The organism is Sphingobium sp. AS12, from assembly GCF_019097845.1.
Classification (GTDB): domain Bacteria; phylum Pseudomonadota; class Alphaproteobacteria; order Sphingomonadales; family Sphingomonadaceae; genus Sphingobium.
The window spans coordinates 499,078-555,900 of the sequence record NZ_JAHRGM010000001.1 but is presented as its reverse complement, the minus strand read 5'-3'; the positions used below and the strand labels follow the sequence as shown (position 1 = coordinate 555,900).

Annotated in this window: 53 protein-coding genes, 1 tRNA gene and 1 other RNA gene (2 of these 55 cut by a window edge); 26 read left to right on the top strand and 29 right to left on the bottom strand. The window is 64.0% G+C overall.

Annotated elements, in window-relative coordinates; translation table 11 throughout:
- The 8 genes from lon to KRZ98_RS02770 all read right to left on the bottom strand — a co-directional run.
- Positions 1 to 420, bottom strand: the beginning of a protein-coding gene (lon, locus tag KRZ98_RS02805; RefSeq protein WP_217672134.1) for an endopeptidase La. The gene continues 1,977 nt to the left of window position 1, outside the view; only the first 420 of its 2,397 coding nucleotides appear in the window; the start codon lies at positions 418 to 420; its stop codon lies off the left edge, out of view.
- A 153-nt stretch (positions 421 to 573) separates the two neighbouring features.
- A complete protein-coding gene (locus KRZ98_RS02800) occupies positions 574 to 897 on the bottom strand; it encodes a YbaB/EbfC family nucleoid-associated protein (protein ID WP_006959664.1) in 324 nt (107 codons plus the stop codon).
- Positions 898 to 900: 3 nt separating this feature from the next.
- Positions 901 to 2,511, bottom strand: a complete 1,611-nt coding sequence (locus tag KRZ98_RS02795) for a DNA polymerase III subunit gamma/tau (protein WP_217672133.1) — start codon at positions 2,509 to 2,511, stop codon at positions 901 to 903.
- A 48-nt stretch (positions 2,512 to 2,559) separates the two neighbouring features.
- Positions 2,560 to 2,657: signal recognition particle sRNA small type (ffs, locus tag KRZ98_RS02790), an RNA gene on the bottom strand.
- Positions 2,658 to 2,714: 57 nt separating this feature from the next.
- Complete coding sequence (gene blaSGM, locus KRZ98_RS02785; RefSeq protein WP_217672410.1) at positions 2,715 to 3,689, bottom strand: SGM family class A beta-lactamase; 975 nt, start codon at positions 3,687 to 3,689, stop codon at positions 2,715 to 2,717.
- Positions 3,690 to 3,691: 2 nt separating this feature from the next.
- Positions 3,692 to 4,027 (bottom strand): 2Fe-2S iron-sulfur cluster-binding protein, encoded by a 336-nt coding sequence (locus KRZ98_RS02780; RefSeq protein WP_217672132.1) that lies wholly within the window; start codon positions 4,025 to 4,027, stop codon positions 3,692 to 3,694.
- 17 nt (positions 4,028 to 4,044) lie between these two features.
- Positions 4,045 to 5,133, bottom strand: a complete 1,089-nt coding sequence (locus KRZ98_RS02775; RefSeq protein WP_217672131.1) for a cysteine desulfurase family protein — start codon at positions 5,131 to 5,133, stop codon at positions 4,045 to 4,047.
- Positions 5,130 to 6,230 (bottom strand): aminotransferase class V-fold PLP-dependent enzyme, encoded by a 1,101-nt coding sequence (locus KRZ98_RS02770; RefSeq protein ID WP_217672130.1) that lies wholly within the window; start codon positions 6,228 to 6,230, stop codon positions 5,130 to 5,132. The genes KRZ98_RS02775 and KRZ98_RS02770 overlap by 4 nt, the downstream gene beginning before the upstream one ends.
- 153 nt (positions 6,231 to 6,383) lie before the next feature.
- On the opposite strand from KRZ98_RS02770, the gene KRZ98_RS02765 reads away from it, so the two are divergent.
- The gene (locus tag KRZ98_RS02765; protein ID WP_017184627.1) at positions 6,384 to 7,040 is read left to right on the top strand and encodes an alpha/beta hydrolase; all 657 of its coding nucleotides are present in this window, start codon (positions 6,384 to 6,386) and stop codon (positions 7,038 to 7,040) included.
- Positions 7,041 to 7,218: 178 nt separating this feature from the next.
- Here the strand turns inward: KRZ98_RS02765 and KRZ98_RS02760 are convergent, their stop codons facing one another.
- Positions 7,219 to 7,410 carry a hypothetical protein gene (locus KRZ98_RS02760; RefSeq protein ID WP_217672129.1) on the bottom strand — a complete coding sequence of 64 codons (192 nt, stop codon included), beginning with the start codon at positions 7,408 to 7,410 and terminating at the stop codon, positions 7,219 to 7,221.
- Positions 7,411 to 7,512: 102 nt separating this feature from the next.
- On the opposite strand from KRZ98_RS02760, the gene rpiB reads away from it, so the two are divergent.
- From rpiB to KRZ98_RS02740, 4 genes are all read left to right on the top strand, one after another.
- Positions 7,513 to 7,950: a ribose 5-phosphate isomerase B gene (gene rpiB, locus KRZ98_RS02755; protein WP_217672128.1), complete on the top strand. Its 438-nt coding sequence runs from the start codon at positions 7,513 to 7,515 to the stop codon at positions 7,948 to 7,950.
- A gap of 12 nt (positions 7,951 to 7,962) precedes the next feature.
- Positions 7,963 to 9,264, top strand: coding sequence for a serine hydroxymethyltransferase (gene glyA / locus KRZ98_RS02750; RefSeq protein ID WP_217672127.1), 1,302 nt, complete (start codon positions 7,963 to 7,965; stop codon positions 9,262 to 9,264).
- A gap of 130 nt (positions 9,265 to 9,394) precedes the next feature.
- Positions 9,395 to 9,853 (top strand): transcriptional regulator NrdR, encoded by a 459-nt coding sequence (gene nrdR, locus KRZ98_RS02745; RefSeq protein WP_217672126.1) that lies wholly within the window; start codon positions 9,395 to 9,397, stop codon positions 9,851 to 9,853.
- Positions 9,854 to 9,969: 116 nt separating this feature from the next.
- A complete protein-coding gene (locus KRZ98_RS02740) occupies positions 9,970 to 11,025 on the top strand; it encodes a TrmJ/YjtD family RNA methyltransferase (protein WP_217672125.1) in 1,056 nt (351 codons plus the stop codon).
- A gap of 90 nt (positions 11,026 to 11,115) precedes the next feature.
- On the opposite strand, the gene KRZ98_RS02735 is transcribed toward KRZ98_RS02740, so the two are convergent.
- Complete coding sequence (locus tag KRZ98_RS02735; protein WP_217672124.1) at positions 11,116 to 11,412, bottom strand: chorismate mutase; 297 nt, start codon at positions 11,410 to 11,412, stop codon at positions 11,116 to 11,118.
- A gap of 214 nt (positions 11,413 to 11,626) precedes the next feature.
- On the opposite strand from KRZ98_RS02735, the gene rpsD reads away from it, so the two are divergent.
- The 4 genes from rpsD (at position 11,627) to KRZ98_RS02715 (ending at position 13,223) form a co-directional block, all read left to right on the top strand.
- Complete coding sequence (rpsD, locus tag KRZ98_RS02730; RefSeq protein ID WP_119744223.1) at positions 11,627 to 12,241, top strand: 30S ribosomal protein S4; 615 nt, start codon at positions 11,627 to 11,629, stop codon at positions 12,239 to 12,241.
- A gap of 80 nt (positions 12,242 to 12,321) precedes the next feature.
- Positions 12,322 to 12,549 (top strand): hypothetical protein, encoded by a 228-nt coding sequence (locus KRZ98_RS02725; RefSeq protein ID WP_217672123.1) that lies wholly within the window; start codon positions 12,322 to 12,324, stop codon positions 12,547 to 12,549.
- Positions 12,550 to 12,593: 44 nt separating this feature from the next.
- A complete protein-coding gene (gene folK, locus KRZ98_RS02720; RefSeq protein ID WP_217672122.1) occupies positions 12,594 to 13,124 on the top strand; it encodes a 2-amino-4-hydroxy-6-hydroxymethyldihydropteridine diphosphokinase in 531 nt (176 codons plus the stop codon).
- Positions 13,125 to 13,147: 23 nt separating this feature from the next.
- Positions 13,148 to 13,223: transfer RNA gene (locus KRZ98_RS02715), tRNA-Lys, on the top strand.
- Positions 13,224 to 13,238: 15 nt separating this feature from the next.
- Here KRZ98_RS02715 and KRZ98_RS02710 read toward each other — a convergent pair.
- Positions 13,239 to 14,141, bottom strand: a complete 903-nt coding sequence (locus KRZ98_RS02710) for a LysR family transcriptional regulator (protein ID WP_217672121.1) — start codon at positions 14,139 to 14,141, stop codon at positions 13,239 to 13,241.
- Positions 14,142 to 14,253: 112 nt separating this feature from the next.
- Between KRZ98_RS02710 and KRZ98_RS02705 the strand changes: the two genes are divergently transcribed.
- Positions 14,254 to 14,817 carry a hypothetical protein gene (locus KRZ98_RS02705; protein ID WP_254798031.1) on the top strand — a complete coding sequence of 188 codons (564 nt, stop codon included), beginning with the start codon at positions 14,254 to 14,256 and terminating at the stop codon, positions 14,815 to 14,817.
- Entirely contained in the window at positions 14,814 to 15,980 is a 1,167-nt protein-coding gene (locus KRZ98_RS02700; RefSeq protein ID WP_217672120.1) for a hypothetical protein, read from the top strand. Before KRZ98_RS02705 ends, KRZ98_RS02700 begins: the two co-directional genes overlap by 4 nt.
- Positions 15,981 to 16,033: 53 nt before the next feature.
- Here the strand turns inward: KRZ98_RS02700 and KRZ98_RS02695 are convergent, their stop codons facing one another.
- From KRZ98_RS02695 to KRZ98_RS02665, 7 genes are all read right to left on the bottom strand, one after another.
- Positions 16,034 to 16,594, bottom strand: a complete 561-nt coding sequence (locus KRZ98_RS02695) for a hotdog domain-containing protein (RefSeq protein ID WP_217672119.1) — start codon at positions 16,592 to 16,594, stop codon at positions 16,034 to 16,036.
- Between the two features lie 115 nt (positions 16,595 to 16,709).
- Positions 16,710 to 18,596 carry a glycogen debranching protein GlgX gene (gene glgX / locus KRZ98_RS02690; RefSeq protein WP_217672118.1) on the bottom strand — a complete coding sequence of 629 codons (1,887 nt, stop codon included), beginning with the start codon at positions 18,594 to 18,596 and terminating at the stop codon, positions 16,710 to 16,712.
- Positions 18,593 to 20,041 carry a glycogen synthase GlgA gene (glgA, locus tag KRZ98_RS02685; protein ID WP_217672408.1) on the bottom strand — a complete coding sequence of 483 codons (1,449 nt, stop codon included), beginning with the start codon at positions 20,039 to 20,041 and terminating at the stop codon, positions 18,593 to 18,595. The genes glgX and glgA overlap by 4 nt, the downstream gene beginning before the upstream one ends.
- A gap of 8 nt (positions 20,042 to 20,049) precedes the next feature.
- Complete coding sequence (gene glgC, locus KRZ98_RS02680) at positions 20,050 to 21,312, bottom strand: glucose-1-phosphate adenylyltransferase (RefSeq protein WP_217672117.1); 1,263 nt, start codon at positions 21,310 to 21,312, stop codon at positions 20,050 to 20,052.
- A 57-nt stretch (positions 21,313 to 21,369) separates the two neighbouring features.
- The gene (gene glgB / locus KRZ98_RS02675) at positions 21,370 to 23,529 is read right to left on the bottom strand and encodes a 1,4-alpha-glucan branching protein GlgB (RefSeq protein WP_217672116.1); all 2,160 of its coding nucleotides are present in this window, start codon (positions 23,527 to 23,529) and stop codon (positions 21,370 to 21,372) included.
- A gap of 21 nt (positions 23,530 to 23,550) precedes the next feature.
- The gene (locus tag KRZ98_RS02670) at positions 23,551 to 26,019 is read right to left on the bottom strand and encodes a glycogen/starch/alpha-glucan phosphorylase (protein ID WP_217672115.1); all 2,469 of its coding nucleotides are present in this window, start codon (positions 26,017 to 26,019) and stop codon (positions 23,551 to 23,553) included.
- A gap of 84 nt (positions 26,020 to 26,103) precedes the next feature.
- Positions 26,104 to 27,312, bottom strand: a complete 1,209-nt coding sequence (locus KRZ98_RS02665; RefSeq protein ID WP_217672114.1) for a serine hydrolase — start codon at positions 27,310 to 27,312, stop codon at positions 26,104 to 26,106.
- Positions 27,313 to 27,452: 140 nt separating this feature from the next.
- Here KRZ98_RS02665 and KRZ98_RS02660 point away from each other — a divergent pair, with 140 nt between their 5' ends.
- From KRZ98_RS02660 to KRZ98_RS02645, 4 genes are all read left to right on the top strand, one after another.
- Complete coding sequence (locus KRZ98_RS02660; RefSeq protein WP_217672113.1) at positions 27,453 to 27,965, top strand: RNA polymerase sigma factor; 513 nt, start codon at positions 27,453 to 27,455, stop codon at positions 27,963 to 27,965.
- A 55-nt stretch (positions 27,966 to 28,020) separates the two neighbouring features.
- A complete protein-coding gene (locus KRZ98_RS02655) occupies positions 28,021 to 28,950 on the top strand; it encodes a FecR domain-containing protein (RefSeq protein ID WP_217672112.1) in 930 nt (309 codons plus the stop codon).
- Positions 28,934 to 31,357 carry a TonB-dependent receptor gene (locus KRZ98_RS02650; RefSeq protein WP_217672111.1) on the top strand — a complete coding sequence of 808 codons (2,424 nt, stop codon included), beginning with the start codon at positions 28,934 to 28,936 and terminating at the stop codon, positions 31,355 to 31,357. Before KRZ98_RS02655 ends, KRZ98_RS02650 begins: the two co-directional genes overlap by 17 nt.
- Positions 31,358 to 31,444: 87 nt before the next feature.
- Complete coding sequence (locus tag KRZ98_RS02645) at positions 31,445 to 34,648, top strand: autotransporter domain-containing protein (protein WP_217672110.1); 3,204 nt, start codon at positions 31,445 to 31,447, stop codon at positions 34,646 to 34,648.
- A 164-nt stretch (positions 34,649 to 34,812) separates the two neighbouring features.
- Here the strand turns inward: KRZ98_RS02645 and gatB are convergent, their stop codons facing one another.
- Genes gatB through gatC form a run of 5 tightly spaced genes read right to left on the bottom strand, consistent with a single transcriptional unit; the run spans position 34,813 to position 38,837 of the window.
- Complete coding sequence (gene gatB, locus KRZ98_RS02640) at positions 34,813 to 36,318, bottom strand: Asp-tRNA(Asn)/Glu-tRNA(Gln) amidotransferase subunit GatB (protein WP_217672109.1); 1,506 nt, start codon at positions 36,316 to 36,318, stop codon at positions 34,813 to 34,815.
- A complete protein-coding gene (locus KRZ98_RS02635; protein WP_217672108.1) occupies positions 36,318 to 36,734 on the bottom strand; it encodes a PIN domain-containing protein in 417 nt (138 codons plus the stop codon). Before KRZ98_RS02635 ends, gatB begins: the two co-directional genes overlap by 1 nt.
- On the bottom strand, positions 36,731 to 37,024 hold the full coding sequence (locus KRZ98_RS02630; protein ID WP_217672107.1) for an AbrB/MazE/SpoVT family DNA-binding domain-containing protein: 294 nt from the start codon (positions 37,022 to 37,024) through the stop codon (positions 36,731 to 36,733). The genes KRZ98_RS02635 and KRZ98_RS02630 overlap by 4 nt, the downstream gene beginning before the upstream one ends.
- A 44-nt stretch (positions 37,025 to 37,068) precedes the next feature.
- The gene (gatA, locus tag KRZ98_RS02625) at positions 37,069 to 38,553 is read right to left on the bottom strand and encodes an Asp-tRNA(Asn)/Glu-tRNA(Gln) amidotransferase subunit GatA (protein WP_217672106.1); all 1,485 of its coding nucleotides are present in this window, start codon (positions 38,551 to 38,553) and stop codon (positions 37,069 to 37,071) included.
- On the bottom strand, positions 38,550 to 38,837 hold the full coding sequence (gatC, locus tag KRZ98_RS02620) for an Asp-tRNA(Asn)/Glu-tRNA(Gln) amidotransferase subunit GatC (RefSeq protein WP_217672105.1): 288 nt from the start codon (positions 38,835 to 38,837) through the stop codon (positions 38,550 to 38,552). The genes gatA and gatC overlap by 4 nt, the downstream gene beginning before the upstream one ends.
- A 140-nt stretch (positions 38,838 to 38,977) precedes the next feature.
- Between gatC and KRZ98_RS02615 the strand changes: the two genes are divergently transcribed.
- Complete coding sequence (locus tag KRZ98_RS02615; protein WP_217672104.1) at positions 38,978 to 40,096, top strand: DUF3089 domain-containing protein; 1,119 nt, start codon at positions 38,978 to 38,980, stop codon at positions 40,094 to 40,096.
- On the top strand, positions 40,093 to 40,563 hold the full coding sequence (gene ruvX, locus KRZ98_RS02610; RefSeq protein WP_217672103.1) for a Holliday junction resolvase RuvX: 471 nt from the start codon (positions 40,093 to 40,095) through the stop codon (positions 40,561 to 40,563). Before KRZ98_RS02615 ends, ruvX begins: the two co-directional genes overlap by 4 nt.
- 132 nt (positions 40,564 to 40,695) lie before the next feature.
- Here the strand turns inward: ruvX and KRZ98_RS02605 are convergent, their stop codons facing one another.
- The 3 genes from KRZ98_RS02605 to serB all read right to left on the bottom strand — a co-directional run bounded on the left by KRZ98_RS02605 (position 40,696) and on the right by serB (position 43,565).
- A complete protein-coding gene (locus tag KRZ98_RS02605) occupies positions 40,696 to 42,204 on the bottom strand; it encodes a murein L,D-transpeptidase (RefSeq protein ID WP_217672102.1) in 1,509 nt (502 codons plus the stop codon).
- A gap of 44 nt (positions 42,205 to 42,248) precedes the next feature.
- Positions 42,249 to 42,503 carry a hypothetical protein gene (locus KRZ98_RS02600; protein WP_119744250.1) on the bottom strand — a complete coding sequence of 85 codons (255 nt, stop codon included), beginning with the start codon at positions 42,501 to 42,503 and terminating at the stop codon, positions 42,249 to 42,251.
- A gap of 183 nt (positions 42,504 to 42,686) precedes the next feature.
- Positions 42,687 to 43,565 (bottom strand): phosphoserine phosphatase SerB, encoded by an 879-nt coding sequence (serB, locus tag KRZ98_RS02595; protein WP_217672101.1) that lies wholly within the window; start codon positions 43,563 to 43,565, stop codon positions 42,687 to 42,689.
- Here serB and miaA point away from each other — a divergent pair.
- The 7 genes from miaA to leuA all read left to right on the top strand — a co-directional run bounded on the left by miaA (position 43,564) and on the right by leuA (position 51,370).
- A complete protein-coding gene (gene miaA, locus KRZ98_RS02590) occupies positions 43,564 to 44,508 on the top strand; it encodes a tRNA (adenosine(37)-N6)-dimethylallyltransferase MiaA (RefSeq protein ID WP_217672100.1) in 945 nt (314 codons plus the stop codon). The two genes, serB and miaA, sit on opposite strands and share 2 nt — an antisense overlap.
- Positions 44,509 to 44,608: 100 nt before the next feature.
- Positions 44,609 to 46,360 carry an acetolactate synthase 3 large subunit gene (locus KRZ98_RS02585; RefSeq protein WP_217672099.1) on the top strand — a complete coding sequence of 584 codons (1,752 nt, stop codon included), beginning with the start codon at positions 44,609 to 44,611 and terminating at the stop codon, positions 46,358 to 46,360.
- A 10-nt stretch (positions 46,361 to 46,370) separates the two neighbouring features.
- A complete protein-coding gene (locus tag KRZ98_RS02580; protein WP_217672098.1) occupies positions 46,371 to 46,730 on the top strand; it encodes a hypothetical protein in 360 nt (119 codons plus the stop codon).
- Positions 46,730 to 47,245 carry an acetolactate synthase small subunit gene (ilvN, locus tag KRZ98_RS02575; protein ID WP_217672097.1) on the top strand — a complete coding sequence of 172 codons (516 nt, stop codon included), beginning with the start codon at positions 46,730 to 46,732 and terminating at the stop codon, positions 47,243 to 47,245. The genes KRZ98_RS02580 and ilvN overlap by 1 nt, the downstream gene beginning before the upstream one ends.
- Before the next feature lie 220 nt (positions 47,246 to 47,465).
- Positions 47,466 to 48,485 carry a ketol-acid reductoisomerase gene (ilvC, locus tag KRZ98_RS02570; protein ID WP_217672096.1) on the top strand — a complete coding sequence of 340 codons (1,020 nt, stop codon included), beginning with the start codon at positions 47,466 to 47,468 and terminating at the stop codon, positions 48,483 to 48,485.
- Positions 48,486 to 48,727: 242 nt separating this feature from the next.
- On the top strand, positions 48,728 to 49,351 hold the full coding sequence (locus KRZ98_RS02565; protein WP_217672095.1) for a YceI family protein: 624 nt from the start codon (positions 48,728 to 48,730) through the stop codon (positions 49,349 to 49,351).
- A 348-nt stretch (positions 49,352 to 49,699) separates the two neighbouring features.
- A complete protein-coding gene (gene leuA / locus KRZ98_RS02560) occupies positions 49,700 to 51,370 on the top strand; it encodes a 2-isopropylmalate synthase (protein WP_217672094.1) in 1,671 nt (556 codons plus the stop codon).
- 117 nt (positions 51,371 to 51,487) lie between these two features.
- Here the strand turns inward: leuA and KRZ98_RS02555 are convergent, their stop codons facing one another.
- Positions 51,488 to 52,855, bottom strand: coding sequence for a M20/M25/M40 family metallo-hydrolase (locus KRZ98_RS02555; protein ID WP_217672093.1), 1,368 nt, complete (start codon positions 52,853 to 52,855; stop codon positions 51,488 to 51,490).
- Positions 52,856 to 53,159: 304 nt separating this feature from the next.
- Between KRZ98_RS02555 and KRZ98_RS02550 the strand changes: the two genes are divergently transcribed.
- Both KRZ98_RS02550 and trmFO read left to right on the top strand, forming a co-directional pair.
- Entirely contained in the window at positions 53,160 to 54,464 is a 1,305-nt protein-coding gene (locus tag KRZ98_RS02550) for a dicarboxylate/amino acid:cation symporter (protein WP_217672092.1), read from the top strand.
- Positions 54,465 to 54,504: 40 nt separating this feature from the next.
- On the top strand, positions 54,505 to 55,848 hold the full coding sequence (gene trmFO, locus KRZ98_RS02545) for a methylenetetrahydrofolate--tRNA-(uracil(54)-C(5))-methyltransferase (FADH(2)-oxidizing) TrmFO (RefSeq protein WP_217672091.1): 1,344 nt from the start codon (positions 54,505 to 54,507) through the stop codon (positions 55,846 to 55,848).
- Positions 55,849 to 55,867: 19 nt separating this feature from the next.
- On the opposite strand, the gene KRZ98_RS02540 is transcribed toward trmFO, so the two are convergent.
- Both KRZ98_RS02540 and KRZ98_RS02535 read right to left on the bottom strand, forming a co-directional pair.
- The gene (locus KRZ98_RS02540; RefSeq protein WP_217672090.1) at positions 55,868 to 56,332 is read right to left on the bottom strand and encodes an EF-hand domain-containing protein; all 465 of its coding nucleotides are present in this window, start codon (positions 56,330 to 56,332) and stop codon (positions 55,868 to 55,870) included.
- A gap of 35 nt (positions 56,333 to 56,367) precedes the next feature.
- Positions 56,368 to 56,823, bottom strand: the 3' portion of a protein-coding gene (locus KRZ98_RS02535; RefSeq protein WP_254798027.1) for a hypothetical protein. Its footprint extends 219 nt past the window's final position; 456 of the gene's 675 nt are visible here — the last part of the coding sequence; its start codon lies beyond the right edge, outside the window — the gene reads right to left on this strand; its stop codon occupies positions 56,368 to 56,370.

Below are 56,823 nucleotides of genomic sequence, written 5' to 3'. Positions count from 1 at the left end.
CTTGTTGAGCTTGGCGTAATTTTCAAACTGTTCTGCCACAGACCGCATCAGCGCAGCGGCTTCCGGTCCCTCGGCAACGATATCCTCTATCGTCTCGACATCCGAAACCAGATAGCCATCTTTGCTGTCCATCGTCTGCAAACGCGCGCGATGCTTGCCCTCCACCAGCACCCGCACGGTGCCGTCGGGCAGCTTGAGCAGCTGCAACACAATGGCGACGACGCCCGTGTCATAGAGCGAGTCGCGGCCCGGATCATCCTCGGCCGGGTCGAGCTGCGACACGAGGAAGATTTCCTTGGAACCTTCCATCGCCGCTTCCAGCGCGGCAACGCTCTTGTCACGACCAACGAAGAGCGGGACGATCATCTGCGGAAAGACGACAATGTCACGCAGCGGCAGAAGGGGATATTGCACGGTCATTCACTCTCCGGGGCCAAAAGACGCGGCCCTGTCCTACGGTTCATCGCCTTTATGGGGATGCCCGTCGCACCAATCAATCGTCACTTGTCATAATGCCGCAACGATGAACCGGGGGTTATCGGGTTTTGGCGGGCCAGCAACAGCCCACGCCCATCAGAATGGCAGCTTGAAGCCGGGCGGCAGTTGCAGGCCGGATGTCATCTTGCCCATTTCCGCATTGCTGACCTCATCGGCCTTCTTGCGCGCATCGTTGAAGGCGGCGGTGACCAGATCCTCCAATATCTGTTTTTCGGACGGGGCGAGCAGCGTGTCGTCGATCGACACGCCGATGATCCGCCCCTTGGCCGATGCGCGCACCTTCACCAGCCCGCCGCCAGCCGCGCCTTCGACTTCCAGCTTGTCCAGATTATCCTGCGCGCGCTGCAGTTCCTCCTGCACGCGGGTGGCCATGCCCAATATTTCGTTCAAGTCTTTCATGCGTCATGCACTCCATTGTTCCGGCTGGTCGGTTTCGACCAGCGCAGCATCGGGGAAAGCGGCCATCGCCGCCTTGACCACCGGGATTTCCAATATGTCGGCGCGGACCTCCGCCTTGGCCGCTTCCTCGCGCTCCAGCAAGGTCGGCTGTGCCGCCGCGTCGCTGGGTGTCACGCGCCATCCGATCCCCGTCATCTCGCGCAACGCCTGGGTCAGGCGCGCGGCGAAGTCGGACGGCAATTGCGGCGTCGCGCGATAGTCGATTTCCGGCGGCGCATAGCGGACCAGCCCGACACAATCATGCAGTTCCTGCGCCAGCTGCCCCTTGCCCTTCTGCCACAACGCTTCGATCAGATCCTCGAAACTCGCAGGCAGCTTCGCCGCCGGGCCAGCCGCCGGAGCCGAAGCAACCGCTCCCGATGGCGCAGCAATGACAGGCCCGCCCTCGCGCAGCAGCCGCGCCAGTTCGCCCGGATCGGGCATGGTCGCCGCGTGCATCACCCGCAACAGCGCCATTTCGCAGCTTTCGATCGGCAGGATCGCGCCCGCCACCTCGTCATGCCCTTTCAGCAGCAACTGCCACAGCCGATGCAACGGCGCGAAGCCCAGTTGCGAAGCCCAGTCGGCCAGCGCCCCCCGCTCCTCGGCGGACTGGCCGGGGCTGGCAATGTCGCGCCCCGCCTTCACCAGCGTCACCGCATGGACCAGTTCCAGCAGGCCGCGCATCAGCGCCAGCGGCTCGACCCCCAGCGCATATTGATCGCGCACCCCGCCCAGCAGAGCGGCAGTATCCCCCTCCAGCAACAGCCCCAGCAATCGGCGCACCGATCCGCGATCCGACAGGCCCAGCATGTCGCGCACCTGGGTCGCGGTGACCATCGGCTCGCCCTCGCCCATCTCGGCATGGGCAATGGCCTGATCCAGAATCGACAGCCCGTCGCGCGCCGATCCTTCGGCCGCCTGCGCAATCAGCGACAGCGCATCCGCCTCCGCCGCGACGCCCTCGGCCTCCACGACATGGGCGAAATGGCCCGCCAGCAACTCAGCCGGAATCCGCCGCAGATCAAACCGCTGACAACGCGACAGCACCGTCACCGGCACCTTGTTCACCTCGGTCGTGGCGAACAGGAATTTCACATGGGCAGGCGGCTCCTCCAGCGTTTTCAACAGCGCGTTGAACGCATTTTTGGAGAGCATATGCACTTCGTCGATGATGTAGATCTTGTAGCGCGCCGACACGGCGGCATAGCGTACCGCCTCGATAATCTCGCGCACATCATCGACGCCGGTATGGCTGGCCGCGTCCATCTCGACCACGTCGATATGCCGCCCCTCGGCAATAGCACGGCACGGCTCGCAAACTCCGCAAGGATCGATCGTCGGCCCGCCCTGCCCGTCCTCGCCAATGCAGTTCAGCGCCTTGGCGATCAGCCGCGCGGTCGACGTTTTGCCGACCCCGCGCACCCCCGTCATCAGGAAGGCATGGGCCAGCCGCCCCCGCTTGATCGCATTGCCCAGCGTCTGGACCATAGCGTCCTGTCCGATCAGCTCACGGAAATTGCGCGGCCGATATTTGCGCGCAAGAACGCGATAGGGCTGGGGGGAATCGGACATGAGGATTGTCTAGCCGTTCGGATGGCTATTGTCGAAGCGGGATGATGGGAAGGTGGGAGCCGGAACGACCCGCGGCAAAATCACTGTGGCTGCTTCCGTCAGGACCTGACCAGGTTGGCGACGACCTCGTCCGCCCGACTCCCGGCGCGGCATATGGCGAAGAAGGATGGGGATGGCAAGGGGCCACACACCACATCCGTTCGTCAGTCCAGCCCGCTCTTCTGCGCCTTGGCCAGAAAATCGAGCGCCGCCTGCGCCGCCTGTGCGATTGCCGCTTCCGCAGCCTTGGCGTCCACGGTCGGGCGATCGAGATAGATGGCTAATATAAATTCCTCGCCCGACGGTGCCTTCACCAGCGCCACGTCATTATAGGCGGTGCCGCATGTCCCGGTCTTGCTGCCCGACGTCCAACCTTCGGGCAGGCCAGCTTTGATCCTTTTGTCGCCGGTGCTGCTGGCGTTCAGCCAACCGCGCAGCGTATCGGCGCTCTTCCCCTGCATGTCGCGAAACAGCAGCCGCCCCATCAGCCCGGCCATCGCGGCGGGCGTCGTCGTATCGCGCGGATCACCCGGCGCATTTTCATTCAATGCCGGTTCGTTGCGGTCGAGCCGGGTCACGCTGTCGCCATGCGCGCGCATAAACGCCGTCAGCCCCTCTGGCCCACCCAGCATCGGCAGCAGTAGGTTCGCCGCGCTATTGTCGCTCACCTCGACCGCCGCCTGCGCCAGTTCGGCCATGCTCATGCGGCCGCGCTTCTTATTCTTCTTCACCACCGGCGCGTAATCTAGGATGTCGTCCTTGCCGAAGGGGATTTCCCCCTCCAGCCCGAATTTGCCACCCTCCGCGCCGATCAGCACGGCAGCAGCCAGCGGTGCCTTGAAGGTCGAACAGAGCGCAAACCGTTCGTCCCGGTTGAAGCCCAGGATCAGCGCACCCTTGCTGTCCACCAGCGCGATGCCCAGACGCCCGCCAGTTTCCTCCTCGATCGTCTTGGGATTGCGCACCGACGCCAGCGCCGATTGCGGCACCAAATAGCGCGGTGGCGGCGGCATCAGCGAATCGAGCCGCCCGGTCGGCACCGGCTCCGGCGCCTTTTTCTTCGGCGCGGCCAGCGTCGGCGCGGTCAGGCACAGGATCGCGGTCAGCGCGGCGATGCGAAGAGGTCCACGCACGATGATCCTCACATGCCCTGCATATTATAGGCTTCGGACGGAATACGGACGGTCAGGCTCTCCAGCCCTTCCGCCAGCACGATCTGGCAGGACAGGCGGCTGGTGCGCGTGGCAGCGGCGGCCAGGTCCAGCATATCCTCCTCATCCTCGCTCGCCCGGCGCAGGCGAGGAAAGTCCGCCGCATCGACGATGACATGGCAGGTGGAACAGGCCATCTGGCCTTCGCACGTCCCCTCCAGCGGCTGGCCCGCTGCCTGCGCCACATCCAGCAGGACCGATCCCGCCGGAGCATCGACTTCCTGCCGTCGCTCGCCATCGGCGCTGATGAAAATGATCCTGGTCATTGACGCGACGCTCCCTGCTACAGCGCCGCTTGTGCGGCTGCCGCCCTGTTCAATGCCTCCGCAGCGCTCTCCAGTTCGGCCGGCGTCGTGTAGCAGCCAAAGCCGATCCGCACCGATCCACGCGCCTGTGCGTCTGTCAGGCCCAGTGCGCGCAGCACATGGCTAGGCCGCCCGGACCCGCTTGCGCAAGCGCTTCCCAACGAAAAAGCAATATTGCGGCAATATGACAACAGCCGCGCCCCGTCGATCCCGTCGCGCCGCAGGTTCAGATTGCCGGGATAGCGCGCGTCCGCACTGCCATTGATCGTCCAGTCGGCAAACAGGCGACGCGCCATCGCGGCCAACATTTCCACATGCGCGCGATCAGCCCCAGCCCGCTCCCGCATCAACCGCGCCGCCACGCCAAACCCCGCACACAGCGCAGGCGACAGCGTGCCCGATCGCAAGCCGCCCTCCTGTCCCCCGCCATGGATCAGCGGCGCAGGCTTCACCCCGTCGCGCAGCCACAACGCGCCCACCCCCTTGGGACCATGAATCTTGTGCGCGCTGATCGCCACCATGTCGCATGTGTCGGGGATAGGCACCCGGCCATAGCCCTGCACAGCATCGCAAAGGAACAGCGCGCCTGCCTCATGCGCAAGGTCGGCGAGTGCCGCGACCGGCTGGATCACGCCAATCTCATTATTCACCAGCATCGCCACCACCAAAGCGACACCCGGACGGATCGCCTGCGCAGCGGCATCCATGTCGACTATACCGTCCTTCTTGACCGGCAACACCGTGACCGTCTGCCCCGCGCGACGCAACGCTTCCACCGTATCCAGCACCGCGGCATGTTCCGTCGCGATCGTCACGATGTCCCCCGACGGCGCACCCTGTATCGCGATATTCAGCGCCTCGGTCGCCCCGGACGTAAAGAGCAAACGCCCGCCACTCGGCAACAACCGGCCAATCTCCTCGCGCGCTACCTCCACATGAGCAGCGGCGGCCCGACCCAACCGATGCGCGCTGTGCGGATTGGCAAACTGGTCGCGCGACAACGGGACCATGGCGTCAAAGGCTTCGGGTGCCAGCGGCGTTGTCGCCTGATAATCCAGATAAATCATCGCCGCACCCGCGCGGCCATGGCGACCCACTGGCCCAGGAACCGCTCGACATCCGCCTCGCCTGTCTGCGGCCCGAAACTCACCCGCACCACCTCGCTCGCCGCCGCCTCGTCCCATCCCATCGCGTGCAGCACATGGCTGGTCTTGAGCGATCCCGACGAGCAAGCGCTGCCCGCCGACACCGAAATCCCCGCCAGATCGAACTGAATCAGCTGCGCCCGCGCCGACAGGCCCGGCATCCGGTAGCTGGCGATGGCCGGAATTCGCGCCGCATCGCGCGCGACCACTTGCCCGCCCGCTGCCTCGATACCCGCGTCCAGCCGCGCCCTCAGCTTCGCGGCAGCCGGCAACCAATCCGTCCGCGCCTCCAAAGCGGCTGCCATCGCCAATATGGCCGGCAAATTCTCGGTCCCCGCCCGATAGCCCTGCTCCTGCCCGCCCTTGGCATGGAGCAGCCCCAAGTCGCGCACCAGCAGTGCGCCAATCCCCGGCGGCCCGCCAAATTTATGCGCGCTGATCGCGATCATATCCGCGTCCGGCAGCGGCAGCTTGCCAGCACTTTGCGCGCAATCGGCGAACAGCAATGCCCCGTCGCGATCCAGCCCATCGAGCGGCTGGATCACCCCGGTCTCATTATTGACGTGCTGGATGGCAAGGGCAACGTCATCCCAGCGAACGCTGGGATCTCTCTTTTCTACAAACGCTGCAAAAGAAGCGGGGTCCCGGCTTTCGCCGGGATGACGAAGCATGAAAACGCATCCATCCCCATCCACCCCCAGCCGCTCCGCGTCCTCCGTCACCCGCAACACCGAATCATGCTCGACCGACGACGTCACCACCCGCGCCGCCTTCGCGCGCGTCAGCCCAATCGCGATCGCCTCGCTCGCCCCGGACGTGAAGATCACATGCCCCCGCCACCCCAGCGCCTCGGCCATCCGCGCCCGCGCCGTCTCCAGCATCGCACGAGCCGCGCGTCCGTCGGCATGGGGGCTGGACGGGTTGGCCCAGTACTCCAGCGCATCGACCATAGCCGCCTTGGCGGCGGGCAGCATCGGCGTGGTCGCGGCATGATCAAGATAGAGGCGTTGGGCAGCCACGATGCGATGCTACTCATTGATTGCGGAAATAGCGGCGGCTTCTATATAGGCGGTCTGCCGCGAAGCGCCAGCTTCTGGCGCGGCGCGCCTCCTTTTGCCACCGCCCGCCGACCTGACACAAGGTGATCGGTGGCCATAACGATAACAGGTGCCATGCCCGACGTAATCTTTACCGGACCCGAAGGTCGCCTCGAAGGCCGCTTCAGCCCCCCGCCCCGCCCGCGTGCGCCGGTCGCCATGATCCTGCACCCGCACCCCCAGGGCGGCGGCACGATGAACGACCGCATCACCCAGGCGCTATACAAGACCTTCGTGAAGCGCGGCTTTGCCGTGCTGCGCTTCAACTTCCGCGGCGTTGGCCGCAGCCAGGGCACGTTCGACAACGGCATCGGTGAATTGTCCGACGCCGCAGCAGCGCTCGACTGGGTCCAGAGCTTCCATCCCGAAGCGCAGACCACCTGGATCGCGGGCTTCTCCTTTGGTGCCTGGATCGGGATGCAGCTGCTGATGCGCCGCCCGGAAATCCGCGGTTTCATCTCGGTCGCCCCGCCCGCCAATATGTACGACTTTTCCTTCCTCGCGCCGTGCCCCTCGTCGGGCATCATCGTGCAGGGCACCTCGGACGAAGTTGTAACCGCCAGCGCCGTGCAGAAACTGGTCGACAAGCTGCGCACGCAAAAGGGCATCACAATCCACCACGACGAAATCCGTGGCGCCAACCATTTCTTCGAACATGAACTCGACCAGCTGATGAAGTCGGTCGACAATTATCTCGACATGCGCCTGTCCCCGGACTCGCCGATCCGCTGAGGATAGTGGGAGGCAAGGGGGGCCACGCCCTATGCCGTTCGCCCTGAGCGAAGTCGAAGGGCTTGGCTGAGCGCAGCCGAAGCCACTTCGCTTCGCTCAGTGCAGGGCTTCGACTTCGCTCAGCCCGAACGGTGTTAAAACAGGCCGTTTGCCCCTTGGTCGGCCTTGCCCTTGCGGCTCAGCGCTGCTCCAGCCCAGGCAGATCCGGCCCCGGAATCGCCGTGATCGCGACATTGCCGAACATCACCAGCCCCGCGACGATCATCAGCGCGCCCCGTTTCCGATCCCGCAATTTGAGCATCACATACAGCCCGCCGCCGGTCAGCAGCAGCCCGGCCAGCATCAAGATAGATAAAATCGTGCCTGTCATGCCCCTTCCCATAAGGGCGGCGGTCCAAGGTGGCAATTGCCGCCCTCACCCCCTATGAGGCGCGGGAACGAATCACCCCCGTGGTGAAGGGACGCATTCCATATGAAAATCGCCATCGCTTCCGATCATGCCGCCATCGACCTGAAGGCGGAACTCGCCCAGTGGCTGCGCGACGAAGGGCATGACGTCGCCGACCTTGGCCCCGCGACTGCCGACCGGGTCGACTATCCCGATTATGGTTACAAGCTGGCGACAGCCGTAGCGTCCGGCGCAGCGGAACGCGGCATTGCGCTCTGCGGATCAGGCATCGGCATTTCCATCGCGGTCAATCGCAACCCGGCCTGCCGCGCCGCGCTGGTCGGCGAACCACTGTCTGCCGCGCTCAGCCGCGAACATAATGACGCCAATGTCCTCGCCATGGGCGCGCGCCTCACCGGTGTGGACATGGCCAAGGCCTGCGTCACCGCCTTCCTCACCACCGATTTTGGCGGAGGCCGCCACACTGGCCGCGTCGAAAAACTCTCCCAGCCCGCGCTCTGAAAGGACTCTTCGATGAGCATCGACACCCTCGCCCCCGCCATCCGTCAGGACGGCTTTTTCAGCGAAAGCCTCGCCAGCGCGGACCCGGAAATCTTCGGCGCAATCGGTAACGAGCTGAAGCGCCAGCAGGACAAGATCGAACTGATCGCGTCCGAAAATATCGTTTCGAAAGCCGTGTTGGAAGCAGCCGGCTCCATCTTCACCAACAAATATGCCGAAGGCTATCCGGGCAAGCGTTACTATGGCGGCTGCGAATATGCCGACGTCGTCGAAACGCTGGCGATCGAGCGCGCCAAGCAATTGTTCGGCGCCAACTTCGCCAACGTCCAGCCCAACAGCGGCAGCCAGATGAACCAGGCCGTGTTCCTGGCGCTGCTCCAGCCGGGTGATACCTTCATGGGCCTCGACCTGTCGTCGGGTGGCCACCTGACCCACGGTTCGCCGGTCAATATGAGCGGCAAATGGTTCAACCCCGTCCCCTATGGCGTGCGCGCCGACGATCATCTGATCGACATGGACGAAGTCGCCCGCATCGCCCGCGAGTGCAAGCCCAAGCTCATCATCTGCGGCGGCACCGCCTATTCGCGCGTCTGGGACTTCCCCCGCTTCCGCGAAATCGCCGACGAAGTGGGTGCCTATCTGCTCGCCGATATGTCGCACTTCTCCGGCCTGGTCGCGGGCGGCGCGCATCCCTCGCCCGTCCCTTACGCCCATGTCACCACCACCACGACCCACAAGTCGCTGCGTGGCCCGCGGTCGGGCATTGTCCTGTGCAACGACGAAGCGATCGCCAAGAAGATCAACAGCGCCATCTTCCCCGGTATGCAGGGCGGCCCGCTGATGCACATCATCGCGGCCAAGGCCGTGGCCTTCAAGGAAGCGCTCAGCCCTGAGTTCAAGGCCTATGCCCACCAGATCGTCGCCAATGCCAAGACGCTGGCCGCAACGCTGGCGGACGCTGGCCTGTCGATCGTGTCGGGCGGCACCGACAATCACCTGATGCTGGTCGATCTGCGCGCCAAGAACACCACCGGCAAGGCGGCTGAAAAGGCACTCGACCGCGCCTTCATCACCTGCAACAAAAATAATGTGCCCTTCGACACCGCCAGCCCGTTCGTCACATCCGGCGTGCGCCTCGGCACCCCCGCCGGCACCACGCGCGGCTTTGGCGAAGCGGAGTTCCGCGAGATCGGCCAGCTGATCGCGCAGGTCGTCGAAGGCCTCAAGCGCAATGGCGACGAAGGCGACGGCCAGGTCGAAGCCCATGTGCGGGAAAAGGTGCTGGCTCTGACAAGCCGCTTCCCGATTTATTGAGCAACATGAAAGCCCCTCTCCTTCAGGGGAGGGGTTGGGGTGGGGCCTGTCCGGCTTAGGCAGCGTTAGGACAGGCCCACCCCCTAGCCCCCTCCCGCGAGCGAGAGGGAGAACTTGTGGGAGAATGTGAATGCGCTGCCCCTTCTGCGCCCATGAGGACAGCCAGGTGAAGGACAGTCGGCCGACGGAAGATGGCAACGCCATCCGCCGCCGCCGCCAGTGCGAAGCCTGCGCCGCGCGTTTCACCACCTTCGAGCGTATCCAGTTGCGCGACATCTGGGTGGTCAAGAGCGAGGGTCGCAAGGAAGCGTTCGAGCGCGACAAGCTCGCCCGTTCGATCGGCATCGCCTGCCGCAAGCGCCCGATCGACCCCAGCCGCATCGAAAAACTCATCTCCGGCATCCAGCGCCAGCTCGAAACCAGCGGCGACACCGAAGTCCCCGCCCGCGCCATCGGCGAACTGGTGATGGAAGGCCTCAAGCGCCTGGACAGCGTCGCCTATATCCGCTTCGCCAGCGTCTATAAGGACTTCAGCGACGCGAAGGATTTCGAGGAATTTGCCAGTACAGTGAAGGAAGTGGGCGGGTGATGGGCTTCCATCCGCGTTCGCCCCAACTACATCCCCACTGTTCGCTGCCTTCCCAACTCCGTTCGTCCTGAGTAGCCATTGAGCGGAGTCGAAATGGCGTATCGAAGGACCGCGCAATGACGTTTCACACTTATATGCTGCATTGCGCCGACGGCAGCTATTATATCGGCCACACCGATAATCTGGAGCAACGCATCGCCCAGCACCAGTCGGGCGAGATTCCGGGATACACGCAGAGCCGTCGCCCGGTCGCGTTGGTCTGGAGCCAGGATTTCGGGACGCGGGACGAAGCGCTTTCCGCCGAACAGCAGGTCAAGGGCTGGTCGCGCAAAAAGAAGGAAGGATTGATCGCGGGAGACTGGGATACCATCCGGCAGGCCGCGCGCAAATCCTTCGATACGGGGCTTCGACAGGCTCAGCCCCTACTCAGGACGAACGGTATTGAAATGACAGCTTCCCCCCCTCCCCCCGTCATCGTCCTCGTCCGCCCGCAACTGGGCGAGAATATCGGCAAGGCCGCCCGCGCCATGCTCAATTTCGGCCTCACCGAAATGCGGCTGGTTTCGCCCCGCGATGGCTGGCCCAACCCCGATGCTGGCCCATCCGCAGCCGGCGCGGACTTCATTCTCGATCAGGCGCAGGTCTTTGAAACGCTCGCCGAAGCCGTCTCCGACTGCGCCCATGTCTATGCCACCACCGTGCGCAAGCGCGGCGTGACCAAGCCGGTCGTGACGCCAGAGGAAGCCGCCCGCGAAATCCACGCCGCACAGGGCCGCTGCGCCTATATTTTCGGGCCGGAACGCTCAGGGCTGGAGACAGAGGATGTCGCGCTCGCCCGCAAGATTCTCACGGTCCCGATCAATCCTGAATTCGGGTCGCTAAACCTCGCACAGGCGGTCATATTGTGCGCCTATGAATGGTCCAAACAGGCCGACCTGAAACAGCCCACCATCACCGACCTTGGCGAACCCGCGCCACAGGTAGAGCTGGAAGGGATGATCGAACAGCTCAACACATTGCTGGAAAAGGTCGGCTATTTCTTCCCGCCCGACCGCGCCAATGCGACCCGGCTGACGCTGCGCAACCTGCTGACCAAGCCGGGCTGGAACCATCTGGAGGTCCGCACGCTCCGCGGCGTCCTCTCCCACCTCAACCGCCCGCGCGAACGCTAGGTCTGGCACCCCCACCTCCGTTCGTTTCGAGCGAAGTCGAGAAACCTGCGCGCTACCTTTCTCGACAAGCTCAAAACGAACGGAGGCAAATTAGCCCCGCGTCCGCTCAAACTCCGCCATCTCATAGGCAATCGACGCCTCGACCAACTGCTCCCACAGGTCGCCGACAATCTCCACCGGCGCGCCTACCCGCGCCGCCTCCGCGCAGGCTTGGTCGATCACCTGACGCTTGCGCGCCTCGTCCCGCACCGCCCCGCGATCAGGCTTGATCCGGGCGGCGGCGCGCATATGGGCAAAGCGCCGGGCCAATAACGCGACCAGTTCGCGGTCGATCGCATCGACACCTGCCCGCACCTCGACCATGCTGCTATAATCATCAGGGTTCATGCCCCGCCAATTAGGCGTCGCTCAAGCCCCTGTCGAGGGTTGACATGCCGCCCCCTTGTGGCCATAGGCGCGCCTTCGCAATTGGCCCCGCATCCCGGTGAAGCGGCGGCCCTGCCCCTGAGCGCACAAGCGCAACACGGACGTAGGCGATACCGGGAATGATGCTCACCCTTTCAGGGCGGGCTTAGTTGTTAGCATTTGTAAGGAATTATTGATGACGAAGCGCACTGCCGCCAAGTATAAACTCGACCGTCGCATGGGCGAGAATATCTGGGGCCGTCCCAAGTCGCCTGTGAACAAGCGCGAATATGGCCCCGGTCAGCACGGCCAGCGCCGCAAGGGCAAGGTGTCCGATTACGGCATCCAGCTGCGCGCCAAGCAGAAGCTCAAGGGCTATTACGGCGACATCACCGAAAAGCAGTTCAAGAAGAACTATTTTGAAGCGAGCCGCATGAAGGGCGACACCGGCCAGAACCTCATCGGCCTGCTCGAACGCCGCCTGGACGCCGTCGTCTATCGCGCCAAGTTCGCGCCGACCATCTTCTCCTCGCGTCAGATCGTTTCGCACGGCCACATCTATGTGAACGGCGTGAAGTGCAACATTGCCTCGCGTCTGGTGAAGCCGGGCGACGAAATCACCCTGGGCAAGAAGGCGCAGGAAATGGCGCTGGTGATGGAAGCACAGGCTCTGGCCGAACGCGACATCCCCGACTATGTCTCGCCCGATGGCGCCGCCAAGGTCACCTATGTCCGTGTCCCCACGCTGGACGAAGTGCCCTATCCGGTGAAGATGGAACCCAATCTGGTCGTCGAATTCTATTCGCGCTGATCGGCTTCTACCCAAGCTTTACAAAAAGGGCGGCCCCGCAAGGAGCCGCCCTTTTTCATGCAGAAGGCGCCACGAAAACCATGACCGACACCGAAAGCGCATCGCCCATCGGCCGAACGCAAAGGCGACTGCTGCGGCGGATCTACAATGGCCGCACCGTGCCGATCACCGCCGATGGCAAGCCCTTCCTGACCTACAAGGACGCCGTCAAATATCTTGAGGCATTGGACGCCGATACGCGCGAAGCCGTTTACGAAGAAATGAAGGCGTCAGCGAAAAATGGCAAAGGCGGGACAGCGGCGTCCTGACGTCCGGGCTTGCACGCGCCCGCCACCTCGTTAAGCGCAACCCTATGGCGAAAACAGCCCTCCATCTCTACGCGCTGGCCCTGGGATCGAACCGCGCCCTGTCCGCCCGCCTGACGCCCCGGCAATTGCTGGAGGAAGCAACCAAGCGAATCGCGCTACACGCTCAAATCGTGGCAACGTCGCCCGCTATCGAAACTCCGCCCATCGGCCCCTCCCGCCGCCGCTACGCCAACGCCGCGATACTGGTCCAAAGCCCGCTCGAACCACCCGCCATGCTGGCCTGGCTCCAGTCGATCGAACAGGCATTGGGCCGCCGCCGCTATCGCCGCTGGGGGGCGCGCAGGGTCGATATCGACATCATCCTCTGGTCCGGCGGCGTCTGGAACAGCCCGATGCTCACCATCCCCCATCCCGCCTTTGCCGCGCGCGATTTCGTCCTGACGCCGCTGCGCGCCATCGCGCCCGCCTGGCGCGATCCCCGATCCGGCCTCACGATCCGCCACCTGCAAGCCCGCCTGCAAAAAGCCCAACAAACCATGCCACAAGAGGTTGACCATCCCCGCCGCCCCCTTTAGGGCGAGCGCACCTCAGCAATCGGGGGTCCATAGCTCAGTCGGTAGAGCAACTGACTTTTAATCAGTAGGTCGCTGGTTCGAACCCAGCTGGACTCACCATATCTCCCGCCCCGCCTATGTCGCGGCCGTGTCGATCACGCTGTGCCCTTCCAGCTGCCGGATATGATGGCGCAGGCGCTTCTTCACGATCTGGCAGAGCGGCGACAGCGACCGGCGCGCCAATGTGTACATCGCCATCCGAACCTGTTGGGGATGCTGGCGAGGCAACTCGCATAAACTTCCGTCCGCCAGTGCATCGGCAACCGCATAAGCGGACGAAAACCATATCGCATCGCTCGACGCCGTGACCGCCGCCAAAGTCGCAAAATCCTCGACCACATTGGGCGAACCATGGACATGCGCCTGTATCTCGTCAGGCAGCGGCAATCCGGCCCAACTGGAGCGCAGCACCGGGAAACGCCGCCCGCCGTCGCCTCCTGCCAGCAGCGGATGACCCGCGCGCACGATCAGGCTGAGCGGAAAATGCCCCAGCAATTCGACCCGCGCCTGCTCCACATCCTGGATCAGGCCGTCCTGACTGATAAAAAATTCTATGTCGCCGGCCAGCAGCAGCGCCCAGAGCGCCTCTACATCGCGCACCACCACCTCGTTCGCGACCTCCGGGGCAGCCTGCAACCGGTCAGGCAATAATCGCGACAGCAGGGCGCGCGCGGGCATGGGAGCCATGCCGAACCGGATACGCCCCGCCTCCCCCTGCGCACCGCGCTGCGACTGTCGCTCCAGATCGTCCGCGTCGGCAATCAGGAAGCCCGCCCGCTCCGCAAACATGCCACCCTGGGTCGTCAGGCTGACGCCGCTGCGGTCGCGATCGAACAGCCGGACCCCCAATTGCCGCTCCAGCGCCTGGATCGACCGGGTAAGGCTGGGCTGGGTGATGCCCAAATCCTCCGCCGCCCGCGCATAATTCAGCCTGCGGGCGAGCGCGAGCATGTGCCGCAAATTGCGCAGTTCTAGCATGATACGTCCTACGTATTAAATTTGCCTATCAAATACATTGGACGCAGTACAGGCCATCTGCAACCATCAGCTGCACAGACGACGGACCGGCACCGTCGCACAGAGGAGGTCAATGATGGCGCTTATCAAGGTTCTCGATCCCACCGCCAGACGGATGGACGACGATGCCAGCCCCGGTCCCGATGCAGGCGCGCTGGCGGGCAAGCGTATCGGCTTTCGCCTCGACCAGATATGGCGCTGCTGGGACTGGATCAGCGAAAGCTGGGCGGAAAAAATGCGCAACGCCGGGGCTGAAGTTTCCTTCTGGCGCTCCACCAACCGGTCGGGCGAAGAAGGCGAGGCGCAAAATCAATCGTTACAAGCATGGCTGGCTACCATCGACATCGCTGTCGTCGGCCTCGCTAATTGCGGCTCCTGCACCGGCTGGACCATTCGCGACGCCATTGCCGCCGCCAATGCTGGCGTCGCCACCACCGCGATCGCGACCCGCAATTTCGAGGATTTCGCGCATGAACTGGCCGCACGCGGCGGGCGTTCGGGGCTGCGTGTCCATGTCCTTCCCTACCCGCTCAACGAATTGTCGCGTGAAGAGGTCGATCCTGTCGCCCAGGCCTATTTTGCGGGCCTGCTTGAAGTCATGGGCGGCAGCCTGACCGCGGAGGAAAAGGCAGCATGAGCATCCATCTGATCAAGCCATCGAACCGCAAAACGACCGCGCCCAAGACGTTGGTCAGCCGCGATTGCGGCCCGGCCGGGTGCGAAATCGACTGGCTGACCAGTCGCCGGGTCGCGGCGGACGATGATATAGAGGCGTTCACCAGCTTCTCGCTGGAGCAGGGCTGGGGCGACGGCCTGCCGCTCATCCCGCCGACCGATGCGCGCGTCCGCATGATCCTGTCGGAAAATGATCGCTATCCCGACGAACTGATCGCGCGGATGCCCGACAGCTCCGAATGTACGGTCGAAAAGATCGTCATCAACGCCGTGATGGCCGGAGCGCCCGCTGACTCGCTGGAACTCATCATCGCCGCGATTGAGGCGATCGCCGAACCCGACTTCGAACTCTATGGCGTCAACGCCACCACCGCGCCGGTCTATCCCGGCTTCATCGTCAACGGGCCGATCAGAGACGCGCTGCATATTCCATACAGCGATGGCTGCGCGGGCGGCGTGGCGACACGGGCCAATGCCATCGGCCGCGCCATCCGCCTGATCATGCGCAACGTCGCGGGGCAAGTTGCCGGTGTCACGACCCAGACGACATTCGGGTCGCCGGGGCGGCTGGGCGGCCTGCTCATGGGCGAGTGGGAGGAAAAATCACCCTGGGCGCCGCTGGCCGAGCGACGGGCGGGGATCGTCGGCAACGCCGTCACCGCCTTCAGCACGATGGGGACGATGAACATCCTCGACACCACATCATCGGGCGCGCACGCCTTTCTGGAGATGATCGGCAAGTCCGTCTCCTATGCCGGGGCCAACTGCTATTCACCCTCGATGGAATATGCGGAAATGACGATCGGCATCAATCCGATCTGCGCCGACATCATCGCCAAAGAATTGCCCACGATCGAGGATGTGCAGGAAATTCTCTGGAACTGTGCCGCCGTCCCGGCCGACTGGTTCCAGGCGCTGCATCGCGACCAGCTCGCCGCGCAGGGCCGCATCCGCAGCGATGGTCGCGTCTATGCGACTCCGGAACCAAAGGACATGATCCTGTTCGTGTGCGGCGGCCTTGGCGGCTTGCACGCGCTGGGCCTGCACAGCTTCGGCAGTTCGCTGGCGCAAACCCGGCAGATCGCCACCGCCACGCCTGCCAGCGCCGTTCAGGCAGCCGAATGAAGCGATAAGGAGGAAGGCGCGCCCCGCCTTCCCCACCTTCAATCCGCCGCCGCCTATTGCTGGCCGGGCAGCAGCTCCAGAAACAGTCCCTCGGCGTCGGCGCAAAGCCGATCGCCGTCCTTCAATTCGCCGCGCACGAACCGCTTTCTGCCCTCTGCCGCATAAAGGGTCGCCGTCACCATCAACGGCCGGTTCATCGGCGTGATCGCGCGATAATTGACGTGGAGATAGGCCGTACGCGCCATCCCGCCCGGTCCCGAATTGGCCGGTATGCCCAGCACCTCGTCGAACAGCAGCGATACCGCGCCGCCATGGGCCGCCGCATTGCCGCCCAGAAAATAGTCGCCAAATGTCACCTGCGCCCTGATCGACGTGGCATCCTGTTCCTCGATCGCAAAGGCCGGACACATGACCTGACCATGGCCGGGCACATCATCGACGCGACCGAACATCCGCTCGTCCTCACTTGCTTTCAACGGTGCCAGTCGCCCCCGCCAGTCGCGCAAGTCCGCCGCCAGCGCCGCGATCGTCGCTTCGTCCAGGCTGGCACCCGCCAGATCGTCCAGAAAATCACGCAGCGTATCGATCATCGCGGGATAGGCCGAATCCGGCATCGGTCCCCTGACCCTGCTGCGCCGAAGGCCTTGAAACATGGGGGGCCGTTTTTCCGACATCACGCCAACTTTCTCTTGTTCGTTCCAGCCCCAGCTATCGGGAGGCTTAAGTGCCTTAGCCAGACAATGGATCAACCACCAACAGGCTGCGACTGGCAACAGTCATGGCGCGACCATCGCTCAGGCGAAACGTCCGCGCCTCTCCACTGCCATTGACGCACAGGGTCCAGCCCGAACTGCGGAAATGAAGCGCGACGCAACGCCGCTCCGGCTGCTCCCATTGCGCCACCGTCATCGCGTCGCCGCTCTCGTCCCGCCAGACCACATCCTCCTCGCGCAACAAGGCCGTATCGCACAAATCGGGACAGCGCGCCCGCAACCCCGCCAGCGCAAAGGCGTGACGTTCGATCGCCCGGTCCCGCCCTGCCCAATCGACCCAGCCGATGGCATTATCCTGCGCATAGGCATTATTATTACCCTGCTGGCTGCGGCCAAATTCATCCCCCGCACTCAGCATGATCGCCCCGCGCGAACAGAAGAGGGTCGACAGCAACGCCATCACGTCGCGACGCCGCGCCGCGATAATGGCGGGGTCGTCGCTCACCCCCTCGACGTCGTTATTCCAGCTCAGATTCTCGCCATGGCCATCGCGATTCTGCTCGCCATTGGCGTGATTGTGCCGCTGCTCATAGGCAGTCAGGTCGGCCAGCGTAAAACCGTCATGCGCGGCCAGAAAATTGACGCTGCGGGTCGCGCCGCCGCCAAACAGATCGGACGATCCCGCCAGCCGCGTCGCAAAGCCGCCCAGCGTCCCCACGTCCCCCCGCCAGAAGCGCCGCATGTCATCGCGATAGCGGTCATTCCACTCCAGCCACCCGTCGCCAAAGCGCCCCAGTTGATAGCCGCCCGGCCCGATGTCCCAAGGCTCGGCGATCATCACCCGGTCGGCCAGCACGGGGTCGGCCCGCATCTCCTGCAACAGCGGCGCGTGCGGATCAAAGCCGTCCGCCATCCGCCCCAGCGCCGGTCCCAGATCGAAGCGAAAACCGTCGACCCCAGCCTGCGTCACGAAATGGCGCAGCGATTCAAGGATCAGGTGACGCACCATCGGCTGGTTGCACGCGATGCTGTTGCCCGTGCCGGTATCGTTGATCAACTGCCCGTCATCGGCATGGCGGAAATAATCGCGGGCATTCAGGCCACGCAGCGATAGCGTCGGCCCATAGATGTCGCTCTCGCCATTATGATTATAGACCATGTCCAGGATCACACCGATCCCCGCCTCATGCAGCGCTGCGACGGTAGCACGCAATTCTGCCATCCCGCCGGGCGCCAGCCGCGGGTCGATCGCGAACCAGCTGACCGGATTATAGCCCCAATAGTTGGTGAGGCCGAGCGGACCCAGATGCCGCTCGTCAATCCAGGCGTTGATCGGCATCAGTTCGACGGCAGAGACATGCAGTTGCTGCAAATGCGCGATCACAGCGGGATGGGTCAGGGCGGCGATGGTCCCGCGCTGCGCTTCCGGCACATCGGGATGCAGCATCGTGAAACCACGCACATGCAATTCGTAGATCAAGCCACCCGGCGCGAAATGCGGCGGTTTGACAGGGACGGGAGCCATCGGTGCACCCACCACCCCTTTCGGCATCAGCGGCGCGGTATCGCTCCCCTCTCCGCGCCGCACTGTAAGCGCCGGATCATAGACGAACGCCCGGTCGATCGCAGGCGCATAAGGATCAAGCAGCAGCTTGTCGGGATCAAACCACAGCCCCGCAGCCGGATCATAGACACCATCCGCCCGCACGCCATAACGCGCCCCTGCCCCTACACCAGCCGCCTCGACATGCCATACGCCATCGCCACCGCGCAGCATGGGCAAGCGCCGCTCCCGGTCGGCATCATCGAACAGGCACAGCCAAAGCTGCTCGGCCTCCGGCGCCCAGATCGAAAAGCGGGTGGCGGTGGCACCGATGACCGGCGCACATCCGCCCCCGCTCACGCCGCCTCCGCCAGCAACGCCCGGTAGAGCGCCGCATAGCGCGCGGCGCTATGATCCCACGACACCTCGCTGCGCATCCCCGCCCGCTGCATCGCCTGCCACACCGGACGCTGCCCATGCAGCCGTACAGTCCGGCCAATCGCCCCATGCAGCGCCAGCGGATCGGACGGGGCAAAGACGATGCCCGTCGCCGCCCCCGCCGCCACCGCCGCCTCATTCGCATCGATTACCGTGTCGGCCAGCCCACCGACCCGCGCCACCACCGGCACGCAGCCATAGCGCAGCGCGTAAAGCTGGGTCAGCCCGCACGGCTCGAAGCGCGACGGGATCAATATCGCGTCACCACCCGCCTGCATCAGATGCGACAATGGCTCGTCATAACCGATCTGCACGCCGATCCGCCCGCGATGCCGGTCCGCCGCGCCCAGAAACGCGCCCTCCAGCGGATGATCGCCCGATCCCAGCACCGCCAGCTTCGCACCCAGCCCGACCAGATGGTCGATCGCGCCCACCAGCAGGTCCATCCCCTTCTGCCAGGTCAGGCGGCTGACGATGATGAAGATCGGCGCGCCATCATGATCCAGGCCAAAGCGGCTCTCCAGCGCGCGACGATTAGCCGTCCGACCACCCAGCGCGCGCGCCGTATAAGCCTTTGTAATCAGGCTATCATTTGCCGGATTCCAGATATCGGTATCTACCCCGTTCAATATCCCGTGCAGCCGGTCGACCCGCCCGTTGATCAACCCGTCCAGCCCCATGCCATGGACGGGCGAACGAATTTCCTCCGCATATGTCTGGCTTACTGTCGTGATAGCATCAGCCGACACCAGCCCCGCCTTCAAATAGCCGATGCCGCCATAATATTCGACACCATCCACCCCCCAGGCTTCCTGCGGCAGGCCGAGCGCAGCAAAGATGTCCGCGCTGAACCGCCCCTGAAACGCCAGATTGTGGATCGTCACCACCTTGGGCACCTTGGCCGCCGGACCAAAGCGCATATAGGCCGCGGTCATCGCCGCCTGCCAGTCATGGACATGGACGACATCGGGTCGCCAGCCCTTCACGCCCTCCGCCGCAATATCCGCCCCAACCTGCGATAAAGCCGCAAAGCGCCGCCAATTGTCAGGCCACTCATTGCCCGCATGATCGCCATAGGGACCGCCTTCGCGCGCATAGAAATCGGGCGCATCCAGCACCAGCAGGTCCAGCCCGCCGACGCTGGCGGCCAGTACGGTGGCGGGAACGCCGAACAGCGCCTCATAACGGCGTACCACCTTCGCCTTGCCCAGCCGCGCAATCACGACGGGGTAACCCGGCACCAGCGTCCGCACCATCACATCCTGCGCCGCCAGCGCGCCGGGCAGCGCGCCCGCCACATCGGCAAGGCCGCCGGTCTTGACCAGCGGATAGACTTCGGACGCGACCGACAGCAATTTCATCGCCACAGGCCCGCTCAAGCCACCAGCCGCTCGATCATCGGCTGCGTCACTAGGCATATGCCGCTTTCGGTCCGGCGAAAACGCTGCGCATCCTCTTCGGGATGCTCGCCGATGATCAGGCCCGGCGGAATGATGATCCCTGAATCCAGCACGCATTTATGCAATCGCGCACCCCGCCCGATCTCGCAATTGGGCATGATGACGCTGTCGGTGACCGACGAGAAACTATGCGTCTTGACCCCGGAAAAGAGCAGGCTGCGATGGAGCGACGATCCCGACACGATACAGCCGCCAGCCACCAGCGATGATGTAGCGGACCCGCGCCGTCCATCCTCATTATGCACGAATTTGGCCGGCGGGGTGACTTCGGAATAGGTCCACAGCGGCCAGCTGCGATCATACAGGTCGAGCGAGGGGACCACATCGGTCAGGTCGATGCTCGCCTGCCAATAGGCGTCGATCGTCCCCACGTCGCGCCAGTAGGGGACCAGTTCGCTCTCGGCCCGCACGCAGCTGCTCGAGAAGCGGTGCGCCACCGCTTTGCCATGTTTGACGATATAGGGGATGATATCGCCACCAAAATCGCGCTTGCTCGCCGGGTCGTCCGCGTCACGCCGCAACTGTTCTATCAGGAAGCGGGTCTGGAACACATAAATCCCCATCGACGCCAGCGCCATGTCGGGCTGGCCGGGAATGGCGGGCGGGTCTTTCGGCTTTTCGACGAAGGCGGTGATCCAGTCCTTCTCATCGACATGCATCACGCCAAAGCCTGACGCCTCACTGCGCGGCACCTCCATGCAGCCGACCGTCACATCCGCGCCGCTGTCGACATGCTGCTGGAGCATCAGCTCATAGTCCATTTTATAGACATGATCGCCCGCCAGCAGCACCATATATTCGGGCGCATAGCTTTCGATGATGTCGATATTCTGGAACACGGCGTCCGCCGTCCCTTCATACCACTGGCTTTCCGACACGCGCTGGCTGGCGGGCAAAATGTCGAAGCTCTCATTGCGTTCGGGACGAAAGAAGTTCCAGCCGCGCTGCAAATGGCGGATCAGCGAATGCGCCTTATATTGCGTCGCCACGCCGATCCGCCGGATGCCGCTATTGAGCGCATTGGACAGGGCAAAATCGATGATCCGCGCCTTGCCGCCAAAATGGACGGCGGGCTTGGCGCGCTTGTCGGTCAGTTCCGCCAGGCGACTGCCGCGTCCCCCGGCAAGCACATAGGCCATGGCGTCGCGGGCGATCGGCTGATGTCGTGTCTGCTGCATTTCGGGCCTCTCCTTGGCTTTGCCCCGTCCGTCGCCTGCACGCGCCCGTCGGCTTCGTTAAATATCCAGTTCCAGCATCAACGTCGCAAAAGGGGGAATGGTCACATTGGCCCAGCCCTCCTCGTCCGCCGTCACCATGCCCATATTGCCCGCATTGCTGCCGCCATAATCGGCCGCGTCGCTGTTCAATATCTCGCGCCAGCGCCCGCCCGACGGCAGCCGCATCCGGTAGCCGTGCCGCAGCACCGGCGTAAAATGGCTGATCACGACGATCGGCCGGACGCCGGGCGCGCGCCGCACCCAGGCAAAGACGGAATCGGCTGCGGCATCGACCAGCACCCACTCAAACCCCTCCGGCTCGCAATCGCGCGCGTGCAGCGCCGGGCGGGAGCGATAGAGATGGTTGAGATCGCTCACCAGCTGCTGCACGCCATGATGGGGTGCATGATCGACAAGATGCCAGTCGAGTGCGCGCTCCTCGCTCCATTCGCCGCGCTGGGCAAATTCCTGCCCCATGAACAGCAGCTTCTTGCCGGGATAACCCCACATCAGGCCATAATAGGCCCGCAACGTCGCGAATTTCTGCCAGTCGTCGCCCGACATCTTGTGCAGCAGCGACGCCTTGCCATGCACCACCTCGTCATGGCTCAGCGCCAGCACGAAATTCTCGGTAAAGGCGTAGAGCAGCCCGAAGGTGATGTCGTCATGATGATGGCGACGATGCACCGGATCACGCTGCAAATAACGCAGCGTGTCATGCATGAACCCCATATTCCATTTGAACCCGAAACCCAGCCCGCCCGTATGCACCGGACGCGACACGTCCGGCCAGCTGGTCGATTCCTCTGCGATCGTCATCACCCCGCCATGGGTGCCGTAAAGGTCGCTGTTGAGCTGCTGGAGGAACGCCACGGCCTCCACATTCTCCCGCCCGCCATGGTCGTTGGGCACCCATTCGCCCGGTTGACGGGAATAATCGAGATAGAGCATCGATGCGACCGCATCGACCCGCAACCCGTCGACATGATAGCGCTCGGCCCAGAACAGCGCGTTGTTGACCAGATATTGCGATACTTCGCGCCGCCCGAAATTATAGATGGCGGTGTTCCAATCGGGGTGGAACCCCTTGCGCGGATCGGCATGTTCATAGAGCGCCGTGCCGTCAAAATAGGCCAGCCCATGTTCGTCGGTCGGGAAATGCGCCGGCACCCAGTCGAGGATCACGCCAATCCCGGCCCGATGCGCCCCGTCGACGAAACGCGCAAACCCCGCCGGATCGCCAAAACGCGCGGTCGGCGCATAGAGACCCAGCGTCTGATACCCCCAGCTGGGATCATAGGGATATTCGCTGATCGGCAGAAATTCGATATGGGTAAAACCCATGCCCACAACATAGGGGATCAGCCGGTTGGCCAGCTCGTCCCAGCTCAGAAAATCGCCGGCCTCGTCCAGTTGCCATGACCCGGCATGGACTTCATAGATGGACACCGGCTCGCGCCGCGCATCGGCCTTCTGCCAATGCTCCTTATGCCGTGCGTCCCCCCATTTGTGATCCAGCGGCGCAGCGACGATCGATGCGGTCGAGGGGCGCAATTCGGACTGGAAGGCAAATGGATCGGCCTTGAGCGGCAGCACCACTCCGTCCGCGCCCATAATCTCATATTTATACGCGCTGCCCGGTCCGACATCAGGCAGGAAAATCTCCCACACGCCCGCGTCTGTCCTGTGGCGCATCGGTGCGCGGCGGCCGTCCCAGCGGTTGAAGTCGCCGACCACCGACACCCGCTTCGCGTTGGGCGCCCAGACCGCGAAATGCGTGCCGGTCGCTCCGTCATGGGTCATGACATGCGCGCCCAATTTGTCGAACAACCGCCCGTGCGATCCTTGGGCGAAATAATAATCGTCCATCGGCCCCAACACCGGGCCGAACCCATAAGGATCGATCATAACATGGTCGCCGCCATCGCCATAATGGGCGACATAACGCAGCGGCTGGCGCTTGCGGATTTTCACCTTGCCGAAAAACAGTCCGTCCGGGTGGATCGCCGCCAGTTCGCCGACCGGCCTGCCGTCCAGCGTCTGGGCGGTAACCCCAACCGCTTCTGGCAATAAAACGCAGGCGGTAAAACCGCTATCGGCCGGATGCACGCCAAGCGTGGCAAAGGGGTCGTCCTCGCGACCTTGTATCAGCCGGTCAATCTGCTCCGGCGTCAACACCGCTCTATCCTCGCATCCAGGTCATGACTCTATCTTCCAGATGTCGGTCGCATATTCGCGGATGGTCCGGTCCGACGAGAACCAGCCCATTCGGGCGACATTATGGATAGCCTTCTTCGCCCACAAAGCGCCATCCGTCCAGAGCGCATCGACATTGCGCTGCGCGGCGGAATAGCTGTCGAAATCAGCCGCGAGCATGAACCAGTCATGCTCATAGATGCCCTGGATCAGCCCTTTGTAGCGATCCGGGTCGTCGGGCGAAAATACGCCGCTGGCGATCGCGTCGAGCGCCTGCGACAATTCGCGGCTCTGGCCGATCACCTCGCCCGGATTATAGCCATTGGCGCGGCGCTCATTCACCTCCTGCGCAGTCAGGCCGAAGATGATGATATTCTCTTCACCCACATGATCGCGCATCTCGACATTGGCGCCATCCAGCGTGCCGATGGTCAGCGCGCCATTCACCGCGAACTTCATGTTGCCGGTGCCGGACGCTTCCATGCCCGCGGTCGAAATCTGTTCGGACAGGTCCGCCGCCGGGATCATCACTTCTGCCATCGACACGTTATAGTTGGGCACGAACTGCAACTTCAGCAGCCCCTGCACCGCCGGATCATGATTGACCGCACGCGCCACATCGCCCGCCAGCTTGATGATCAGCTTGGCATTATGATAGCTCGACGCCGCCTTGCCCCCGAACAATTTGACGCGCGGCACCCAGTCCTTTTCCGGGTGCGATCGGATCTGGTCATAGAGCGACACTGCCTCGACGATGTTGAGCAACTGCCTCTTATATTCGTGGATGCGCTTGATCTGAATGTCGAACATCGCAGCCGGATCGATCCGGGCGTTGACCTTCTGCCGCAGGATATTGGACAGCGCTTCCTTGTTCGACCGCTTGACGACCAGGAATTTCTCCTGAAACGCGCTATCGTCGGCAAAGGGATCAAGGTCGCGCAACGCTTCGGGATCGTCCATGAACCGGTCGCCAATCGCCTCGCGGATCAGCCCGAACAGGCCCGGATTGCACTGCATCAACCAGCGGCGGAAGGTGACGCCATTAGTCTTGTTGTTGATCCGCGTGGGATAAAGATTGTGCAGGTCGGCAAAGACAGTGACCTTCATCAAATCGGTATGCAGCGCCGACACGCCATTGACGCTGTGCGATCCGGCAAAGGCCAGATTGCCCATCCGCACCCGCCGGTCGCCGCCCTCGTCAATCAGGGAGATCGCGCCGATCCCATGGTCGTCAAACTGACCGGACTTGCGCGCCTCCGCCAGCAACCGACTGTTGACCGCATAGACGATTTGCATGTGCCGGGGCAGCAACCGCTCGAACAATGGCACCGGCCAGCTTTCCAGCGCTTCGGGCAGCAACGTGTGGTTGGTGTAGCTGAAGGTGCGCCGGGTAATGTCCCACGCCTCGCCAAAATCCAGCCCGTGATCGTCGAGCAGGATGCGCATCAGCTCCGCCACCGCCACAGCCGGATGGGTATCGTTGAGCTGGATCGCCGCCTTGTCCGGCAAAGTCACGATGCTGCCGAAATATTGGATGTGCCGCCGGACGATGTCCTGCAAGGAAGCGGAGGAGAAGAAATATTCCTGCCGCAGCCGCAATTCCTGCCCCGCCGCCGAACTGTCGGCAGGATACAGCACTCGGGTCAGCGATTCGGCGCGATTGCTCTCGGCCAGTGCGCCCAGATGATCGCCCGCGTTGAATTTGGCAAGCAGGATTGGGTCGATCGGCTGCGCCTGCCAAAGCCGCAGCGTGTTGACCCGCTTGCCGCGCCAACCCGCAATCGGCGTGTCATAGGGGGTCGCGATCACCCGCTCTGACGGGCGCCAGTGCATCTGGTTCGGTCCGGCATCCTCGCCTTCGGCGGGATCGACCCGCCCGCCAAAGCCGACCTCGTAACTCGCCTCGCGCCGCTCAAACTCCCACGGATTGCCGTGTGCCAGCCATGTTTCGGGCAGTTCCACCTGCCAGCCGTCCGAAATTTCCTGCCGGAACATCCCATTCACATAGCGGATACCATAGCCATAAGCCGGTACGTCGGTCGTCGCCATGCTCTCCATGAAGCAGGCGGCCAGACGGCCTAGCCCGCCATTGCCCAGCGCTGCATCCGGCTCCAGCGCCGCGATAATGTCGATATCGACGCCCAGCGACGCGAGCGCGGCCTGCATGTCGTCCAGCATTTCCATGTTGGACGCTGCGTCGCGCATCAGCCGGCCGATCAGAAATTCCAGGGACAGATAATAGACCCGTCGCCCTTCTTCCTCATAGGTTTTCTGGGTCGATGTGATCCAGGCGTCGATCACCCGGTCGCGGATCGAGAGGATGACAGCGTGCAACCAGTCATGCGGTTTGGCCGCGGCAGCATTCTTGCCGATGCGATAGGTCAGCCGCTCGACAATCTCATGGGCCAGGACTTCGGGGTCAACCCGGCGCGGCGCGGGGATGGGAAGTTTGGTCTGGCCCTTGAGGTTCATGCGGCTGGTCCCCCTATTCTGTCAGGCGATGATGGCACAGCGCCCCTGCCCAAGCCAAAGGGTTTTTGCAGCGCAGCAAAAAAATCAGTGCGCTGGCTTGCCCCGACGCTCGACAATCGAAGCCCGCACACCGGCGCGCAGCTCTGCCCGCACCGGATAGGCGCTGGAAGGCAGCAATTGTGTCATGAAAATGCCGATCAGCCGCTCGATCGGGTCAATCCAGAAATAGGTCGAAAACACCCCGCCCCAATAATATTCGCGGCTTTCAAGGTTCATCGCAAAGCCCAGGCCAAAGCCCACCCCCTCATAGTCGGCCTCGCTGAACATGCCGGTCGAGTGGTGGGCGAGATCGCCCCCGCCCGGCAGATGATTGCCTTGCATCATCGCTACAGTTTCTGGCTGCAACATTCGCGCGCCGTCCAGCTCTCCGCCGCGCAGCAACATGCGCGCAAAGCGGTGATAATCCGCCACGCTCGACACCAGCCCGCCCCCGCCGGACAGGAACCGCCCCTGCCGCCGCCAGCCGCTGCGCACGCCCAGATCGGCGATCACCCGCTGCCCGTCCTCATCCAGCCGCCAGGCATCGGTCATCCGATCGACCTGATCGTCACGCACGACAAAACCAGCGTCGGTCATGCCCAGCGGATCGAAGATGCGGGTGCGGAAAAAAGCGTCGAGGTCCATCCCGCTCAACCGTTCCACCACGACGCCCAGCACATCGGTCGATACCGAATAATTCCACCGCTCAGCAGGCGAAAATTCCAGCGGCAGCCGGGCGAGATCGGCGATAAAATCGTCAGACGTGCGCTTCTGCTGAAACTCGTCCAGCCCCAGCAAGCGGTATCGCGCGTCAATCGGCGTATGGCGTTGCAGCCCGTAGGTCAGGCCCGATGTATGGCGCAGCAGGTCGATCATCCGCATCGCCTGCTTCACCTTCGCCCGATTGCCCCGCCCGACGCGCAGGTCGGCAAATTCGGGGATAACGTCCGCCACCGGCGTATCGAGCGCGACCTTGCCCGCCTCCACCAGCATCATGAAGGCGACCGATGTGACCGGCTTGGTCATCGACGCGATCCGAAACAGCGCATCGTCGCGTAATGGCTCGCCACTCGCCCGCGCCGCGCCGCGCGCCATCGACAGCAAAGGCTGTTCATCGCGCGAGACCAGCAACTGCATATGCGCCAGCTTGCCCGACGCCAGATAGGTCCGGTCCAGATGGCCGACCAGCGCATCCAGCCGATCCGGGTCCATCCCCGCCGCCCGCGCCGCCGCCCTGTCCACGCCATCCGTCATGCCGTCATGCTCCGATCACCCTCTACGTGCAGCGCTAATGCAGCAACGCGACCGCGTAAACAGCTTGGGCGTTGCCAAGACCCCGCCCGGCCATCTATGGCAACCCGCCAAGAACTGCCCCGCATTGGACATAGACAGGCATGGCCACCGGCCTTTCCGAACTTTTCATGGCAAACCGCGCCGCCCTGCTTCGCTTCCTGCGCGCGCGCGGCGCAGGGGAGAATGCGGAAGATATGATCCAGGACATGTGGATGAAGTTGGAGGCGAAGGAAATCGGCCCGGTCGCCGATCCGCTGCCCTATCTTTATCGCATGGCCAATAATCTGATGCTGGACCGCTACCGATCCGCCACCCGGCGCGAACGGCGCGAACAGGATTGGGCAGAAGGGGCAGGCGGCGTGATGGCCGACCCCGCCGATGACATGCCGGTCGACGAACGGCTGATCCTCAACCAGACGCTGGACGAGGCGCGCGCGGTGCTGCGCGCCCTTGGCCCGCGCGTCGAGCTGGTGTTCCGTCGCTTCCGTATCGAAGGGGTCGGGCAACGTGCCATCGCCGACGAACTGGGGGTCAGCCTGACCACGGTGGAGAAGGACTTGCAAAAGGCCTATCGTGCGATGATCGCGCTCAAGCAGAAAATGGATACGGCATGAGCGGATCGGCGGCGTCAGTCTCTGCAAGGGGCAAAAAATGAACAGGGCTGGAGCCATGATGCAAGAGGAAGCGCTCGGATGGGTTATCCGCACGCGCGATCCCGACTTTGTCGACTGGGAGGCCTTCACCCTGTGGCTGGAGGGCGATCCGGCGCGTGCCGACGCCTATGACGCGCTGATGGCAGCCGACACCGAGCTGGACATGATCATTCCGCCCGAACCCGTCGCCATGCCGGTCGCGGCCAATGATCCGGGTGAGCCGCAACGCCGGACATGGCGCTGGGTCGGCGGCGGCGCGATTGCGGCCGCGCTGGTCGCGGCGATTTCGGTAGGCATGATGACCCGCGCCGACATCTACACCGTCACCACTCGCCCCGGCGAAACCCGCATCATCGCGCTGGAGGATGGCACGCAGATCGACGTCAATGGCGGCACCACGCTGCGGCTCGACCGCAACGATACGCGATTTGCCGCGCTCGACAGCGGCGAAGCAGCCTTCACCGTCCGCCATGACGAGGCCAACCCGTTTCGCGTGACCGTGGGCGACGCGGTTTTCGAGGATGCGGGCACGGTGTTCAACATCGTCCACACCAGAGACGCGACCCGGATCGGCGTGTCCGAGGGCAAGGTGATCTACAACCCTGAGGCGCAAGCCATCAGCCTGCCTGCCGGACGCGCGCTTGCCGACGATGCGCAGGGCTTACGGGTGATGGATGTCGCTCCGGCGGCGGTTGCCAGCTGGCGGCAGGGGCGGCTGGTCTATGCCAATGCTGCGGTCAGCGAGATCAGCCAGGATATTGCCCGGTCGCTCGGCGTAAAGCTGAACGCCACGCCCGGCGCGCGGGCGATGCGCTTCACCGGCACCATCCGGTTGGACAAGGACCCCGCGCGCTTCTTCGTGGGTGCCGCGCCGCTGATGGGACTGAGCGCGATACGCACCGGCGACGGCTGGGTGCTGAAGGAAGGGAATGGGCCGCAAAGCTGACCTCCTGATCGTCACCGCCCTGGCAATCGCAACGCCCGCACAAGCGGCGGATAGACAGGCTATCAGCATCGCCCCCGCACGGCTGGGCGAGGCCGTGGTGGCGCTTGGCCGGCAAACCGGCGTCAGCATCGGCATGTCGGACCAGTCGCTCGCTGCAATAGCGACCCCCGCCGTCACGGGCCGCCTGTCGGTGGAAGCGGCGCTCAAGCGACTTTTGAAGGGCAGCGGCGCGACCGCCCGGCGAATCGATGCCATCACCTGGCGCATCGTCCGCGCCCGCCCTGCCCCGCGCCCCAGCGCGCCTGCACCAATCGCGGCGGCACCTCTGGCCGATCAACCCGCAGCCGAGATCATCGTCACCGCCTCCAAGCGCGACACGCCTTTGCTCCGCTATGCCGGCATGGTCGAAGCGCTCGACACCAACCTCTTTTCCAGCGGCGAAGCTTCGGGCGGCACCGCCACGCTGCTGGCGCGGGTCGCGAGCCTCAGTTCCACCCATGCAGGCGCAGGCCGCAACAAGCTGTTCATCCGCGCCATCGCCGATTCCGGCGTCGCCGGGCCGACCCAGGCAACTACCGGCCAATATCTGGGCGACATGCGGCTCAACTATGCCGCACCCGACCCGGACCTCAAACTCTATGACGTTGGCCGGGTCGAGATATTGGAAGGGCCGCAAGGCACCCTCTATGGCGCGGGATCGCTTGGCGGAATCATCCGCATCATGCCCAATGCCCCCAATCTGGGCGAATTTGGCGGACAAATGTCGGCGGGCCTCTCCGCCACCCAGCATGGCGACCCCGGCGGCGATCTGTCCGCCACGCTGAATGTGCCGATCGTCGTGGAGAAGCTCGCGCTGCGCGTCGTTGGCTATGGCGTACAGGAGGGCGGCTATATCGACGATGTCAGCCGCGACCTGAACGACGTCAACCGCACCCGCACCTATGGCGGTCGCGCCGCTTTGCGCTTCGCCCCGGACGAAAACTGGACCATCGACCTCAATGGCGTGTACCAGCATATCGACGGCCGGGACGCCCAATATGCGACCCAGTCGCTCGACCGGCTCCAACGCGCCTCCAGTGTCGCCCAGCCCTATTTTTCCGACTATCTGCTCGGCAATATCAGGATCGAGCGTCAGTGGGATACGCTGCGCTTCGTGTCCTCGACCGGCTTTGTCCATAACGAGCTGGCCGAAAGCTATGACGCCACCCAGCCGGACGGCCCCAGCGCGCTGTTCCGCCAGCGCAATGATGTCGATATCTTTTCGACCGAAAACCGGCTGGTGCGCGATCTCGACAATGGCCTGGGCTGGATATTGGGCGCGTCCTACCTGCAAAGCCGCTCGAAGATCAGCCGCTCGCTGACCTCCTACGGCACCACCCCTTTTCAGCCGCAGGTCATCCCCGGCGTGCCGATGTTCGGCGGCGGGATGCCCGCGACGGCGACCGGGGTGCGCAACAGCGTCAAGGAAGCGACCCTGTTCGGCGAAGCCTCATTCGAGCCGGTCAAAGGCCTGATCGCCACGGTCGGCGGACGGCTGACCAACAGCCGCCTGTCGGGCGAGGCGCTCGATCCCGTTTCGGCCCTGTCCTCGGCTGACCTCGCCCGCGCCGAAGCACAGGCGGACCGCAGCGAAACCATCTTCCTCCCCTCTTTTGCGCTGCTGACCGACGCGATCCCCGACGTCACTCTTTACGCCCGCTATCAACAGGGCTTCCGGCCCGGCGGGCTGGCAGTGGATGACCAGCGGGTCCGCCGGTTCCAGAATGACCGCGCCTCGACCGTCGAGGTCGGCTTCCGCAAGGGCGTGCCGGGCCGCGACGCGATCGCGATCAGCGGCAATCTGGCCTATACCGACTGGCGCAACATTCAGGCGGACGTGACCGACCGGATCGGCCTGCCAACCACCGCCAATATCGGCGACGGGCGCATCTACACGGCGGAGGGGCGGATCGTGGTGCGCCCGATCCCGCGCCTGACGCTGGACGGCAGCATCATCTATAATGACAGCCGCCTGACCCAGCCCGCGCAATTCCTGCGAGCGCTTTCCTACGAAGGGCGGTCGCTCACCCTTCCCAATGTCGCCAATCTGGGCGGGCGGCTGGCGTTTGATTATCGCGCGCCGATGGGCGATGCGACGACCCTGCATCTGTCAGGATCGGCCCGCTATGTCGGCAAGTCGCAACTGGGCGTCGGTCCGATATTGGGGCGGACCCAGGGCGATTATATCGACACCAGCCTGTCGGCCAGCGTGACGCGCGGCCCCGTGCAAATGTCGCTCGCACTCACCAACCTGCTCGACAGCGACGGCAACCGCTTCTCGCTCGGCACGCCCTTCGACCTGCGCACCGATTACTACACCCCATTGCGGCCCCGTACCGTGCGGATCGGCATCGACTTCGCTTTCTGAACATCGGTTCAGACGGAAATACCGGTCCGGCACCGTCCTTTCTGCACGCGCGCATAAAAATCAGGCGCGGCACGCAGAGGAGACATCATGCGACATCTACTGGCCTGCACGGCCATCGCCCCGGCGCTGGTCGCGCTGACGCTGGCCAACGCCATGGCAGCCACGACCATCGGCACATCGACCACGACCGCAGTCAAGACATCGACCATCGCCAGCGGATCGGCGGACGACATCATCATCAGTTCCGCCGGATCGATCACCCTAACCAGCGGCACCGGGGTCACCCTCGACAGCAATCATGACGTCAGCAATGCCGGCACGATCACGATCAACGACGCGGACAATGTCACCGGCGTCCTGGCTGTCCCCGGCACCACCGGCGACATCACCAATAGCGGCACGATCACCCTCACTGAAAACTACACCGCGACCGACACCGACAGCGATGGCGACATAGATGGCACCTTCGCCAAGGGATCAAGCAAGACCGGGATCTGGGTCCAGTCCGGCGCAGCCCATGTCGGCAATGTGGACCATAGCGGCACGATGACGATTGAGGGCAACCAGTCCGCTGGCATCCGGCTCGACGGCGCACTGACCGGTAATCTGACGACCAGCGGGACCACCACCGTCACTGGCGACAACAGCTATGGGCTGGTCGCCAATGCCGTGACCGGCAATGTCACGCTGCGCAGTTCGACGTCAATGCTCGGCGCTAACAGCATCGGTGCAGCATTGCTGGGCGACATCAGCGGCGCGCTTAAAATCCAGGGCAGCATCGTCAGCACCGGCTATCGCTCCACCACTCGTCCGACCGACGTGACCAAGCTGGACGCGGACGATCTGTTGCAGGGCGGCTCGGCCGTAGTCATCGCGGGCAATGTGGGCGGCGGCGTGATCTTCGATGTGCCGCCAACGCTCAGCACCACAGACACAGATGTGGACGATGATGGCCTGCTCGACGCCAGCGAAGGCAGCGCGTCGATCATCAGCTATGGCTCCGCCGCTGCGGTGCAGGTCGGCTCCTCCAGCGCCGACACTAACATTGGCGCGGTCGCGGCCGACAGTTCGGGCTATGGCCTGATCGTCAAGGGCGCGATCGGTGGCTATGGCATTTATGACGGGGTCGCCGCCAATGGCCTCACCATCGGTGGCCTCGGCGGCAATGTCACCATCGCCACGGGGATCGGGATCGACGGCACGCTGTCCGCCGTATCCTATGACAGCAACGCCACAGCATTGCGGCTGGGGTCCGGGGCCACCACCGGCACGATCAAGGTCGGCGGCACGATCGGCGCGACCGGATCGGCACTGACCGGCACATCGGCGCGTGCCATCGTCATCGACGCGGGCGCATCGGTCAACGCCCTTACCATCAGCGGCACCGTCGGCGCATCGGCGCTCAGTACGGAGAAGGGCACCGCGATCGCGATCCTCGATTCCTCCGGCACGCTCGCCAGCCTGTCCAACACCGGCCGGATCAGCGCATCGGGCGGCTTGATCAATACCGCGATCGACCTCAGCGCCAACAGCAGCGGCGTCACCCTGACGCAGGCACTCGCCTCCTCGACCGCCACCGCGCCGTCGATCATCGGCGACATCAAACTGGGATCGGGCAATGACGCGCTCACCGTCTCGGCGGGCAGCATCACCGGCAATCTGACGCTGGGCGCAGGTAATGACAGTATTGCCCTTTCCGGCACGTCCAGCCTCACCGGCAATGTCGGCTTCGGTGTCGGCAATGCCAACTTGTCGCTGGCCGACAGCGCCAAGCTGACTGGCGCGGTCGATTTCGGCAACGGCAGCGGCACGCTGACATTGGGCGGCACATCGGCGCTGTCCGGGGCGATCAGCAACAGCGGCAATATGGCGGTGGTGCTGAACGGCGGCACGCTGGGTGCCACCAACACCGATACGGTGTCGCTTGCTTCCCTGGCCGCCAGCGGCACATCGACGCTCGGCGTCACCATCAACGCGGCGACCAGCACCGCCACCCTCTATGACGTAGCGGGCGCGGCCAGCTTTGCCAGCGGATCGCAAGTCAAGGTGAACCTGACCCAGGTCAGCGGATCGGCGGGCGACTATGTCATCGTGCGGGCCGGATCGCTCAGCGGATCACCGACGCTGGCGACCAGCACGCTGCTACCCTATCTGTTCAAGGGCAGCGTCACTGGCGACAGCAATGCCGGCACCGTCACCATCTCAATCGCGGCGAAAAGCGTTGCCGATCTGGGCCTCACCGGCTCGCTCGCCCGCGCCTATCCGGCGATCTTCGACGCGCTCGACAATGACGCCGCGGTCGCCAGCGCCTATCTGGGCATCAGCGACGGCACGACGCTCGCCACCAATTTGCGCCAAATGCTGCCCGACCATGCAGGCGGCACGTTCGAGGCGGTGACGTCGGGGTCGCGCGCAACCGCGCGCATCCTGTCAGACCCCAATGGCATTTATCGCACCAAGGACGGGCGGCTGGGCTTCTGGCTGCAACAGGTCGGTTTTGGCGGGGCCAAGAGCGTGGGCGATACAGCATCCTACGACATCAGCGGTTGGGGCGCAGGTGGTGGCGTCGAATATCTGACCGATCTGGGCGCGTTCGGCGGTTCCTTCGCCTATATCCACGCCAGCGACAGCAGCGGCAGCTCCAACAATGCGGTCGATTCCGATCAATATGAGCTGGCCGCGCACTGGCGCGGCCAATGGGGACCGTTGCTGGCCTTCGCTCGGCTATCGGCGGCGACGATCGGCTTTACCGGCACCCGCCATTTCGAAAATGGCGACGTCACCCGCACGGCGGACGGCAAGTGGGATGGCAAACTCTATTCCGCGACCGCTGGGGCCTCCTATCAGTGGCAGATGGGGCGGCTCAGCCTGCGCCCGGCGGTCGGTATCGACTATTACCGCCTGAAGGAGGACGGCTATAGCGAGGCTGGCGGTGGGGACGCTTTCAACCTGACCGTCCTTGGCCGCACGAGCGATGAAACCACCGCCAACAGCACAGTGACGGCGGGCTATGATTTTGGCAGCTTGAAGCCCGAAGATGGCTGGGTCCGGCTGGAGCTGGAGGGTGGTCGTCGCCAGATCATTGGCGGATCGCTCGGTGACACGGTGGCCTATTTCAAGGGCGGCGACCGCTTCACCCTGGTGGCGGACGATCGCACCAATGGCTGGACCGGCCGCGCGCGCCTTTATGGCGGCACCGACACGTTCCGCGTCGGCGGCGAGTTTGGCGCGGAAGAACAACAAAATCACGTCGCCATCTCATTTAGGGCGACGGTTAACTTCGTGCTGTGACGTCTTGATTGTGAATGGACGGGCCACACTCCACAGACCCTCCCGGTCCGTCCATTCCGCCCCGGCATAATCCCTCCCCCAGGGCGCCGGGCACAAAAACGAGGGGCGTCGCCGGTCTCCCCGGCGACGCCCCTTAATTTTTCAGTTTGAAAGAGCGGCGCGGCTTACCCGGCCAGCGCCTTTTTCACCAGCTCATTCACCACCTGCGGATTGGCCTTGCCCTGCATGGCCTTCATCGTCTGGCCGACGAAGAAGCCGAACAGCGCTTCCTTGCCGCCGCGATACTGCTCGACCTTGTCGGCATTGTTCGCCAGCACATTGGCCACCGCCGCCTCGATCGCGCCGGTGTCACTGGTCTGCTTCAGACCCTTTTCCTCGACGATCTTGGCCGCCCCGTCGCCGGTTTCCAGCATGATCTCGAACACCTGCTTGGCAAGCGATCCCGACAGCGTGCCGTCGGCAACCAGCGCCAGCAATTCGGCGGCCTGCGCGGGACTGACTGGGCTGTCCTCCAGGCTTTTGCCCAGCCGGTTAAGCGCACCATAGAGGTCCGACAGCAGCCAGTTGGCCGCAGCCTTGGCGACGTCACTCTCGCTCTTTTTTTGGGCGGCGGCACTTTCGGCCAGCAGCGTCTCGAACCAGCGCGCGGTATCCGCGTCGGCGGTCAGGGTCGCGGCGTTATAGGGCGACAGGCCCAGCGCCTGCTCATAGCGCTTGCGCTTGACGTCGGGCAGTTCGGGCAGCGAGGCGCGGCATTCGTCCAGAAACGCGTCGTCCAGCACCAGCGGCAACAGGTCGGGATCGGGGAAGTAGCGATAGTCATGCGCATCTTCCTTCGACCGCATTGAGCGCGTCTCATTCTTGTCCGGGTCGTAGAGGCGGGTTTCCTGCACGATCTTGCCGCCGGCCTCCAGCACATCGACCTGACGGCTCGCCTCCCGCTCCACCACGGCCATGACGAAGCGCACCGAGTTGACGTTCTTCGTCTCGGTCCGCGTGCCAAGTTCGCCGCCGGGCTTTCGCACCGAGACATTGACGTCGGCGCGCATCGACCCCTGATCCATATTGCCGTCGCAAGATCCTACATAGCGCAGGATCGTCCGCAGCTTGGCCAGATAGGCACCCGCTTCGGCAGGTGAGCGCATGTCCGGCCGCGACACGATTTCCATCAGCGCCACGCCCGACCGGTTGAGATCGACATAGGAGCTGGTCGGATGCTGGTCATGCATCAGCTTGCCCGCATCCTGCTCGACATGGATGCGCTCGACGCCGATCACCTTGCTGCTGGTTTCGGGGTTCTTTTCGTCCAGCACGATCTCGATCTGCCCTTCGCCCACGATCGGGTGATAGAGCTGGCTGATCTGATAGCCCTGCGGCAGATCGGCGTAGAAATAATTTTTCCGGTCGAAGCGCGACCATTTGTTGATCTGCGCGTCGATTGCCATGCCGGTGCGCACCGCCTGGCGGATGCACTCGCGGTTAGGCACGGGCAACATGCCGGGCATCGCCGCATCGACCAGCGACACCTGCGTATTCGGCTCCGCCCCGAACGCGGTCGCCGCGCCGGAAAACAGCTTGGCGTTCGACGTCACCTGCGCATGGACTTCCAGGCCGACCACGACCTCCCACTCACCGGTTGCGCCCTGGATGCGATAGGTTGATTCAGTCATCAGTCGTCCTTTGAAGGCGTGATCAACGGCACGCCGGGAAAATAGCTACTGTAGAAACGCGGGTCGCGCGTCAGGATGGTCGCACCAACGGATTGGGCATGGCCACCGATCAGGAAGTCGGCGAGGATGGATTTAGCTGCCATCGGTTGCTTTCGACGACGATGAACCTGAAAAGCTTTCCCCGCCAGAAATGCTCCCTCAGGCATCAAGGGTTCCACATCGATAAGCATGGCGGCCAGAAGAACACGCAGATCATCCAATGCCTCAAACCTTGGCGCCATTTCGCCGATCACTACCGGGTTTACAAACAGATAGGCACCAAATGCGGCACGATTGATGTTGGCAGCGGACCATTCGAACCAATGGGGATCACGATCCAGAACATCGATAAGCACGTTTGAATCGACAAGGATCACGGTTCGTAATTGCCCCGTATCTCCCGCATATACTCATCCGTAGTCATACCGTCAGGATTGGGATATTTCCCGGCGATCGCATTGATCGCTTCGCGTACCCGTCGACTTCGCTCTGCTGCTTCCTCAGGGCTGAATCCCAGCGGCGCGACCACCACTTGCCCCGCTTCGTTCAGCACGACCTTATAAGGCTGCCCCGGCACCAGACCGGCGGCGTCGCGCATGGCTTTGGGGATCAATATCTGACCCTTGCTCGTCATGGTTCCGGTATCGATCTTGCTCTGCGCGTTCATTGCCAAATCTCCAGTGTTACCAAGGTAACACTTTGCTCAGGCTATTACCACCACTTGTCCGGTCGCGCCACGAAGCCAGCCCGTTCCTCGATCGCCAGCCCAGCGTTCAGGACCGTCTGCTCATCCAGCGCCTTGCCGATGATCTGCAAGCCCAGCGGCAGGCCCTGGCTGTCCAGACCGCCCGGCACGCTCATTGCGGGCAAGCCGGCCAGCGATGCTGGCACGGTGAACACGTCGTTCAAATACATCGCCAGCGGATCGGCCTGCTTTTCGCCCAGCGTAAAGGCCGCACTAGGTGCAGTCGGGGTCAGCAGCAGGTCGCATTGCTCGAATGCCCGCTCGAAATCGCGCGCGATCAACGCCCGGACCTTCTGCGCCTGGGTATAATAAGCGTCGTAGAAACCGGCAGACAGCACATAGGTGCCGATCATGATGCGGCGCTTGACCTCCGGCCCGAAACCAGCGGCGCGAGTGGCGGCATACATGTCCTGCAAGCCTGCGCCATCGGGCAGGTCTCGCTGGCCGTAGCGCACGCCGTCATAGCGGGCAAGGTTGGAGGAGGCTTCGGCGGGCGCGATGATATAATAGGTTGGCAGCGCATATTTGGTATGCGGCAGCGATACTTCCACCACGTCGGCACCAGCGTCTTTGAGCCAGGCAATGCCCTGATCCCACAAAGCCGCGATTTCCGCGTTCAGGCCATCGGGGCGATATTCCTTGGGAATACCGACCGTCTTGCCCTTTAGATTGCTGGACAGGCCCGCTTCCCACTGTGGCACTGCCAGATCAAGGCTGGTCGAATCCTTGGGATCAAAACCCGACATGACTTCCAGCAGCAACGCATTGTCGCGCACCGTCCGCGCCATCGGCCCGGCCTGATCGAGCGACGAGGCAAACGCCACGATGCCCCAGCGCGAACAACGGCCATAGGTCGGCTTGATTCCAGAAATGCCGGTGAAGGCGGCAGGCTGGCGGATCGACCCGCCGGTATCGGTGCCGGTCGCCGCCGGGCACAACCGCGCGGAAATCGCCGACGACGAACCGCCCGATGATCCGCCGGGAGCCAAGGCAGCATTGTCTCCGCCGCCGCGCTTCCAAGGGCTGATTACATTGCCGAAATAGCTGGTCTCGTTGGACGATCCCATTGCGAACTGGTCCAAGTTCAGCTTGCCCAGCATCCCCGCGCCCGCCGCCCACAGCTTGTCCGACACGGTCGATTCATAGGTCGGCACAAAGCCTTCCAGCATGTGCGATGCGGCGGTGGTCTGCACGCCCTGCGTGCAGAACAGATCCTTCATGCCGATCGGCACGCCAGCGAGTGCGCCCAGCGTTTCGCCAGCAGCCTTCGCCTTGTCGGCAGCGTCAGCGGCGGCCAGCGCCTTTTCCGGCGTTTCGACGATGAAGGCGTTGAGCGCCTTGGCCGCCGCGACATTGGCGTTGAAACCTTCGGCCACTTCGCGCGCGGAAAAATCACCAGCGCGGAATCCATCGCGGATTTCGGCTACGGTCAGGTCAGTAAGATTGGTCACTCGATCACCTTGGGAACGGCAAAAAAGCCATGCTCGGCCTGGGGCGCATTGGCCAGCACCTTGTCGCGGACATTGCCGTCGGTCACGGCGTCCTCGCGCAGGCGTTGGGTATTGGGGATGACGGCGGTCATCGGCTCTATGCCGGTGACGTCCACCTCGCCCAGTTGCTCCACCCAGCCAAGGATGTTGTTGAGTTCAGGCACCATCGCTTGCGCTTCGGCGTCGGTCACCGAAATGCGCGAGAGGCTGGCGATCTTTTTTACGGTTTGAAGGTCTATTGACATGGCTCCGCCGCTAGCACTCGGTTCAACCCGCTTCAAGGGGCGACCTGCCGACCATGGTTCATCTTGCGCCGCCGCGGCGGTTGGGCCAGACAGGCGGGCAGACAGGCGGGACGGGTTCCGGCCAACATCGGAGAGCAGTCGTGGCGCGCAAATTCCTCTATGTCATCGCTGGCCTGATCGTGTTGGTGATCGTGGGTAAGCTGGCCTATGGAATCTTGCAGCCCCAATTGATGCGTATTGCAATGGTCCCGCGCGAAGCGTTCAGCGACCTCCAACCCCTGCCCGCCAACGCCTATGACAAGCAAGCGATGTGGATCGCCCGGCCCGATATCGTGAAGGACAATCCCGCACTGTGGACGCCGCAGGGGATCAACGACGCGCCCGTGCCGGAAAAGGCGGCGGTGTTCTTCATCCACCCCACCAGCTATATCACCACCTTTGGCGACGCCCATTGGAACGCGCCGATCGGCGAGAAGGAGGCTGACGCAACCGCGCGCCGCTTCGTGACCGGGCAGGCCAGCGCCTTCAACGCGGCGGGCAATATCTGGGTGCCGCGCTATCGCCAGGCCAACTTTGGTGCCTTCCTGACCGACGGGCCGGAGGGCGACAAGGCGCTGGCCGCAGCCTATCGCGACGTGGCCCAGGCTTTTGCAGCCTTCCTGAAAGCCAATCCCACCGGGCCGCTGATCCTGGCCGGGCATAGCCAGGGGTCGCGCCACCTGCTGCAATTGCTGCGCGAACAGGTTGCGGGCAAGCCAGTCGAGAAGCGGATCGCGGCGGTCTATGCGGTGGGCTGGCCGATTTCGGTGGAGGCGGACCTGCCCGCGCTCGGCCTGCCAGCCTGCGCGCGGCGTGACCAGGCGCATTGTATCGTCAGCTGGCAAAGCTATGCCGAACCGGCCGATCCGTCGGCGGTGATCGAAACCTTCGGCAAGAAAACCGGCTATAGCGGCAAGCCGCGCAAGGGGACGCACATGCTCTGCACCAACCCCATCACTGGCGCGTTCAACGGCGCGGCCCCGGCCAGCGCCAATCGCGGCACGCTCGACAGCCGCGAAGAAGGCAAGCCTCCGCGCCTCCTGTCAGGTATCGTGCCTGCGCGCTGCGACACCAGCGGGGTGCTGATGATCGGCGAGCCGGTGGACATGGGGCCGTTCACCCTGCCCGGCAATAATTACCATGTGTATGATTACAGCCTGTTTTGGGCCAATGTCCGCGACGATGCCCGGCAGCGGCTGGCTGCGTTCGTCAAATCATGAGCCTGCTGACCACGGACCGCGTCGCCTTTCGCGAATGCCTGCCCGAAGGCGGTCGGCTGATCGGCATGGATGTGGGGACCAAGACGATCGGGCTGGCGTTGTGCGATGATCGCTGGTCGATCGCCAGTCCGGCCCACACGATCAATCGCGGCAAGTTCACCAAGGACAAGGTCGCCATCGCGGCCTTTATCACGGAGCAGCAGGTCAAGGGCATCGTCATCGGCCTGCCATTGAACCTGGACGGCACCGGCAGCCCGCGCAGCCAGTCGAGCCGCGCTTTTGCGCAGAATCTCGTGGATCTGGGCCTGCCGATCCTGCTGTGGGACGAACGCTGGTCCACCCAGGCCGTCACCCGCACCCTGCTGGAAGCCGACGCCAGCCGCGCCCGGCGCGAGGTGCTGGTCGATAAGTTGGCGGCGAGTTACATTTTGCAGGGGGCGATCGATGGGCTGGTGGCGGGGCTCTAGGGTTGACACCACATACGTTCGTTTCGAGCGAAGTCGAGAAACGGATAAGGCAGCAATCTCATTTTAGTGGCGCTGAACTTGCCTCTGCCCCGTTTCTCGACACGCTCGAAACGAACGGAGCTTGGTGTAATCTCAATCCCCGTCCCGCCCATAGACATCCGGCAGAAACTGGACGCCCTGCGCCGTGGGAACCGCCGTCAAATAAGTGAGATACACCGGCACCGGTTGCGGCAAAGGCTGATGCTGTTCCGGCGCGGTGCCATCCGCCACCGGCTGCTTGCCAAAGAACCAGCGGCCAAGACGCTGGGCGTCCTCAAGCCGGACGCAGCCATTGCTGAAATGGCGCGCAGGTTTGGCGAACAGGTCGCGCGAGGGCGTGTCGTGGAGGTAGATGCCAAGGTCGTTGGGGAACATGAACTTGACCCGGCCCATCGCATTGTCGCCACCGGGCAATTGCCGCACCCGCACTTCGCTGCGCCCGGCCGCGACCGACCGCCAGTCGATCGCGCTCTGGGCGAGCGGCGCAGGATTGGCGCTCCAGTCGGCTAGCGCCTCATAATGCAGCCCTTTGAGCGACGCCCCGTTCAGGATTTTGGGCGCGACCCGGCTTTGCACCAGATCGGGCGGGATGTTCCAATAGGGGTTGAGCGTGGCGTAGCGGATCATCCCCGCCATCATCGGCGTCTGCGTGTGCTTCGCGCCCGCCACGACCTTCATCGTGCCGTCGAGCGAACCCTTGCTATAATACCATAGCCGCGCCGAGGCGGCATCGACCACGATATGGCGCACCCAAGGACCGGGCAGCAGCCGCGTCCGCTCCATATTGAGCGCCAGCAGCCGCTCATAATAGGACGCGCCCCGGTTGAGCGCGACGATGGTCTGCGCGCCAGCGACGCCATCGGCGGTCAGGCCATGGTCGCTCTGAAAGCTGCGCACCCGCGCCACCAGCACCCTATCATAGGCGGTGCCGTCGGACAGGCCGAGCCGGTGGCGCAGCAGCGCGATCTCCGGCACGCGACCACCGGGGCGCAGCTTGACGGCTTCCGGCAGGGTCACGTCGGGCAGGTCGCCCCATTTCGCCTGATAGTCGGCGCGAGCGGTGCGCAGCTGCATGTAGAAGGGGCTCATCCAGCCTGCGGTCTGGATATAGTCGGTCAGCGACGGGGTGATGGCGGCGGCGCGCAACAGGTCGGATGGATCGGGATCGCGCGGTTCGACCTCCGGGTCGAGATAGCGCATCCCCATGCCGCGCGCCGGGCGTCGCATGTCGGCAACGACCGCAGCAAGCGCCTTGGACAGGGCCAGATCGGCGCGGGCCAGTGCCTTGGGCGTGGGGCTGGCGTCGGCTTCCTCGATCAGGCGCTGGAGACCGCGCGGGTCATAGTCGCGCGGGTCGAGGCCATCGACATCGACGCTGGCGATCAGCGCCAGCAGCGCGTCGGCCTGCGGCCCGATCGCGTCCTTTTCCACCCAGAGCGGCCAATAGCCACGGGGCGCGTAGAATTCCTTGAGCTTGCCGCTGACGCCTGCACGGATTTCGGTCGCGACGCTGGCCTTCGCGGCCTCGGCGGGCGCTGCCGGTTGGGCGCGCGCGACGAAAGGCGCGACGGCGCACGCGGTCAGCAGCAGGGTGAGGGGCAAGGTGCGGGCGCGGCGGTGATGCCGCGCCCGATCAGTGTTACGGATCAGCCGCGTTCTCCGCGACGGGGGGCCGGCGGTGGGGGTGGCGGCGGGCAAGGCGGACCCTGCACGGCGTGATACATGCCGTCCGACGTATAATAGCCATCGACATAGCCGTCGCCATCGCGGTCGGCGGCAACGGTGCCAGCGATCGCGCCGGGGCCGACGGGCGGCGCGACGGTGACGGGGGCTTCATTCGTCGCGCAGGCGCTCAGTGCGAGCAACCCGGCAGCAGCCAAAGCCATATGGTTGATTTTCATATCTTCTCCCTGGGCGCGATGGCGGGGATCGCCGGACGCCGCGTTGAACCTCTTGCCGTAGCAACTGCGACAGCAGCTACGACGCGGGGCCAACGTGCGAACCGCGCAAAAAAATCCATTACCGGAGCGAAATGACGGCGAATAGTGGCTTAACCACGATAATGCGTCGAAAGCGCCGAAAAATCAGCCCTGCACCCAATCGGCGGACGCAATGCCCTGCGCGTAGAGCAGCACCGACAGGTCGCCATGGACGATCTCTGCTGCCGCGGCCGCGCGGGTCTTGGGCTTGGCATGATAGGCGACGCCCAGCCCTGCCCCCTCGATCATCGGAATGTCGTTCGCGCCATCACCCACCGCCAGCGTCAGCGCGCGGTCGATGCCGCCAGCGATCATCGCTTCGAGTTCCGCCCGCTTGCGCGCGGCGTCCACGATCGGGCGGGAGACGGTGCCGAGCAGCGCGCCGTCGGCAATCTCCAGCACATTGGCAACGGCGGCGTCGAAGCCGATCTCCTCAGCCACTGGTCCGGTAAAACGGGTGAAGCCGCCCGATACCAGCAGCGCCCGTGCGCCGCGCGCCTTCATCGTGCGGACCAGTGCTTTGGCCCCCGGCATGATCGTCACCCGCTCGGCGCGGCAGCGATCGATGGCGCTGTCGTCCAGCCCCTTGAGCAGCGCGACCCGCTCGTCCAGCGCGCCTGCAAAGTCCAGTTCGCCGCGCATCGCCCGTTCGGTAATCTCGGCGATCTGCGGCTTGATCCCGGCATAGTCGGCCAGTTCGTCGATACATTCGACCGTGATCATGGTCGAATCCATGTCGGCGATGATCAATGCTTTCTCGCGGGTGGCGACCGGCTGGACGATCACGTCGATCCCCTGCCCTACGTCGAGCAGCGCCGCGCGGGCCGCAACCGGATCGGCGGCGAAGAAGATATCGGCGGCCTTGTCCGCATCCAGCCAGATGGTATCGCCCGGCTGGCAACCCGCCTTGGCAAGCCGATCGGCGGCCTCTGCAATATCCCCCTGCCCCATCGAGGCGCTTGCCACTAAGGTCGCAACGAACATGCTACACTCCGAACCAAGAACCGGCGAATCCCGCCCACGGGTCGCGCTTATTGCCGGGCCGACCGCCAGCGGCAAGAGCGCGCTTGCCATTGCGCTGGCCAAGGCCACGGGCGGCATCGTCATCAATGCCGACGCGAGTCAGGTCTATGCCGACCTTGCCATCCTGTCCGCCCGCCCTTCGCCAGAGGAGATGGGCGATGTGCCGCACCGGCTGTTCGGCCATATCGACGGGGCGGAGGCCTGCACCGCACCGCGCTGGGCCGCCGAGGCAAAGGCAGAGATTGCCGCCGCCCATGACGCGGGCCGCCTGCCGGTGCTGGTCGGAGGGACCGGCCTCTATATCCGCACGCTGCTGGACGGGATCGCGCCAGTGCCGGAGATCGACCCGGAGATTCGCGCGACGGTGCGAGCGCTGCCGGTCGCCGACGCCCATGCGGCGCTGAGCGTCGAAGATCCCGAAGCCGCCGCCCGGCTGGCCCCTGCCGACACGACGCGGGTGGCGCGGGCGCTGGAGGTGGTGCGATCGACCGGCAGGCCGCTCAAAGCCTGGCAACAGCATAAGAGCGGCGGGATTGGCGACGCGATCAGCCTGTCGCCGATGATCCTGCTGCCGCCGCGCGACTGGCTGATGGAGCGGTGCGACCGGCGGTTCGGGCTGATGATGGAGCAGGGCGCGGTGGCGGAGGTGGAGGCGCTGCTGGCGCGCAAGCTGCACCCCGACCTGCCGGTAATGCGGGCCATCGGCGTGCCGGACATCCGCAGCTGGATCAATGGCGACACTGAGCTGGACAGTGCAATCGAAAAAGGTCGGCTGGCGACGCGGCAATATGCCAAGCGGCAATATACCTGGTTCTCTAACCAGCCGCCGCCGGGCTGGGCGCGCGAAAGGCGATATATTGATGATAAAATTATCAACGAATTCGTAATTAAATTACAACAATAATATTTGACACGTCATTTTATGTCAGATAGTGGCCGCCACCTTGCCATTTCGCGTCGCATGACGCAAAGGGCGCGGCTTGAACAATGCGAAGGAATCTATCGTGGCCGAAAAAAGCGGCGCGGACATTTTGGTCGAATGCCTGCTGGATCTGGGCGTCGAAGTCGTGTTCGGCTATCCGGGCGGCGCGGTGCTGCCCATTTACGACGCGCTCTTCAATCATCCCACGATCAAGCATGTTCTGGTCCGCCATGAACAGGGCGCGACCCACATGGCGGAGGGCTATGCCCGGTCGACCGGCAAGCCCGGCGTCGTCCTGGTCACGTCCGGTCCCGGCGCGACCAATGCCGTCACCGGCATCACCGACGCGCTGATGGATTCGATCCCCATGGTCGTCATCACCGGCCAGGTTCCAACCCAACTGATCGGCACCGACGCCTTTCAGGAAGCCGACACGGTCGGCATCACGCGCCACTGCACCAAGCATAATTATCTGGTGAAAGACCCGGCGAAACTCGCCGGCGTCATTCATGAGGCGTTCCATATCGCCACCACCGGTCGCCCCGGCCCGGTCGTCATCGACATTCCAAAGAATGTCCAGATCGCGACGGCCCCCTATAAGCGTCCCGAACCGGTCGCCCATGCCAGCTATCACCCGCAGACCAAGGCGGACGCCGCCGGGATCGACGCCGCGGTCGAGATGCTGGCGGCTGCCGAACGCCCGGTTTTCTATACCGGCGGCGGCGTCATCAACAGCGGACCGGAAGCCTCCGCGCTGCTGCGCGAACTGGCCGCGATGACCGGTGCGCCTGTCACCTCCACGCTGATGGGTCTGGGTGCCTATCCTGCAACCGGGCCGCAATGGCTGGGGATGCTGGGGATGCATGGCACCTATGAAGCCAATTTCGCGATGAACAAGGCGGACCTGATCGTCTGCGTCGGCGCACGCTTCGATGACCGGGTCACCGGCCGTCTGGACGCCTTCTCGCCGGGCAGCCGCAAGGTCCATATCGATATCGACCGCAGCAGCATCAACAAGATCATCGATGTCGATGTCGCCATCGTTGCCGACGTTGGCAGCGCGCTGAGCGACATGGTGGCGTTGTGGAAGGCGCGCGGTCATGAAGCCGCTGACCTGTCGGCCTGGTGGACGCAGATCGATGGCTGGCGCGCGAAAAAGTCGCTCGACTATGCCGAGAATGCGACCGAGATCATGCCCCAGCGCGCTATCGCGGACCTGTACAAGGCGTGCAACGCGACCGGCAAGGACATCATCATCACCACCGAAGTCGGCCAGCACCAGATGTGGGCGGCGCAGCATTTCGGTTTCGACGCGCCCAATAAATGGCTTACGTCCGGTGGCCTCGGCACCATGGGTTATGGCTTTCCTGCTGCCATCGGCGCGCAGATGGGCAATCCCGACAGTCTGGTCATCTGCGTCGCGGGCGATGCGTCGATCCAGATGAACATTCAGGAAATGGGGACGGCCAGCCAGTATCGCCTGCCGGTCAAGATCTTCATCCTGAACAATGAATATATGGGCATGGTCCGCCAGTGGCAGGAACTGACCTATCAGAGCCGCTATTCCAACAGCTATTCCGACAGCCTGCCCGATTTCGTGAAGCTGGCCGAAGCCTATGGCTGGACCGGCATCCGTATCGACGGGCCGGATGATCTGGAAAGCGGCATCCGCGCCATGATCGACACGCCCGGCCCGGTGATCGTCGATTGCCGCGTGGCGAAACTGTCCAACTGTTTCCCGATGATCCCGTCGGGCGCGGCGCATACCGAGATGCTGCTTGATCCCAGCCAGGTGAAGGGCAGCATGACGGACGAAGCCAAGGCGCTGGTATGAGGATGACGGTGTGACGCAGCACCTCAAACTGCGCATCCACGTCACGGAACCATGGGATTTCGAGCGGAATACGGGCAGCGCCGAGCTGACCGGATGGACCATCGACCATGCCGACCCGGACAATGAGGAATGGGAAGTGCATCTGGACCATGGGTTCGACCATCATGAACGGCACATCGGCACATTGCTGATCGGGCCGCGCTATGTGGGTGAGCATCTCAGCCGGATGTTCGATGCGGTGACGGGCTTTCCCGTCCGCCTCGCCCACCGGCAGGATGGCGGCTGGCACTATGCCTTTACGGCGATGATTTCACAGCGCCCCGACAAGGCTGACGGGCACGCTGAACAGGATAACGGGACAAGCATCTGATGCATATTCAGGAAGAATTGAGCCAGCGACACGTCCTGTCGCTGACCGTCTCGAACGAGGCGGGCATATTGGCGCGCATCGCGGGCCTGTTCACCGCGCGCGGCTATAATATCGACAGCCTGACCGTGGCCGACATCACCCCCGACCATGGGGTGAGCCGCATCACCATCGTCACCAGCGGCCCGCCCAAGGTGATCGACCAGATCATGGCGCAACTCGACCGGCTGGTCCCGGTCCACAAGGTCACCGACCTCACCGAGAGCGGCCCCTTCGTCGAGCGCGAACTGGCGCTGGTCAAGGTCGCGGGCGTTGGCGAGGACCGGATCGAGGCGCTGCGCCTGGCCGATGTGTTCCGCGCCAAGGTGGTCGACACCACGATCGAAAGCTTCATTTTCGAGATTACCGGCACCACCGACAAGGTGGACAATTTTGTCGGCCTGATGCGCCAGATCGGCCTGGTCGAGGTTGGCCGCACCGGCGTCGTCGGCCTGATCCGGGGGAAAGACGCGATTTAACCTGAATTCTCCTCTCCCCGGCGGGGAGAGGAAGCGAGACTTGGCAGTCGATTCAGAGGCACGTGACTCTGATCGACTGCCTAGTCGCAGCTGGAGAGGGGGCCGGCACAGCGGTCCCCCTCTCCAACTTCATCTAGGCACGGCTTCGCCGCGCCAAGATTTCGTATCCTCTCCCCTGAAGGGGCGAGGAAAATGGCACGGTTCGAGGGAAGAGACACTCATGAAGGTTTATTACGATCACGACGCGGACATCGGCCTGATCAAGGGCAAGAAGGTCGCCATCCTGGGCTATGGGTCGCAGGGTCACGCCCATGCGCAGAATCTGCGCGACAGCGGCGTCGCCGAAGTCGCCATCGCCCTGCGTCCCGGTTCCGGCAGCGCGAAGAAGGCCGAAGGCGCAGGCTTCAAGGTATTGCCGAATGCGGAAGCCGCCGCCTGGGCCGACGTGCTCATGATCCTCGCCCCCGACGAGCATCAGGCCGCCATCTATGCTGACGACATCCACGCCAATCTGCGCCCCGGCGCCGCTATCGCCTTCGCCCATGGCCTGAACGTCCATTTCGGCCTGATCGAACCGCGCAACGACGTGGACGTCATCATGATCGCGCCGAAGGGACCGGGCCACACCGTCCGTTCCGAATATCAGCGCGGCGGCGGCGTCCCCTGCCTGATTGCGGTCCATCAGGATGCGACCGGCAACGCCCATGACATCGCTTTGTCCTACGCCAGCGGCGTCGGCGGTGGCCGCAGCGGCATCATCGAAACCAACTTCCGCGAGGAATGCGAAACCGACCTGTTCGGTGAGCAGGCCGTGCTGTGCGGCGGCGCCACCGCGCTGGTCCAGGCCGGTTTCGAAACGCTGGTGGAAGCCGGTTACGCGCCCGAAATGGCCTATTTCGAGTGCCTGCACGAACTCAAGCTGATCGTCGACCTGATGTATGAGGGCGGCATCGCCAACATGCGCTATTCGATCAGCAACACCGCCGAATATGGCGACATCAAGACCGGCCCGCGCATCATCACCGAAGAAACCAAGAAGGAAATGAAGCGCGTTCTGGCCGACATCCAGTCGGGCCGCTTCGTCAAGGACTTCGTGCTCGACAACCGCGCCGGGCAGCCGGAGCTGAAGGCCAGCCGCATCGCCGCCAAGCGCCACCCGATCGAGGAAACCGGCGCCAAGCTGCGCGCGATGATGCCCTGGATCGCCGCCAACAAGCTGGTGGATCAGGAAAAGAACTAAGGACCAGCCGCCATTGCGCCCAGGCGGGCCTGCGAAGCGCGCTGATCTGCGTTACGGTGCTCACATACTTAAGTATGCTGCGCTCCGTTACTCGATCATCACGCTTCTCGGCTCCACCTGGACACAATGGCGACTAGTCCTTGGGCCGGAACAGGAACGATCCGTTTCCGGTTACGGCTCTGGAACAATTTAGGGGCGTAGCTTATTCAAGCTGCGCCCCTTGATCGTTTTGGAGAGTCCCGATGCAAAAATATCTCATCCCCGCTGCCGCCCTGATCGCCCTGACCGGCGGCACCGTCCTGATCGCGCAGGCTCCAGCCGCGCCCGGCAGCAAGGATGCCGCCAAGGCGACCGGCGGCAGCTACACCGTCGATCCGGGCCACACCCAGGTCGTCTTTGCGTGGGACCATATGGGCTTTACCAGCAATATGGGTACGATCGCCGAACCGACCGGCACGCTGACCCTGGACAAGGCGAACCCGGCCGCGTCCAAAGTGTCGGTCGAATTCAAGATCGCCAATCTGCGTACCGGCGTTCCCAAGCTGGACGAGCATCTGATGAAGGCGGATTTCTTTGATGCCGCCAAATTCCCGACCGCGACCTTCGTATCGACCAGCGTGAAGCCCGACGGCGCGACCGGCGCAGACATCACCGGCAATCTGACGATCAAGGGCGTGACCAAGCCCGTCACGCTGGACGCCGAACTTTATGGCGCGGGCAAGGCTCCGGCGATGGCGGGCGGCAAGGAAAATGTCGGCTTCGTTGCGACGGGTGCGATCAAGCGCAGCGATTTCGGCATGAGCTATGGCGTGCCGATGGTCGGCGATACTATCGAACTGAAGATCGTCGCCGCGTTCCAGAAGTAAGACGACTACCTACTCCCTCTCCGTCACCCCGGACTTGCTCCGGGGTCCAGAGCGTCGGGCGCTGTGTGCCGGACCCTGGATCCTGACTTTCGTCAGGATGACGGATCTGGGTTGGGCAATAAGCACTGGACGCCTCGCCCCTAAAGCGACTACAAGCGCTCCCATCATGCAGAGCGCGACGCTTCTTCCCCTGCTACGACTTACACGCCCTTAGGCGTGGTTTTTGCGCTGCCTTTCGATTATGGGCAGCAACGATACGCCTAAGGGCTTCCTTTTCGCTGATCATCGTTAACCGGGCTGCGCCACTGATTTCTGCGCGCGCCCGTTCGCAAAAGAAGTAGCTGACCCATGATGCTGATTGATCCGTCCCAGAAATATCGCGCCTTTCCCCAGATCGACCTGCCCAACCGCCAATGGCCGGGCAATGTCATCACGTCGCCCCCGCGCTGGCTCTCGACCGACCTGCGCGACGGTAATCAGGCGCTGATCGACCCGATGAATGCGGAGAAAAAGAGCCGCTTCTTCGACCTGCTGGTCAAAGTCGGCGTCAAGGAGATCGAGGTCGGTTTCCCGTCGGCCGGTGCGACCGAGTTCGACTTCATCAGCGGGCTGGTGAAGGACGGGTGCATCCCCGACGATGTGATGGTGCAGGTGCTGACCCAGGCGCGCGAGGATCTGATCGCGACGACGTTTGAATCGCTGCGCGGCGCGAAGAAAGCCATTGTTCACGTCTATAACGCGGTGTCGCCTGCCTGGCGGCGTATCGTGTTCGGCATGGAACGGCCGCAGATCAAAGAGATCGCCGTCACTGCCGCCAAGCTGCTGCGCGACAATGCGGCGGCCCAGCCCGACACGGACTGGCATTTTGAATATTCGCCCGAAACCTTCTCCACCGCCGAGCTGGATTTCAGCCTAGAGTGTTGCGAGGCGGTGATGGACATTTTGATGCCCACGCCGGACAAGCCGCTGATCCTGAACCTGCCAGCGACGGTGGAGTGCGCCACGCCCAACATCTATGCCGACCAGATCGAATGGATGTGTCGCCATATTTCGCGTCGCGACAGCGTCGTCATATCGCTGCACCCGCATAATGATCGTGGCACTGGCGTGGCGGCGGCGGAACTGGGGCTGATGGCGGGCGCGGACCGGGTCGAAGGCTGCCTGTTTGGCAATGGCGAACGCACCGGCAATTGCGACCTGGTGACGGTGGCGCTCAATATGTACACGCAGGGGATCAACCCCGGCCTGGACTTCAGCGACATTGACGAGGTCATCCAGACGGTCGAATATTGCAACCAGTTGCCCGTCCATCCGCGCCATCCCTATGCCGGCGAACTGGTGTTCACGGCCTTTTCCGGCAGCCATCAGGACGCGATCAAGAAGGGCTTTGCCGCACAGGAAGCGCGCAACGACCTGATCTGGGACGTCCCCTATCTGCCGATCGACCCCAAGGATCTGGGCCGCGATTATGAAGCGGTGATCCGCGTCAATTCGCAGTCGGGCAAGGGCGGCGTCGCCTGGGTGTTGCAGCAGGACAAGGGCTTCAAACTGCCCAAGCGGATGCAGGCCGATTTCAGCCGCGTAGTGCAGGGCATGGCCGATCAGTCGAGCCGCGAACTCAATGCCGCGGACATCTGGACGGCGTTCCAGGACCATTATCATCTGGGCGGCGAACAGGCCTATCGCCTGATCGACTATCATGAGGGCGGCGCGGCGGGCGACCGCATCTTCACCGGCAAGATCGTCCATAAGGGCGGCGAACGCAGCATTTCCGGGCGCGGCAACGGCCTGCTCTCGTCGGTACTGGCGGCGCTGCGCGATGAATTAGGCGTCGCGCTGGAGATTGCCGACTATAGCGAACATGCGATCGGTTCGGGCAGCGACGTGAACGCCGCCGCTTACGTCGAATGTCGCACCCCGGACGGGCGCACGGTGTTCGGCGTAGGGACCGATGCGGACGTCGCGACAGCTTCGGTGCAGGCGGTGCTGTCTGCGGCGAATGCGGTGGCGCGGGGGTAAACCCACTTATCCGTTCGGGCTGAGCGAAGTCGAAGCCCTCCACTGAGCGAAGCGAAGTGCCCTCCCGCTAGTCGGGCGAGCCCTTCGACTTCGCTCAGGGCGAACGGAGGTTGCGTTCTACTTCGCCAGCGCCCGCACCACCGCGTCCCACTGCACCAGCGACTCCCCGATTCCCGCGACCGGCACCCGCTCGTTCAGGCCATGGGCAAAGCCGTCCTCGGCCTTCATGAACAGGCTGGACACGCCATAGCTCGGCACGCCCAAGGCGCGGAAATAGAGGCTGTCGGTCGCGCCCGCGGACATGCCGGGCATCACCGTGATCCCCGGCGAACGGGCGGTCACCGCGTCGCGCACCGCCTTCATGACGTCAGCGCGCAGGGGCGATGCATCGCTGGCCAGCGGATCGCCCAGCGTGGTCACAGTTGCGCCGCTATCGGCAACCACCTTCACCAGCTCCGCCTTGACCGCGTCGATCGCCACGCCGGGGAAGATGCGACAATTGACCATGACCTTCGCGCTTTGCGGCAAGGCGTTGAGCGCATGGCCCGCCTGCGCCATCGTCGCTACGCAGGTGGTGCGGACCTGCCCGACAAATTCCGGCTTGGTCGACAGCAACTCCGCCGCCGCCATGTCGCCCGTCTCCGCATAACGCTGCATCGCCGCGCCGACCTCCCCGCCGATCCGGTTCGCCGACAGGCTGAGCGACGCTTTGGTCAGTTCGTTACGCATCGGCGGGAATTGATAGGCCGCGATCCTGTCGATCGCTTTGGCCAGTCGATAGATGGGATTGCCCGGCGTCGGCGCGCTCGAATGCCCGCCCGGATCGGTAAAGCCGATCTCGAAATCGGCATAGGTTTTCTCGCCCGCCTGCAATTGATAGAGGACGGGCTTCCCCTCCTCATTCAGCAGCCCACCGCCGCCATCGCCGTTCAGCAGCAATTCGGCTTGCCTGTATTGCGCGGCCAAGGCCTTGGTCGTCACCATCGCGGTCTCTTCGTCGCCCGACAGCAGCAGGATGACTGTGCGGCGCGGGGTCCAGCCCTGCTTTTTCAGCTGCGCCAGCGTCGCGACCATCATCGCGACGTCATATTTATTATCCTCCGCGCCCCGCCCGAAAATATAGCCGTTTTCCTCCACGGGCACGAAGGGATCGCGGGTCCAGTCCGCCCGATCCGCCGCCACGACGTCCATGTGACCGATCATCAGCAGGGGTTTGAGCTTCGCATCACGCCCCTTGATCGTCGCGGCCAGCGTCGCCGTTTCGCCCATCGGCGTGATGACGATGTCGGCATCGGCAAAGCCCGCGGCTTTAAGCACCGACGCATAATAAGCCGCCAGCTTTGGCACCTGCCCTGCCCCCTCCACCGTGCGAAAGGCGACCGAGCGCATCAATATGTCCTTCGCCACTGCCGGGTCCGCCGCCGCCATCGCGCCATTCGGCAGCATCAACGCCGCGCCCGCCAAAAGCCCCAGTCGCCAGCCCATATCATGCCCTTTCGATCCGTTTGACCGGCAATGTGGCACAGCGGCAGGCAGTCGCCAATCCGATCGCATGAAAGGCCTCCGCCTCCGTTCGCCCTGAGCCTGTCGAAGGGCTGTTCTTCTTCTCAAGGCAGAAAGGACAAGGCTTCGACAAGCTCAGCCCGAACGGATATTGTGTCGGAGAGCAAGGGAAGGATGCAGACAGGCTCCACCCCGTTCAAAACTAAACCCGCCCCAAATATTGCTTGCGCGCAATCGCGTGTCGCCGCTCCATATTGGTCGTCCTACGCCCACAGGACGGTACACCATGGCCCTACCCTATCGCAGTTTCGGATTTCAGGTGCTGGTCGGCATGGTCGCGGGGCTGGCGCTGGGCCTTGTCGCCCGCCAGATCGGCACGGGGCCGGATGGCGACCTCAACTGGCTGGCGACCACGCTCAAGACGGTCGGATCGATCTTCGTCTCCTTGCTCAAGGCCATCGTGCCGCCTTTGGTGTTCGCGGCCATCGTCGCGTCGATCGCCAATCTGCGCGCGCTTGATAATGGCGCGCGGCTGGCGGGGCAGACATTGTTGTGGTTCGCCATCACCGCGCTGATCGCGGTCCTCATCGGCCTCACCATCGGCATCATCACCCAGCCGGGCGTGGGCCTGAGCAACGCCGCGCTGGTCGCCAAGCCGCCATCGTCGATCGGCGGCTGGCTCGATTTCCTCAAAGGTCTGGTGCCGGGCAACAGCCTGGCGCTGTCAGGCAGCACCAAGATCGGCGAGGATGGCGCGGCCAGCACCAGCATCAGCTTCAACATCTTGCAATTGCTGGTCATAGCCATCGCGGTAGGCCTGGCTACGCTCAAAGTCGGGGAGAAGGCCGACCCCTTCCTTGCCTTCGTCCGGTCGCTGCTGGCGGTGGTGCGCGCGCTGCTTGGCTGGGTCATCCGCCTGACGCCGGTCGGGTCGGCGGGGCTGATTGGGGCTGCGGTCGCCACCTATGGCTGGGACGCGCTCGCGCGGCTTGGCGTATTTACCGGCGCCATCTATCTGGGTTTGGCGATCGTCCTGCTGATCGTCTATCCCACGCTGCTGATCGCCCATGGTTTGAAGCCCCTGCCCTTCTTCGCCAAGGCATGGCCCGCTATCCAGCTGGGCTTCGTTTCCCGCTCCTCGGTTGGCACCCTGCCCGTCACCGAAGCCGTCACCGAAAGGCTGGGCGTGGACAAAAGCTACGCCGCCTTCGCCATTCCGCTCGCCTCCACCACCAAGATGGACGGCTGCGCATCGATCTACCCCGCGCTGTCGGCGATCTTCGTCGCGGGCTTTTACGGCATCCCGCTGGGCCTCGTCGATTATGCGCTGATCGCGGTGGTATCGGTGATTGGTTCGGCGGCAACGGCAGGCCTGACCGGCGCGACCGTGATGCTGACGTTGACCCTGTCGACTCTCGGCCTGCCACTGGAGGGCGCGGGGCTTCTGCTGGCGATCGACCCGATTTTGGACATGGGCCGCACGGCAGTGAATGTCGCGGGGCAGGTGCTGGTGGGCGTGGTCGTCGCCAAGCGTGAGGGGATACTGGACGAGAGCGCTTATTATGGAACCGGCGACATAGCGGTTGCCTGACGGATTGACCTGAGCGCACGCGAGGGCCATGGAACGCGCCATGTCAAATCATCAGGTGCATATCATCGGCGGCGGGCTCGCCGGGTCCGAGGCGGCGTGGCAATTGGCGCAGGCGGGGGTGAAGGTGCGCCTGTCGGAAATGCGGGGTGCGGGCGATATGTCTCCGGCGCATCAGACCGAGGGGCTGGCTGAACTGGTCTGTTCCAACAGTTTCCGGTCCGATGATGCGGACAAGAATGCCGTGGGGCTGTTGCATCAGGAAATGCGGCGGCTCGATTCCGTCATCATGGCGCAGGCCGAACCGGCCAAGGTGCCCGCTGGCTCAGCGCTGGCGGTGGATCGGCATGTCTTTTCGGGCGGCGTCACCCGCGCGCTGGCCGAGCATCCCAATGTGGAGATTGTCCGCGAACGGATCGACACGCTGCCCGCCTCCGGCATGACCATCGTGGCGACCGGGCCGCTGACCGCGCCTGCGCTGGCGACCAGCATCGGCCAGGCGGCAGGGATGGAGCATCTGGCCTTTTTCGACGCGATCGCGCCGGTCATCCACCATGACAGCATCGACATGGACCAGTGCTGGATGGCCAATCGCTGGGACAAGATCGGCCCCGGCGGTGGCGAGGGGAAGGATTATATCAATTGCCCGATGAACCGTGAGCAATATGAAGCCTTCGTCCGGGGGCTGATCGACGGCGAAAAGACCGTGTTCAAGGAATGGGAGGCCAACACCCCCTATTTCGAGGGCTGTATGCCGATCGAGGTGATGGCCTCGCGCGGGCCGGAAACGCTGCGCCATGGGCCGATGAAGCCGATGGGGCTGGACAATCCGCGCACCGGCCGCTGGCCCTATGCGGTCGTGCAATTGCGGCAGGACAATGCCAGCGGGACGCTGTGGAACATGGTCGGGTTCCAGACCAAGCTGAAACATGGCGCGCAGGTGGATCTGTTCCGCACCATTCCGGGGCTGGAAAAGGCCGAATTTGCGCGGCTGGGCGGGCTGCATCGCAATACGTTCATCCAGTCGCCCAAATTGCTGGACGCGACGCTGCGGCTGAAAAGTGCGCCGCATATCCGCTTTGCCGGGCAGATGACGGGGTGCGAGGGCTATGTCGAGAGCGCGGCGATCGGCCTGCTGGCGGGGCGCTTTGCCGCGGCGGAGTTGCAGGGCCGGGTAATGACGCCCCCGCCCGCCGACACGGCGCTGGGCGCGCTGCTGGGGCATGTGACGGGCAATGTGGTGAGCGCGGACTATCAGCCCATGAACGTCAATTTCGGGCTGTTCCCGACGCTGGACGATGTGAAGAAAAAGCAGCGCAAGGAGGCCTATACGGCACGCGCGCGGGCGTCGCTGGGCGCTTGGTTGGGGGAGATGGTGGGGGCGTAAATCTCCCCTCCCCGTTGGATCAGCACCGGCACTTCGGCTTGAGGCTGCGTTTCGGCGCGGTCGCGGCAAATTCGGCCGGGGTCAGCTTGCCATCCTTGTTACCGTCCGCGGCGCCGAAGCGGTCCGATGTCGCCACCGCCCATTCCTCGAACGACAGCAGATTGTCGCCATCCTTGTCGAGCGCCTTGAACGCCTTGGTGCGGCTGCCCAGCATTTCGATACGGGTGATGACGCCGTCGCGGTCGCGATCGTAACGGGCGAAGCGCCTTTGTTCGCGGCTTTGCGGGCTGGCCTCAGCGGGCATGGGCGGGGCGTCGCCGGTGGCGGCGGCATCGCCTTCGGGCAGGCCTTCAATCTGTGGCGGTGGTGGCGAGGCGAGCGCGAGTTGCGGCACGGGCTGGTTGCTCGCCCGACCCTGCCACCAGAACAGGCCACCCGCGACCAGCAGCAGCATCGCCATCGCGCCCGCCAGCAATCGCCCCATGCCCTGTTCTCCTGTCGCCGCTTCGTCAGCCCATCCTAGCGCCCGAACAGCGCAACCCGCAACAGCCGCAGCGCCAGGGCGCGCGGCATCCCGACCGGGGCGCGGCGTCCCGCCAGCACGTCCTGACGGGCGAGTGTATAGGCGATCCGCAACGGCTTCCACCAGCGCGGCCAGGCAGGCGGCGCGTCCGTCACCAGCGCCTTGGCCAGCGCTAGCGCTTCATCGGCCAGCCGGTCATCACCGACATGGCCCGACAGGTCCCACAGCGCCCAGACCTGCCCCGCCTGAACCAGCCAGTCCGGGGCATCTGCTTCCCCCGCCAACGCCCGGAACAGTCCACCGCCACGACCTGCCGCATAATCCCGCAGCCCCTTGACGTCGATCTCCAGCTCCACCACCAGTATTTCCCAGCCGTCGATCATCGCGACCAGCCCCGGCGCGGCAATGGCGCCCGTCGCCCGCATCGCGTCGATCACCGGCTCTCCCTGCCC

Excerpts from the sequence above, each read along its gene's own strand:
- KRZ98_RS02550 (WP_217672092.1), top strand. The coding sequence starts at position 53,160 with ATGGCCCTACCCTATCGCAGTTTCGGATTTCAGGTGCTGGTCGGCATG.
- KRZ98_RS02695 (WP_217672119.1), bottom strand. The coding sequence starts at position 16,594 with ATGCCGGATTCGGCCTATCCCGCGATGATCGATACGCTGCGTGATTTT.
- miaA (WP_217672100.1), top strand. The coding sequence starts at position 43,564 with ATGCTACACTCCGAACCAAGAACCGGCGAATCCCGCCCACGGGTCGCG.
- ruvX (WP_217672103.1), top strand. The coding sequence starts at position 40,093 with ATGAGCCTGCTGACCACGGACCGCGTCGCCTTTCGCGAATGCCTGCCC.
- folK (WP_217672122.1), top strand. The coding sequence starts at position 12,594 with ATGGCGAAAACAGCCCTCCATCTCTACGCGCTGGCCCTGGGATCGAAC.
- KRZ98_RS02760 (WP_217672129.1), bottom strand. The coding sequence starts at position 7,410 with ATGACAGGCACGATTTTATCTATCTTGATGCTGGCCGGGCTGCTGCTG.
- KRZ98_RS02735 (WP_217672124.1), bottom strand. The coding sequence starts at position 11,412 with ATGAACCCTGATGATTATAGCAGCATGGTCGAGGTGCGGGCAGGTGTC.
- KRZ98_RS02740 (WP_217672125.1), top strand. The coding sequence starts at position 9,970 with ATGACGTTTCACACTTATATGCTGCATTGCGCCGACGGCAGCTATTAT.
- KRZ98_RS02650 (WP_217672111.1), top strand. The coding sequence starts at position 28,934 with ATGGGCCGCAAAGCTGACCTCCTGATCGTCACCGCCCTGGCAATCGCA.
- KRZ98_RS02665 (WP_217672114.1), bottom strand. The coding sequence starts at position 27,312 with ATGACGGATGGCGTGGACAGGGCGGCGGCGCGGGCGGCGGGGATGGAC.
- KRZ98_RS02705 (WP_254798031.1), top strand. The coding sequence starts at position 14,254 with ATGATGGCGCTTATCAAGGTTCTCGATCCCACCGCCAGACGGATGGAC.
- KRZ98_RS02660 (WP_217672113.1), top strand. The coding sequence starts at position 27,453 with ATGGCCACCGGCCTTTCCGAACTTTTCATGGCAAACCGCGCCGCCCTG.
- KRZ98_RS02540 (WP_217672090.1), bottom strand. The coding sequence starts at position 56,332 with ATGGGGCGATTGCTGGCGGGCGCGATGGCGATGCTGCTGCTGGTCGCG.
- ilvC (WP_217672096.1), top strand. The coding sequence starts at position 47,466 with ATGAAGGTTTATTACGATCACGACGCGGACATCGGCCTGATCAAGGGC.
- KRZ98_RS02710 (WP_217672121.1), bottom strand. The coding sequence starts at position 14,141 with ATGCTAGAACTGCGCAATTTGCGGCACATGCTCGCGCTCGCCCGCAGG.
- ilvN (WP_217672097.1), top strand. The coding sequence starts at position 46,730 with ATGCATATTCAGGAAGAATTGAGCCAGCGACACGTCCTGTCGCTGACC.
- KRZ98_RS02555 (WP_217672093.1), bottom strand. The coding sequence starts at position 52,855 with ATGGGCTGGCGACTGGGGCTTTTGGCGGGCGCGGCGTTGATGCTGCCG.
- gatC (WP_217672105.1), bottom strand. The coding sequence starts at position 38,837 with ATGTCAATAGACCTTCAAACCGTAAAAAAGATCGCCAGCCTCTCGCGC.
- KRZ98_RS02765 (WP_017184627.1), top strand. The coding sequence starts at position 6,384 with ATGCCCGACGTAATCTTTACCGGACCCGAAGGTCGCCTCGAAGGCCGC.
- KRZ98_RS02780 (WP_217672132.1), bottom strand. The coding sequence starts at position 4,027 with ATGACCAGGATCATTTTCATCAGCGCCGATGGCGAGCGACGGCAGGAA.
- KRZ98_RS02645 (WP_217672110.1), top strand. The coding sequence starts at position 31,445 with ATGCGACATCTACTGGCCTGCACGGCCATCGCCCCGGCGCTGGTCGCG.
- KRZ98_RS02725 (WP_217672123.1), top strand. The coding sequence starts at position 12,322 with ATGACCGACACCGAAAGCGCATCGCCCATCGGCCGAACGCAAAGGCGA.
- KRZ98_RS02700 (WP_217672120.1), top strand. The coding sequence starts at position 14,814 with ATGAGCATCCATCTGATCAAGCCATCGAACCGCAAAACGACCGCGCCC.
- KRZ98_RS02655 (WP_217672112.1), top strand. The coding sequence starts at position 28,021 with ATGATGCAAGAGGAAGCGCTCGGATGGGTTATCCGCACGCGCGATCCC.
- rpsD (WP_119744223.1), top strand. The coding sequence starts at position 11,627 with ATGACGAAGCGCACTGCCGCCAAGTATAAACTCGACCGTCGCATGGGC.
- KRZ98_RS02800 (WP_006959664.1), bottom strand. The coding sequence starts at position 897 with ATGAAAGACTTGAACGAAATATTGGGCATGGCCACCCGCGTGCAGGAG.
- KRZ98_RS02775 (WP_217672131.1), bottom strand. The coding sequence starts at position 5,133 with ATGATTTATCTGGATTATCAGGCGACAACGCCGCTGGCACCCGAAGCC.
- gatB (WP_217672109.1), bottom strand. The coding sequence starts at position 36,318 with ATGACTGAATCAACCTATCGCATCCAGGGCGCAACCGGTGAGTGGGAG.
- glgC (WP_217672117.1), bottom strand. The coding sequence starts at position 21,312 with ATGCAGCAGACACGACATCAGCCGATCGCCCGCGACGCCATGGCCTAT.
- rpiB (WP_217672128.1), top strand. The coding sequence starts at position 7,513 with ATGAAAATCGCCATCGCTTCCGATCATGCCGCCATCGACCTGAAGGCG.
- KRZ98_RS02795 (WP_217672133.1), bottom strand. The coding sequence starts at position 2,511 with ATGTCCGATTCCCCCCAGCCCTATCGCGTTCTTGCGCGCAAATATCGG.
- trmFO (WP_217672091.1), top strand. The coding sequence starts at position 54,505 with ATGTCAAATCATCAGGTGCATATCATCGGCGGCGGGCTCGCCGGGTCC.
- nrdR (WP_217672126.1), top strand. The coding sequence starts at position 9,395 with ATGCGCTGCCCCTTCTGCGCCCATGAGGACAGCCAGGTGAAGGACAGT.
- KRZ98_RS02670 (WP_217672115.1), bottom strand. The coding sequence starts at position 26,019 with ATGAACCTCAAGGGCCAGACCAAACTTCCCATCCCCGCGCCGCGCCGG.
- serB (WP_217672101.1), bottom strand. The coding sequence starts at position 43,565 with ATGTTCGTTGCGACCTTAGTGGCAAGCGCCTCGATGGGGCAGGGGGAT.
- KRZ98_RS02565 (WP_217672095.1), top strand. The coding sequence starts at position 48,728 with ATGCAAAAATATCTCATCCCCGCTGCCGCCCTGATCGCCCTGACCGGC.
- KRZ98_RS02600 (WP_119744250.1), bottom strand. The coding sequence starts at position 42,503 with ATGAAAATCAACCATATGGCTTTGGCTGCTGCCGGGTTGCTCGCACTG.
- leuA (WP_217672094.1), top strand. The coding sequence starts at position 49,700 with ATGATGCTGATTGATCCGTCCCAGAAATATCGCGCCTTTCCCCAGATC.
- glyA (WP_217672127.1), top strand. The coding sequence starts at position 7,963 with ATGAGCATCGACACCCTCGCCCCCGCCATCCGTCAGGACGGCTTTTTC.
- KRZ98_RS02630 (WP_217672107.1), bottom strand. The coding sequence starts at position 37,024 with ATGAACGCGCAGAGCAAGATCGATACCGGAACCATGACGAGCAAGGGT.